At 73.1% G+C, this 44,630-nt stretch carries 41 protein-coding genes, 2 tRNA genes and 1 riboswitch; of the genes, 20 read left to right on the forward strand and 23 right to left on the reverse strand.

Annotation, left to right across the window (positions count from 1 at the left end):
- The 3 genes from ADL08_RS25210 to ADL08_RS25220 all read left to right on the forward strand — a co-directional run.
- Window positions 1–899, forward strand: an 899-nt coding sequence (locus ADL08_RS25210; RefSeq protein WP_199837083.1) for an AIM24 family protein, incomplete at its 5' end; no start/stop codon positions are given.
- A gap of 14 nt (window positions 900–913) precedes the next feature.
- Entirely contained in the window at window positions 914–1,594 is a 681-nt protein-coding gene (locus ADL08_RS25215) for an AIM24 family protein (protein WP_053646779.1), read from the forward strand.
- Between the two features lie 19 nt (window positions 1,595–1,613).
- A complete protein-coding gene (locus ADL08_RS25220; protein WP_053646782.1) occupies window positions 1,614–2,369 on the forward strand; it encodes an AIM24 family protein in 756 nt (251 codons plus the stop codon).
- Between the two features lie 65 nt (window positions 2,370–2,434).
- Here ADL08_RS25220 and ADL08_RS25225 read toward each other — a convergent pair whose 3' ends face one another.
- Complete coding sequence (locus tag ADL08_RS25225; RefSeq protein WP_053646784.1) at window positions 2,435–2,956, reverse strand: NUDIX hydrolase; 522 nt, start codon at window positions 2,954–2,956, stop codon at window positions 2,435–2,437.
- Window positions 2,953–4,452: a zinc-dependent metalloprotease gene (locus tag ADL08_RS25230; protein ID WP_053646786.1), complete on the reverse strand. Its 1,500-nt coding sequence runs from the start codon at window positions 4,450–4,452 to the stop codon at window positions 2,953–2,955. The genes ADL08_RS25225 and ADL08_RS25230 overlap by 4 nt, the downstream gene beginning before the upstream one ends.
- Before the next feature lie 214 nt (window positions 4,453–4,666).
- Here ADL08_RS25230 and ADL08_RS25235 point away from each other — a divergent pair, with 214 nt between their 5' ends.
- The 4 genes from ADL08_RS25235 to ADL08_RS25245 all read left to right on the forward strand — a co-directional run bounded on the left by ADL08_RS25235 (window position 4,667) and on the right by ADL08_RS25245 (window position 8,008).
- Window positions 4,667–5,776 carry an SDR family oxidoreductase gene (locus tag ADL08_RS25235; RefSeq protein ID WP_053646788.1) on the forward strand — a complete coding sequence of 370 codons (1,110 nt, stop codon included), beginning with the start codon at window positions 4,667–4,669 and terminating at the stop codon, window positions 5,774–5,776.
- A gap of 214 nt (window positions 5,777–5,990) precedes the next feature.
- Window positions 5,991–6,452: a molybdenum cofactor biosynthesis protein MoaE gene (locus tag ADL08_RS25240; protein WP_053646790.1), complete on the forward strand. Its 462-nt coding sequence runs from the start codon at window positions 5,991–5,993 to the stop codon at window positions 6,450–6,452.
- Between the two features lie 233 nt (window positions 6,453–6,685).
- Complete coding sequence (locus ADL08_RS37685; protein WP_199837084.1) at window positions 6,686–6,853, forward strand: hypothetical protein; 168 nt, start codon at window positions 6,686–6,688, stop codon at window positions 6,851–6,853.
- Between the two features lie 66 nt (window positions 6,854–6,919).
- The gene (locus tag ADL08_RS25245) at window positions 6,920–8,008 is read left to right on the forward strand and encodes a PDZ domain-containing protein (protein ID WP_053646792.1); all 1,089 of its coding nucleotides are present in this window, start codon (window positions 6,920–6,922) and stop codon (window positions 8,006–8,008) included.
- Window positions 8,009–8,077: 69 nt separating this feature from the next.
- On the opposite strand, the gene ADL08_RS25250 is transcribed toward ADL08_RS25245, so the two are convergent.
- Window positions 8,078–8,629, reverse strand: coding sequence for a PPA1309 family protein (locus ADL08_RS25250; RefSeq protein ID WP_053646794.1), 552 nt, complete (start codon window positions 8,627–8,629; stop codon window positions 8,078–8,080).
- Window positions 8,630–8,799: 170 nt separating this feature from the next.
- On the opposite strand from ADL08_RS25250, the gene ADL08_RS25255 reads away from it, so the two are divergent.
- The 4 genes from ADL08_RS25255 to ADL08_RS25270 all read left to right on the forward strand — a co-directional run bounded on the left by ADL08_RS25255 (window position 8,800) and on the right by ADL08_RS25270 (window position 14,127).
- Window positions 8,800–11,691, forward strand: coding sequence for a UPF0182 family protein (locus ADL08_RS25255; protein WP_078968178.1), 2,892 nt, complete (start codon window positions 8,800–8,802; stop codon window positions 11,689–11,691).
- 45 nt (window positions 11,692–11,736) lie between these two features.
- Window positions 11,737–11,810: transfer RNA gene (locus ADL08_RS25260), tRNA-Met, on the forward strand.
- A 207-nt stretch (window positions 11,811–12,017) separates the two neighbouring features.
- On the forward strand, window positions 12,018–13,979 hold the full coding sequence (locus ADL08_RS25265) for a tetratricopeptide repeat protein (protein ID WP_053646796.1): 1,962 nt from the start codon (window positions 12,018–12,020) through the stop codon (window positions 13,977–13,979).
- A 74-nt stretch (window positions 13,980–14,053) separates the two neighbouring features.
- Window positions 14,054–14,127 (forward strand) — tRNA-Met (locus ADL08_RS25270).
- 126 nt (window positions 14,128–14,253) lie between these two features.
- Here ADL08_RS25270 and ADL08_RS25275 read toward each other — a convergent pair.
- The 3 genes from ADL08_RS25275 to hisN form a co-directional block, all read right to left on the reverse strand.
- Window positions 14,254–14,673, reverse strand: coding sequence for a Fur family transcriptional regulator (locus ADL08_RS25275; protein WP_078968179.1), 420 nt, complete (start codon window positions 14,671–14,673; stop codon window positions 14,254–14,256).
- 267 nt (window positions 14,674–14,940) lie between these two features.
- Window positions 14,941–15,327 (reverse strand): cyclic nucleotide-binding/CBS domain-containing protein, encoded by a 387-nt coding sequence (locus ADL08_RS25280; protein ID WP_053646800.1) that lies wholly within the window; start codon window positions 15,325–15,327, stop codon window positions 14,941–14,943.
- 622 nt (window positions 15,328–15,949) lie between these two features.
- Window positions 15,950–16,762 carry a histidinol-phosphatase gene (gene hisN / locus ADL08_RS25285; RefSeq protein WP_053646802.1) on the reverse strand — a complete coding sequence of 271 codons (813 nt, stop codon included), beginning with the start codon at window positions 16,760–16,762 and terminating at the stop codon, window positions 15,950–15,952.
- 156 nt (window positions 16,763–16,918) lie between these two features.
- Here hisN and ADL08_RS25290 point away from each other — a divergent pair, with 156 nt between their 5' ends.
- Entirely contained in the window at window positions 16,919–17,581 is a 663-nt protein-coding gene (locus ADL08_RS25290) for a TetR/AcrR family transcriptional regulator (protein ID WP_053646804.1), read from the forward strand.
- Here the strand turns inward: ADL08_RS25290 and ADL08_RS35890 are convergent.
- From ADL08_RS35890 to ADL08_RS25305, 4 genes are all read right to left on the reverse strand, one after another.
- On the reverse strand, window positions 17,473–17,796 hold the full coding sequence (locus ADL08_RS35890; protein ID WP_078968180.1) for a DMT family transporter: 324 nt from the start codon (window positions 17,794–17,796) through the stop codon (window positions 17,473–17,475). The two genes, ADL08_RS25290 and ADL08_RS35890, sit on opposite strands and share 109 nt — an antisense overlap.
- Window positions 17,797–17,888: 92 nt before the next feature.
- A complete protein-coding gene (rsgA, locus tag ADL08_RS25295; RefSeq protein ID WP_053646806.1) occupies window positions 17,889–18,902 on the reverse strand; it encodes a ribosome small subunit-dependent GTPase A in 1,014 nt (337 codons plus the stop codon).
- Between the two features lie 3 nt (window positions 18,903–18,905).
- A complete protein-coding gene (gene aroA / locus ADL08_RS25300) occupies window positions 18,906–20,237 on the reverse strand; it encodes a 3-phosphoshikimate 1-carboxyvinyltransferase (RefSeq protein ID WP_053646808.1) in 1,332 nt (443 codons plus the stop codon).
- 20 nt (window positions 20,238–20,257) lie between these two features.
- A complete protein-coding gene (locus tag ADL08_RS25305) occupies window positions 20,258–20,944 on the reverse strand; it encodes a M50 family metallopeptidase (RefSeq protein WP_053646810.1) in 687 nt (228 codons plus the stop codon).
- A gap of 49 nt (window positions 20,945–20,993) precedes the next feature.
- On the opposite strand from ADL08_RS25305, the gene ADL08_RS25310 reads away from it, so the two are divergent.
- From ADL08_RS25310 to def, 8 genes are all read left to right on the forward strand, one after another.
- On the forward strand, window positions 20,994–21,809 hold the full coding sequence (locus tag ADL08_RS25310; RefSeq protein WP_053646812.1) for an SOS response-associated peptidase: 816 nt from the start codon (window positions 20,994–20,996) through the stop codon (window positions 21,807–21,809).
- 29 nt (window positions 21,810–21,838) lie between these two features.
- A complete protein-coding gene (locus tag ADL08_RS25315; RefSeq protein WP_053646814.1) occupies window positions 21,839–22,504 on the forward strand; it encodes an alpha/beta family hydrolase in 666 nt (221 codons plus the stop codon).
- Between the two features lie 272 nt (window positions 22,505–22,776).
- Window positions 22,777–23,433, forward strand: a complete 657-nt coding sequence (locus ADL08_RS25320) for a sigma-70 family RNA polymerase sigma factor (protein ID WP_030207302.1) — start codon at window positions 22,777–22,779, stop codon at window positions 23,431–23,433.
- On the forward strand, window positions 23,430–23,747 hold the full coding sequence (gene rsrA, locus ADL08_RS25325; protein WP_053646816.1) for a mycothiol system anti-sigma-R factor: 318 nt from the start codon (window positions 23,430–23,432) through the stop codon (window positions 23,745–23,747). The genes ADL08_RS25320 and rsrA overlap by 4 nt, the downstream gene beginning before the upstream one ends.
- A 147-nt stretch (window positions 23,748–23,894) precedes the next feature.
- Window positions 23,895–25,265 (forward strand): HD-GYP domain-containing protein, encoded by a 1,371-nt coding sequence (locus tag ADL08_RS25330; RefSeq protein ID WP_420709608.1) that lies wholly within the window; start codon window positions 23,895–23,897, stop codon window positions 25,263–25,265.
- A complete protein-coding gene (locus ADL08_RS25335) occupies window positions 25,262–26,542 on the forward strand; it encodes an HD domain-containing protein (RefSeq protein WP_053646818.1) in 1,281 nt (426 codons plus the stop codon). The genes ADL08_RS25330 and ADL08_RS25335 overlap by 4 nt, the downstream gene beginning before the upstream one ends.
- Window positions 26,543–26,621: 79 nt before the next feature.
- On the forward strand, window positions 26,622–27,602 hold the full coding sequence (locus ADL08_RS25340) for a tetratricopeptide repeat protein (RefSeq protein ID WP_053646821.1): 981 nt from the start codon (window positions 26,622–26,624) through the stop codon (window positions 27,600–27,602).
- A 68-nt stretch (window positions 27,603–27,670) separates the two neighbouring features.
- Window positions 27,671–28,306 (forward strand): peptide deformylase, encoded by a 636-nt coding sequence (def, locus tag ADL08_RS25345; RefSeq protein ID WP_053646822.1) that lies wholly within the window; start codon window positions 27,671–27,673, stop codon window positions 28,304–28,306.
- Window positions 28,307–28,600: 294 nt separating this feature from the next.
- Here def and ADL08_RS25350 read toward each other — a convergent pair whose 3' ends face one another.
- The 13 genes from ADL08_RS25350 to ADL08_RS25410 form a co-directional block, all read right to left on the reverse strand.
- A complete protein-coding gene (locus ADL08_RS25350) occupies window positions 28,601–29,614 on the reverse strand; it encodes a ribonucleotide-diphosphate reductase subunit beta (RefSeq protein WP_053646824.1) in 1,014 nt (337 codons plus the stop codon).
- Window positions 29,614–31,989 (reverse strand): ribonucleoside-diphosphate reductase subunit alpha, encoded by a 2,376-nt coding sequence (locus ADL08_RS25355; protein WP_053646826.1) that lies wholly within the window; start codon window positions 31,987–31,989, stop codon window positions 29,614–29,616. Before ADL08_RS25355 ends, ADL08_RS25350 begins: the two co-directional genes overlap by 1 nt.
- Before the next feature lie 129 nt (window positions 31,990–32,118).
- Window positions 32,119–32,259, reverse strand: a riboswitch (cobalamin riboswitch).
- 49 nt (window positions 32,260–32,308) lie between these two features.
- A complete protein-coding gene (locus tag ADL08_RS25360; protein ID WP_053646828.1) occupies window positions 32,309–32,818 on the reverse strand; it encodes a GNAT family N-acetyltransferase in 510 nt (169 codons plus the stop codon).
- A gap of 79 nt (window positions 32,819–32,897) precedes the next feature.
- Complete coding sequence (gene mctP, locus ADL08_RS25365; protein WP_053646830.1) at window positions 32,898–34,520, reverse strand: monocarboxylate uptake permease MctP; 1,623 nt, start codon at window positions 34,518–34,520, stop codon at window positions 32,898–32,900.
- A complete protein-coding gene (locus ADL08_RS25370) occupies window positions 34,517–34,771 on the reverse strand; it encodes a DUF3311 domain-containing protein (protein ID WP_053646832.1) in 255 nt (84 codons plus the stop codon). Before ADL08_RS25370 ends, mctP begins: the two co-directional genes overlap by 4 nt.
- A 113-nt stretch (window positions 34,772–34,884) precedes the next feature.
- On the reverse strand, window positions 34,885–35,865 hold the full coding sequence (locus ADL08_RS25375; RefSeq protein WP_053646834.1) for a helix-turn-helix domain-containing protein: 981 nt from the start codon (window positions 35,863–35,865) through the stop codon (window positions 34,885–34,887).
- 88 nt (window positions 35,866–35,953) lie between these two features.
- Window positions 35,954–37,921 carry an MMPL family transporter gene (locus ADL08_RS38815; protein WP_053646836.1) on the reverse strand — a complete coding sequence of 656 codons (1,968 nt, stop codon included), beginning with the start codon at window positions 37,919–37,921 and terminating at the stop codon, window positions 35,954–35,956.
- Window positions 37,911–38,876, reverse strand: coding sequence for an aldo/keto reductase (locus ADL08_RS25385; RefSeq protein ID WP_053646838.1), 966 nt, complete (start codon window positions 38,874–38,876; stop codon window positions 37,911–37,913). The genes ADL08_RS38815 and ADL08_RS25385 overlap by 11 nt, the downstream gene beginning before the upstream one ends.
- Entirely contained in the window at window positions 38,876–39,892 is a 1,017-nt protein-coding gene (locus ADL08_RS25390) for an endonuclease/exonuclease/phosphatase family protein (protein WP_053646840.1), read from the reverse strand. The genes ADL08_RS25385 and ADL08_RS25390 overlap by 1 nt, the downstream gene beginning before the upstream one ends.
- Before the next feature lie 4 nt (window positions 39,893–39,896).
- The gene (locus ADL08_RS25395) at window positions 39,897–41,012 is read right to left on the reverse strand and encodes an endonuclease/exonuclease/phosphatase family protein (protein WP_063885351.1); all 1,116 of its coding nucleotides are present in this window, start codon (window positions 41,010–41,012) and stop codon (window positions 39,897–39,899) included.
- Window positions 41,005–42,096, reverse strand: a complete 1,092-nt coding sequence (locus tag ADL08_RS25400; protein ID WP_053646845.1) for a glycosyltransferase family 2 protein — start codon at window positions 42,094–42,096, stop codon at window positions 41,005–41,007. Before ADL08_RS25400 ends, ADL08_RS25395 begins: the two co-directional genes overlap by 8 nt.
- Before the next feature lie 11 nt (window positions 42,097–42,107).
- Complete coding sequence (locus tag ADL08_RS25405) at window positions 42,108–43,163, reverse strand: NAD-dependent epimerase/dehydratase family protein (RefSeq protein WP_078968182.1); 1,056 nt, start codon at window positions 43,161–43,163, stop codon at window positions 42,108–42,110.
- Entirely contained in the window at window positions 43,157–44,587 is a 1,431-nt protein-coding gene (locus ADL08_RS25410) for an aspartate aminotransferase family protein (RefSeq protein ID WP_053669215.1), read from the reverse strand. The genes ADL08_RS25405 and ADL08_RS25410 overlap by 7 nt, the downstream gene beginning before the upstream one ends.
- Between the last annotated feature and the right edge of the window lie 43 nt (window positions 44,588–44,630).

Genomic DNA, 44,630 nt, shown 5'->3' on the forward strand with positions numbered 1-44,630 from the left:
CGCCGGCCCCGGCGCCCGCCCCGTACGGGCAGACGCCGCCCCCGTACGGCCAGGTCCCCGGCCAGCCCCCGGGCCAGTACCCCGGTCACGGCCAGCCGCCGCAGACCCCGCCCCACGGCCACCAGCAGCCGTACGGCCAGCAGCCCCCCTACGGGCAGGCGCCGCCCCCCTACGGGCAGCAGCCGCCCGGGTACGGGCAGCAGCACGCGGGCGTGCCCCAGGGCGCCCCCGCCGCCAGCGCGGGCCTCGCCGCCGCGCTCGCGCCGTACAAGGAGACCGCCACCGGCTCCCGCTGGACCCCGCAGAACCAGCAGCTCATGCGGGTCGACCTCGCCATGGGCGGCACGCCCGTCCTGGCCCGGCAGGGCTCCATGGTCATGTACCAGGGCAAGGTCGACTTCGGCTACAAGGGCGCGGGCTTCGCCGGCCGGATCGTCGGCAACGCCACCGGCCAGGAGATGCAGCTGATGCGCTGCACCGGCCGCGGCCAGGTCTTCCTCGCCGAGGAGGGCGCCCAGCTGCACCCGATCGAGCTCCAGGGCGACGGCATCTGCGTCTCCGCCGAGAACGTCCTCGCGTTCGACGAGACCCTCCAGTACGAGATCCGCCGCATCGAGGGCCACGGCATCCCCGGCGGCGCCCTCTTCACCATGCAGTTCCAGGGCAGCGGAACGGTCGTCGTGAAGACCCGGGGCATCCCCGTGGTCCTCCCGGTCACGCCCACGACCTTCGCCGACTGCAACGCCGTCGTCGCCTGGTCGTCGGCCTCCCAGGTCGTCCTCTCCAGCCAGGTCCGCCTGCGCCGCAACGCCTACCCGGGCCACAGCGGGGAGACCGTGAACCTGCAGTTCCGGGGCGCCCCCGGCAACTTCATCGTCGTCCAGCCCTACGAGGTCTGAGGGAGCCCGAAGCCATGAACCAGCAACTCGCGGGCTATGCCCCGACCCCCGTCGCGGCCCGGATGGAGAACCACGGCAGCGCCATGCTCAAGGTCGCCATGGCGAGCGGCCAGGACCTCTACGCCCGGTCGGGCTCGATGGTCGCCTACGAGGGCTTCATCACCTACGAGCCCAACCCGCCCGCCGTCCGGCAGTACGCCCAGCAGTGGGCCACGGGCGAGGGCGCGCCGATCATGAAGTGCTCCGGCGACGGACTGCTCTACCTCGCCGACTACGGCGCCGACGTCGTCGTGATCAACCTGAACAACGACTCCCTGTCGGTCAACGGCACCAACCTCCTCGCCTTCGACGCGCACCTCCAGTGGGGCGTCGAGCGGGTCAAGGGCCTCGCCAAGTTCGCCGGACAGGGCCTGTTCAACGTGACGATCGCCGGCACCGGCTGGGTCGCGCTCACCTCGCGCGGCACCCCGATCGTCGTCGACTGCGGCCGCGGCGAGGACGAGACGTACGTCGACCCCGACGCGCTCGTCGCCTGGTCGCCCGCGCTCAAGGTCAAGGGCAAGCGCAGCTTCAAGGCCTCCTCCCTCATCGGACGGGGCAGCGGCGAGGCCTACCAAATGGCCTTCTCGGGCCAAGGCATCGTCGTCGTACAGCCGAGCGAGGACAGCACGGACCGCCTGCGGGTCCGGGGCTGAGGGGGAGCGAGAACACACCATGCAGAGCCCGCTTTTCAACCACGCCGAGCAGCAGAGCCAGGAGCGGTACGTCGTCCAGAACCCGCAGCTCCTGCGGGTCAGCCTGACCGGACAGGACGACGTCCTCGCCCGCAAGGGCGCCATGGTCGCCTACCAGGGCCTCGTCGACTTCGACGGCGAGTACCAGACCGCGAACCAGCGCCGGGCCCGCGCCCGCACCGGTGAGGGCCTCGACCTGATGCGCTGCTCCGGGCAGGGCACGGTCTACTTCGCCAACCTCGCCCAGTACGTCCACGTCGTGGAGGTCGAGCAGGAGGGCCTCACCGTCGACAGCGCCTACGTCCTGGCGCTCGACTCGACCCTCCACACCGAGGTCATCGCCGTCGACAGCCAGTACGGCGTCTCCGGCTCCGGCAAGTACCAGCTCAACGTCTCCGGCCGCGGCAAGGTCGCCCTGATGACCTCGGGACAGCCGCTGATGATGCAGGTCACGCCCGACAAGTACGTCAGCGTCGACGCGGACGCGATCGTCGCCTGGTCCACCGGCCTCCGGGTCCAGATGCAGGCGCAGACGCACAACTCCAGCGTCCGCCGCCGGCGCGGCGACACCGGAGAGGGCTGGGAGCTCAGCTTCCTCGGACAGGGCTTCGCCCTCGTCCAGCCCAGCGAGGTCATGCCCCCGCAGCACGCGGCCATCGGCCAGGGCATCGCCGCCCAGTACGGGGCCGGACAGCACGGCGCCCACGGCCAGAACCAGAACAACGCCTGGAACTAGGGCCCGCCCGGGGGTACGGGAAGGGGGGCGGTCGCCGATCGGCGACCGCCCCCCTTCCGCCGTCCTCACAGCCGGGCCAGCGTGCCCTCCAGGAGACGGACCACCGACGTGTCCGCCACGCCCGCCACGTCCTCGTACGCGAACCAGCGCAGGTCCAGCGACTCCTCGCTGATCCGCTCCACCGCGTCCGACGGCGCCAGGGCCGCGTACTGCACGTCCAGGTGCCAGTGGCAGGGCGCCGGGATCGGGTGCCGGTCGAGCCGCACCGGGCCGCCCGGCAGCAGGGCGAGCCCGGGGATCCCGGACTCCTCCGTCGCCTCCCGCAGCGCGGCGGCCTCGACCGTCGTGTCCCCCGGCTCGCAGTGGCCGCCCAGCTGGAGCCACATGCCCAGCTTCTTGTGCAGGGTCAGCAGCACCCGGCCCCGCGAAGGGTCGACCACCAGCGCGCTGGACGTCAGGTGACCGGCCGAGCAGGGCTTGTACATGCCGTCCGGGTGCGCGTCCAGGTGGTCCAGGTAGACCTGCCGCAGCTCCTCCTGGCCCCCGTACTCCTTGAGCACGAGGACCGCGTCGTCGTGCAGGGTCACTCCTTGCCGTCCCCGCCGCCGGTCCCGTTCCCGCCGGTCCCGTTCCCGTCGCCGTCCTCCGGGGAGCCGTCCTCCGGGCCGTCGCCCCTCGGGGAGCCGCCCTTCGCCGCCTCGCCCAGCATCTTGTCCAGCTCGGAGAAGTCCGGGTGCTCGCGGTGCACGAAGCCGTCCGGGTCGTCCAGGTCGGTCGCCGTCGGCAGCATGTCCGGGTGCTCCCACAGGCCGTCCCGGCCGTCGACCCCGCGCGCGTCGGTGAGCGAGGCCCACAGGCGCGCCGCGTCCCGCAGCCGCCGGGGCCGCAGCTCCAGACCGATCAGGGTCGCGAAGGTCTGCTCGGCGGGACCCCCCGAGGCCCGGCGCCGGCGCAGCGTCTCGCGCAGCGCGTCCGCCGAGGTCAGCCGGGACTTCGCGGCCTCGTGGACCACCGCGTCCACCCAGCCCTCGACCAGCGCGAGCGCCGTCTCCAGACGGGCCAGGGCCGCCTTCTGCTCCGGGGTGTCCTCCGGCTGGAACATGCCCTGCTGGAGCGCCTCCTGAAGCTGCTCGGGATGCGTCGGGTCGAGCTGGCCCACCGCCTCCTCCAGCTTCGAGGTGTCGACCTTGATCCCGCGCGCGTACCCCTCGACCGCGCCGAACAGGTGCGCCCGCAGCCACGGCACGTGCGCGAAGAGGCGCTGGTGGGCCGCCTCGCGCAGGGCCAGGTACAGCCGCACCTCGTCCGAGGGCACGCCCAGGTCCTTGCCGAAGGCCTCGACGTTCAGCGGCAGCAGCGCGACGCGCCCGGCCGGGCCCAGCGGCAGGCCGACGTCGGTCGAGCCGACGACCTCGCCCGCGAGCGCGCCCACGGCCTGCCCGATCTGCTGGCCGAACATGGCGCCGCCCATGGACCGCATCATGCCGATCAGCGGGCCCGCCATGGCCTGCATCTCCTCCGGCAGCACGTCGCCCATGGCCGTGCCGACCCGCTCGGCGACCGGGTCCACGAGCTGCTGCCACGCCGGCAGCGTCGCCTCGACCCACTCCGCGCGGCTCCACGCCACGGCGACGTTCGCCCCGGAGGGCAGCGAGGTCACCTGGTCCAGCCAGAGGTCGGCCAGGCGCAGGGCCTCCTGGACCGCCGACTTCTCGGCCGGGCCCACGCTGGCGTCCTTGGTGCCGTCGGGGGTGCCCTGGGCCACCACCTGGCGCGCGATCTGCTTGGCCATGTCCCAGTTCACGGGACCGCCCTCGTAGCTCAGCATCTGCCCGAGCTGCTGGAAGGCCGCGCCCAGATCGTTGGGGTTCAGCGAGCCGAACATCGCCGCGAACGGGTTGTCCGCGCCGCCCGGTCCGCCCATGCCCGGCAGTGCGCCGAAGCCGAACGGGTTCGCCCCGAACGGGTTGCCGCCCTGGCCACCGGACCCCTGGCCACCTCCGGCGGGGTCCTTCTTCTTGCCCTCGTCGCCGTCCTCCGGCTCCTCCGGCGGAAGGCCGAATCCGAATGGGGTGTCACTCACAGGTTTCCTCGGCTCGTAGGGCCGCCGGCCTCCTGCCGACGGCGACTGCCCGACCAGAGCCTGCCCACGACAGGCTCCGCACACCACCAGCGTAGACATCCGGGCCGGAAACGGGCTCGGTGCTCCGCCGGGGCACTGCCTGCGGCAGGATGGACGCCACCTGGTACGTACGCCGTGCGGCGCACGTACTGAAGACAACCGCTGGAGACGCCCGGTGAGTTCCCCAGATCCACAGGTTCGCGGAACGCGAAACCACTCGACCCGGTCCACCGCGCGCGGGCCCGTCGTCGCGGTCACCGGCGCCGCCTCCGGCGTCGGCGACCTGCTGACCAGGCGCCTCGCCGCCTCCGACGAGGTCAAGCGGGTCGTCGCCATCGACGAGCGCCGGGGCGAGGTCCCCGAGGCGCAGTGGCACGTCCTCGACGTGCGCGACCCGGCCATCGCGGAGAAGCTGCGCGGCGCCGACGTCGTCGTGCACCTCGCCGTCGACCTCGACCTGGAGACCGACCCCGCGGCCCGGACGGCCTACAACGTGCGCGGCACGCAGACCGTCCTGACCGCCGCCGCGGCCGCCGGGGTCCACCGGGTGGTGCTCTGCACCTCCGCGATGGTCTACGGCGCCCTGCCCGACAACGACGTCCCGCTCTCCGAGGACGCCGAGCTGAAGGCCACGGCGGAGGCCACCGGCGTCGGCGACATGCTGGAGATCGAGCGCCTGGGCCGCCGGGCGCCCCGCGCCCACCCCGGCCTCCACGTCACCGTGGTCCGCCCGGCCGTCCTCGTCGGCGGTACGGACACGGCGCTGACCCGCTACTTCGAGTCGCCCCGGCTGCTCGTCGTCGCCGGCTCCCGGCCCACCTGGCAGTTCTGCCACGTCGAGGACCTGGTGAGCGCCCTGGAGTACGCGGCCCTGGAGAAGGTCGACGGGGAGTTCGCGGTCGGCTGCGAGGGCTGGCTGGAGCAGGAGGAGGTCGAGGAGCTCTCCGGGATCCGGCGCATGGAGCTGCCCTCCGCCGTCGCCCTCGGCACGGCGGCCCGCCTCCACCGGATCGGCCTCACCCCGTCCCCCGCGGGCGACCTCGCGTACACCATGCACCCCTGGGTGGTGAGCGTCGGACGCCTGCACGACGCCGGCTGGCGGCCGAAGTGGACGAACGAGGAGGTCCTCGCCGCGCTCCTGGAGGAGGTCGAGGGCCGCCACACGGTCGCGGGCCGCCGCCTGGGCCGCAAGGACGCGACGGCGGCCGGAGCGGCCGGAGCGACGGTGGCCCTGCTCGGCACGGCGGCGCTCGTCCGGCAGATGCGGAAGCGACGCGGGATCTGACCCGCGTCCGGGAGCCGGTCCTCCGGCGAACCGTCCGCGTCCGGGAGAGCCGGTCCTCCGGCGGACCGTCCGCGTCCGGGAGACGGCCTTCCGGCGACCGTCCGCGTCCCGGAGACGGCCTTCCGGCGGACTGTAGGACCCTCCTACGGAGGGTCCCGAGCACCGGTCGAAACCGCTCTACCCGGTTGTCGGCGGCGTACGGCACGATGGGCTCATGGCACTGACGTTTGACCACCCCGGCGAGCAGGCCTCGGCCGACCCCATCAAGCTCCTCGCGATCCGGGAGACCCCCCTCTCCGTCGACGAGGTCTTCCGGGCCGTCGGGGACGACGCCTCCGGCGGCACCACCCTCTTCGTCGGCACCGTGCGCAACCACGACGGCGGCGCGGACGTCGACGCGCTGGGCTACTCCTGCCACCCCACGGCCGGGGCGGAGCTGCGCCGCGTCGCCGAGAAGGTCGTGGCGAACCACCCGGTCCGCGCCCTGGCCGCCGTCCACCGCGTCGGCGACCTGCGGGTCGGCGACATCGCGGTCGTCGTGGCCGTCTCCTGCCCCCACCGCGCCGAGGCCTTCGAGGCCTGCCGTAGGCTGATCGACGACCTCAAGCACGAAGTACCCATTTGGAAGCACCAGACCTTCTCGGACGGAACCGAGGAATGGGTGGGTGCCTGCTAGGGAGGACCGGGAAGCAAGGCGACGCGCCGACGGGGCGTAGCCGAACGCCCGATTTGCGTAACCGACCCCCGCGCGCGAGCGTTGACGACACGGATGAAACAGTCTGCTGATCAACTCACTGGGGATGGGAGGTCGGGATGGCAGCGCTGGCCTGGTTGCTGATTCCGCTTTTCGCAGTCGTCGGCGCGGCGATATGGGGAAGCTGGGCTTCGAGGAACAAGACCATAGGCGACGTGGCCGAGCTCGCCGGCTACGCCCGCTTCCGGGACGCGATGGAACGCGCCCACCCCACGCCCTCCGATTCCGTCCGCCCCGAGCGCGAGGACTCCGCCCGCCCCGAGCGCGAACCGGCCGCGGCCGCCACCGCCGCCACCGCCGTCACCTCCTCTTCCTCCGGCTGACGCGGGCCGCCCCGTACGGACCCGCCCCGGGGGTGCACCCACAGGCGAGTCCCGTACTGTCGTTCCATGCCACGCCGCACCGCGACGATGCTCGCCTCCACCCTGGTCCTGATCTGCCTGCTCATCGCGGGCGTTCTGATCCCGGTGCCGTACGCGGAGATGAGCCCCGGACCGACGGTCAACACCCTCGGCGACGCCAGGGGGGAGCCCGTCCTGCAGATCTCCGGACGCAAGACGTACCCGACCGACGGCCACCTCAACATGACGACGGTCCGCGTCACCGGAGCGGACTACCGGATGAACGCCGTCGAGGCCGTCTACGGGTGGCTCGCCCACGACAACGTGGTGGTGCCGCACGACACGCTCTACCCGGACGGCAAGACCGAGGAGCAGTCGAGCCAGGAGAACGCCGAGGAGTTCAGCCAGTCCCAGGAGAGCGCCAAGGTGGCGGCCCTCGGCGAGCTGGGCGTCCCGGTGGTCTCCCGGGTCGTCGTCGCCACGGTGGTCAAGGGCGCCCCGGCCGAGGGCAAGCTGCACGCCGGGGACGTCATCAAGGCCGTCGACGGCGTGGCGATCACCGAGCAGAGCGGCGTCGCCGCGCAGGTGGTCAAGCGGAAGCCCGGCCAGAAGGTCGAGTTCACGATCGTGCCCGCCAAGGAGGCGGCCGCCGCCGAGAAGGCGGGCAAGGAGCCGACCGCGACCCGGAAGGTGGTCATCACGACCACCACCTCCGAGGAGGGCGACCGGGCCGTCGTCGGCATCCAGGCCGGCACCGACCACGTCTTCCCGTTCACGATCGACATCAAGCTGGCCGACGTCGGCGGCCCCAGCGCCGGACTGATGTTCGCGCTCGGGATCATCGACAAGCTCACCCCGGACAGCCTCACCGGCGGCCGGTTCATCGCCGGCACCGGCACCATCGACGACAAGGGCGAGGTCGGCCCGATCGGCGGCATCGAGATGAAGCTGGTCGGCGCGCGCGACGCGGGCGCCGAGTACTTCCTCACCCCGGCCGACAACTGCGCCGCGGCCGCCTCCGACGTCCCCGACGGCCTCACCCTCGTCAAGGTGGACACCATCGACGACGCCACGAAGTCCCTGGAGAAGCTCCGCAAGGGCGACACGGCGTCCCTGCCGAGCTGCGCGAAGGGCTGACCGGCCCCGCACGGGCACGAGAGGGCGGCACCCCGACCGGGGCGCCGCCCTCTTCCGTACGTACGGCCCTCAGCCCTCGAAGGTGGCCGCGAGGGCCTCGGCGAGCCCCGGCACCAGGTCCGGACCCGTCAGCACCTCGGTCGCCGAGTCCTTCTCGCGCAGCCGGATCGCCGCCTCGCGCGCCCCGCTCCGCAGCACCGCCACGGTCATCCGGACCTCCTGGCGGTCCGGGTGCCCGGCCACCCACTTGGCGAGCTGCTTCTCGCTCAGCCCCTGCGGGACCTGGGCCTCCGCCGACGGGGGCAGCATGAGCCGCTCCACCGTCATGGCGCAGCCGGCGACGGCGTCGGGCCAGGCGATCGTGCCGAGGAACTCGTCGAGGGGCTTCCCGCGCGGCAGCTTGTCCTGCTCGATCGGGGTGTAGGAGGCGGTGTCGTCGCCCAGGCCGAGCTGGGAGGCGAGCCTGGGCTCCCGGGCGCGCAGCCGGGCGGTGTCGACCAGGGCGAACAGGCGGGCGGGCTGGTCCCAGCCGAGGCCCGACGCGTACTCGTCGATCTCGAGCACCGTGCGGGTGAGGGGGCTCGCGGCCATCGCCGGGCCGGAGGGGGAAACGTTGGACATGACCAATATCCTGCCTCCTCTTTCCCCGAAGCCGGGAACTAGGTAAAGCCTCGGTAAGTTGCATCAGTGGGGCCCTACGATCGCGGGGCCTGCTTTCAGACCCATCAGCACGCATCGACACATCGACACCGAGACGCATCAACACCGAGGGGCGTACGTTGGCTTTCCAGATGCCGGACCGCGGCGGAGGCCCGTCAGGGCCAAGGATGAGAGTCGGCCGGCCGTCCCGGCGGGCCCGTACCCTGCTCATGACACTCGGGGTGCTGGCCGTCCTGGCCATGGCGTTCGTGATGTTCGCCGGGTTCTGGACGGACTGGCTCTGGTACCGCTCGGTCGAGTACTCGTCCGTGTTCACCACCACCCTGTGGACCAAGATCGGCCTCTTCGCGGTCTTCGGCCTCCTGATGGGGCTCGCCGTCGGCTTCAACATCTGGCTGGCGCACCGGCTGCGGCCGCCGCTCAGCGCGATGTCGCTGGAGCAGCAGAGCCTCGACCGGTACCGGATGGGCCTCGCCCCCTTCAAGAAGTGGGTGCTGCTCGCGGTCACGGCCCTGGTGGCCCTGATCGCCGGCGCCTCCGCCTCCGGCCAGTGGCGCACCTGGCTGATGTGGGTCAACGGCGTGAAGTTCGGCCAGAAGGACCCGCAGTTCGGGCTCGACGTGTCGTTCTACGCCTTCGACCTGCCCTGGTACCGCTTCCTCCTCGCGTTCGGCTTCGCCGCCGCCGTCCTGTCGCTGATCGCCGCCGCGCTCACGCACTACCTGTACGGCGGACTGCGGGTCACCAGCCCGGGCGCGCGCGCCACCGCCGCCGCCACGGGCCACCTGTCGGTGCTGCTCGGCGTCTTCGTGTCGCTGAAGGCCGTGGCGTACTGGCTCGACCGGTACGGCCTGGCCGTGAAGTCCAGCGACTTCAAGGCAACCGGCAACTGGACGGGCCTGCGCTACGTCGACGCCAACGCGTACCTGCCGGCGAAGACCATCCTCTTCTGCATCGCCGCGATCTGCGCCGTGCTGTTCTTCGCGACGCTCTGGCGCCGCACCTGGCAGCTGCCGGTGATCGGCTTCGGCCTGATGGTGCTGTCCGCGGTCCTGATCGGCGGCCTGTACCCGGCCATCGTGCAGAAGTTCCAGGTCCAGCCGAACGAGCAGGCCAAGGAAGCGCCGTACATCCAGAAGAACATCGACGCGACCCGCAAGGCGTACGCGATCGACGGGACGAAGCCCGAGAACTACTCGGGCAAGTCGACGGTCAAGGACAAGGGCAAGCTGCGGACGGACGCCGACACGGCGGCCAGCTACCGCGTCCTCGACCCGAACATCGTCTCGCCCACGTTCCAGCAGCTGGAGCAGAAGCGGAAGTACTACCAGTTCCCGACCACCCTGGACGTGGACCGCTACCAGGGCAAGGACACCGTCATCGGTCTCCGCGAGCTGAACATCCGGGGCATCCCGAAGCGGAACTGGATCAACGACCACTTCACCTACACCCACGGCTACGGCGCGATCATGGCCTCGGGCACGCAGACCGACGCCAACGGCTCCCCGGTCTTCACCGAGTCCGGCCTGCCGACCACGGGCCAGCTCCCGAAGTACGAGCAGCGGATCTACTACGGCGAGAAGACCGACCAGTACTCGATCGTGGGCGGCCCCCAGCGGGAGCTCGACTACGAGGACAACGGCGAGAAGACCACCAGCTACAAGGAGAAGAGCGGCGTCAGCCTCTCCAGCGCCTTCAACCGCGCCGCGTACGCGGTGGCCTTCAGCGAGCCGCAGATCCTCTACTCGGGAGCCATCGGCGACGGCTCGCGGATCCTCTACAACCGCACGCCCAAGCAGCGCGTCGAGGCGGTCGCGCCCTGGCTGACCATCGACGGCGACGCCTACCCGGCGGTCGTCGGCGGCCGGATCCAGTGGATCGTCGACGCGTACACGACGACCAACGGCTACCCGTACGCCTCGCGCACCACGCTCGGCGACACCACGGCCGACTCGCTGACCGTCGGCAACCAGCAGCGCACGGTCGTCGCCCAGCAGAACCAGGTCAACTACATCCGCAACTCGGTGAAGGCGACCGTCGACGCCTTCGACGGCACGGTGAAGCTGTACCAGTGGGACGCCCAGGACCCGGTCCTCAAGACCTGGATGAAGGCGTTCCCGGACACGGTCCAGCCGAAGTCCGAGATCAAGGGCGACCTCCTGGAGCACCTGCGCTACCCGCAGGACATGTTCAAGGTCCAGCGCGAGCTGCTGACCCGCTACCACGTCACCGACCCGGCGCAGTTCTACAGCGGCTCGGACGCCTGGCAGGTGCCGGACGACCCGACCAACAAGGACGGCAACGCGGTCCCGCCGTACTACCTGAGCATGAAGATGCCCGGGGACGCGGCGCAGCGCTTCTCGCTGACGACGACGTTCACGCCGAACGGGCGGCCCAACCTGGGCGGCTTCATGGCGGTCGACGCCGACGCCACCAGCAAGGAGTACGGCCGGCTGAGACTGCTGCGGGTCACCCAGGACGTGCCGGGCCCGGCCCAGGTGCAGAGCAAGCTCAACGGCCTGCCGTCCGTGGCCCAGTTCGTCCGGGACCTCAAGGGCGCCGACTCCGACATCCAGTACGGCAACCTGCTGACCGTGCCGCTGGACGGCGGGTTCCTGTACGTGGAACCGGTGTACGCCCAGGGACGGAACGCGCTGTACCCGCTCCTGAAGAAGGTCGCGGTGTCGTACGTGGACGCGGACCAGCCCGCGGGTGACACGACCAAGGACACCACGGTGTTCGAGGACAACCTCACCAAGGCGCTCAACGCGGTCTTCGGGGTGGAGGCGCCGACGCAGCCGACGCCGGAGGAGCCGGGCACCACGCCTCCGCCGCCGGCGTCGAACGACGCCGCGCTGAAGCAGGCGATCGCCGACGCCCAGAAGGCGTACGACGCGGGCGAGGCCGCCCTGCAGAAGGGCGACTGGACCGCGTACGGCAAGGCGCAGGAGGACCTGCAGGCGGCCCTCCAGAAGGCCGCCGACGCCGGGGCGAGGCTCAAGTCACCGGGAGCAGGCGGCTGACCTGAGGTTTTCCACCTCCGCGCCGTGATACTGTTACGTCACCGACGCGGGGTGGAGCAGCTCGGTAGCTCGCTGGGCTCATAACCCAGAGGTCGCAGGTTCAAATCCTGTCCCCGCTACTCTGTGGCAAACGAGGGCCCGGATCCATAAGGATCCGGGCCCTCGTCGTGTGTCGACGTGCCAGGGGGTACCGAAGAGCGGTAGGGAAGGGGCGAGTTGGCGTGAGTCGTGTTTGACTTGTCTCTCTGTGGGCATGTCGACAAAACGCTGAGTGACCTCACTGGCTGCGGTTTACCAGGTGTGCTCGGGTGGCGGGTGGTGCGACGATGGTATTTATGGGGGACAGGGCAACTCTGTTGGAGACAGGGCGGTTTGTGCAGCGGCATGCCAGGAACGCCGCGGACGAGATCATCGAGGCGGTGGGGGCCGTCGAGACGGTCCTCGGCACCACGGCCGAGGCCGATGCCGACACCGAGAACGAGACCGAGACCGAGGCCCGGCACCGCCGTGCCGCCGAGCACGGGGACCTCGCCTCGATGAGCGCCCTCGGCGCCATGCTGCTGCGCCGCGGCGACCTCGACGGCGCCGAGCCCTACCTGCGCTGCGCCACCGCCGAGGGGGACCGGGCCGCCGCCAACAACCTGGGCGTCCTGCTGCACCAGCGCGGATACGCCGACGAGGCCGCCGGCTGGTGGCGGGTCGCCGCCGTCGCGGGCTCCGCCCCCGCCGCCCACGCGCTCGGCCGCCACCACCGCGAGCGCGGCGACGAGCCCGCCGCCGAGTACTGGCTGCGCCAGGCCGCCGAGCAGGGCCACGCCCTCGGCGCGTACGCCCTCGCCGACCTCCTGGAGCACCGCGGCGACGTCGGCGCCGAGCGCTGGCTGCGCGCCGCCGCCGAGCAGGGCCACCGCGAGGCCGCCTACCGCCTCGCCATGGCCCTGGAGCGGCGCGCCACCGAGACCCCCCGCGGCCCGCACGCCACCGGCACCCGCCTCCCGGTCCCCGCCGCCGTCAGGAGCGCCGCGGGAGCGGCCCCCGGCGTCCTCCCGCCGGAGGTCCCGGCCGCCGAGCCCGTGGGCGAACTCGCCGAGGCCGAGCAGTGGTTCCGGCAGGCCGCCGCGCGCGGCCACCGGCGGGCCGCGCTCCACCTCGGCGCCATCCTGGAGCAGCGCGGCGAGCTGAAGGAGGCCGGCCGCTGGTACCTCAGCTCCGCCAAGGAGGGCGAGGCCAGGGCCGCCTGCGCGCTCGGCTTCCTGCTCCGCGACGCGGGCGACGAGGAGAGCGCCGCCGTGTGGTGGCTGCGGGCCGCCCAGGACGGCGACGGCAACGCCGCCAACGCCCTGGGAGCCCTGCACGCGGCCCGGGGCGAGCAGCAGACCGCCGAGCGCTGGTACCGGGCCGCCATGGACGCCGGCGACGTCAACGGCGCCTACAACCTCGGGCTGCTCTGCGCCGCCCAGGACCGCATCCCGCAGGCCGAGCAGTGGTACCGGCGGGCCGCCTACGCGGGCCACCGCGAGGCCGCCAACGCGCTCGCCGTGCTGCTCCTCCAGGCCGGCGACGCGAACGGCGCCGAGCCGTGGTTCTCCAAGGCCGCCGAGGCCGGCAGCGTGGACGCCGCCTTCAACCTGGGCATCCTGCACGCCGGCCGCGACGACGACCGCACGGCCCTCGTCTGGTACGAGCGGGCCGCCGCCGCCGGGCACACCGAGGCCGCCCTCCAGGTCGGCATCGCCGCCCTGCGCGACGGCGACGAGCGGACCGCCGAGCGGCACCTGCGGTGCGCGGCGGGCGGCGGCAGCGCCGAGGCCGCCTTCCGGCTCGCCTCGGTGCTCGACGCGCGCCGCCCCGAGCCCGGCCCCGCCGTGCTCGGCGCGCCCCGCGAGGAGAAGAGCGAGTGCGAGGAGTGGTACGAGCGGGCCGCCCGGCAGGGTCACCGGCGCGCCCAGGTGCGGGTCGGGATGCTCGCCGCCGCGCGCGGCGACCTGGCGGAGGCCGACCGCTGGTACCGCGAGGCCGCCGAGGCGGGCAGCCGCAACGGCGCCTTCAACCTGGGGCTGCTGCTCGCCCGCGAGGGCAGCGAGCGCGAGGCCTCCCTCTGGTGGACCCGGGCCGCCCGGGCCGGCCACGGCCGCGCCGCGCTCCGGCTCGCGCTGCTCGCGGCGCGCCGGGGCGAGCTCACCGAGGGGCGCCGCTGGTGCGCCCGCGCGGTGGAGCTGGGCCCGGCGGAGGTCGCCGAGCGGGCGGCCCGGCTGAGCGAGGCGCTGCACCAGGAGCTCACGGCGTGACGGCCGGACCGGAGGCGGCGGGCGTTAACGGATTTGCGCTGGTGACGGAGGAGCCGTAAGGTTGGGTTCACCGACGCGGGGTGGAGCAGCTCGGTAGCTCGCTGGGCTCATAACCCAGAGGTCGCAGGTTCAAATCCTGTCCCCGCTACTCAGTAGCAAACGAAGGCCCGGATCCGATTCGCTCGGATCCGGGCCTTCGTCGTGTCCGGGTCGTCGTGGCTGGGCCTGAGCGTGAAGAAGCCCCCGTCGAAGCGGGGGCTTCTCGCGTTCGCGTTCAGGCCGTCGTGGCGCAGCTCGGGCAGATGCCCCGGTACGTGACCTCGACGTCGGAGATCGTGAAGCCGAAGCGCTCGCTGTCCGGCAGGTCCGCCAGCGGGTCGCCGCCCGGGTGCACGTCGCGGATCGCGCCGCACCGGCCGCAGACCAGGTGCTGGTGCGGACGGTGGGCGTTCGGGTCGTACCGCTTGGCGCGCCCGTCGGTGGCCACCTCGATGACCTCACCGAGGGTGACCATCTCGCCCAGCGTGTTGTAGACGGTCGCGCGCGAGATCTCGGGCAGCCGCGTCACGGCGCGCGCGTGGACCTCGTCGGCGGTCAGGTGGACGTGGTCCCCGTCGAGCACTTCGGCCACGACGCGGCGCTGCGCGGTCATGCGCCAGCCACGTCCGCGCAGTCGTTCCAACAGGTCGTTCATGAGGGTCAGCCTAACAGTCGGTGACAAGATCCCGAATGAGTGTGACTCTGGAACCATGATTGACTTGGAATTAGTCCAATGTAGGATCGAGCTCGACGCTGGCCGCGACCCGCGAGAGGTGGATCGGGGCGGGACGCGCAAGGCGGACGGAGACTTCGGCGAGCGGCTGGAGACCGCGGTCCAGGCCCTGCGCGGCTGACGGCGGCCTGTCGAGGAGAGAGGGCCGGCCCCCCCCGTACGGGGCGGGGCCGGCCCTCTCGTACGTGCTCAGGCGGCGCTGTGCACCGGGATCCAACAGCGGACGATGTCGCGTACGGAGACGATGCCGACCGGTCCGTGGTCGTCGAGGACGACCAGATGGCGGAAGCCGCCGCGGGTCATGGCCTCGGCCGCCTCCGCCAGGGTCCAGGTGGGGGCGGCGAAGACGACGTCCCGGGTGGTGTGGGCGTCGGCGGTCTCGTGGTCGGGGTTCCGGTCGGCGCCGACGGCGTCGAGGATGTCGCGCTCGGTGAGGATGCCGATGCCGCCGGAATCCCCGTCCTGGACGACGGCGGCGCCGACGCGACGCGCCGACATCAGTCTCGCCGCCTGGCGGAGGGTGTGGGCCGGGCCGATGGTGAGGGTCACGGGACTCATGGCGTCGCGGACGAGCATGGAAGGGACCACCTCCGGTTCGAGAACTTTTTCACAAGTTCACAAGTGGGGGGAGTCTCAGAGTGGCACCGGGGGAGGAGGCCGACAAGGGGGCGCGCGAGGCGCCCTCGCGAGCGCGGGGGGCGCTGCGCGCCCGGAGGTGCCGAAGGGGCGTCGGGCGCCCGGAGGTGCCGAAGGGACGGCCGCTCCCGGGGCGCCGGGAGGCGGGCCGCCCTCCTCGGGTACCACCGGCCCGGGGGGAGCCGACCGGCCCTCCCCGGACGCTTGCCGGTGAGGGCCGGCCGGCTCCCTTGAGGGCACCTGCCCCGGTGGGGCCGACCCACTTTCTCCGCGCGCCCGCCGGTGGGGCCGGCCCGCTCCCTTGAGGGTGCCCGCCGGGGGGCCGACCGCTCTCTTCGCGCCTGCCGGCGGGGGCCGGTCGGCTCCCTCCGTGCCCGCCGCCGAGGAGGGGCCGGTACTCCTCGGCCGCTCGCCGCCGAGGGGTGGTCGGTACTGCTCAGGCGCCCGGCCCGAGGGGTGGTCGGTACTGCTCAGGCGCCCGCCCCCGAGGAGCGGTCCGTACTCCTCGGGCGCCCGGCCCGAGGGGTGGTCGGTACTGCTCAGGCGCGCGCCCGAAGAGCGGTCAGTTCTCCTCGGGTGCGCGCTGGTTCAGGTAGCTCAGCAGTTCGCCGTGGAGCAGGCCGTTGGACGCCGCCGCGTTGCCGCTGTGCGGCCCGTGCCGGCCGTCCAGGCCCGTGTACGTGCCGCCGGCCTCCTGGACCACGATCGACACCGCCGCCATGTCCCACAGCGACAGCTCCGGCTCCGCGCAGAGGTCCACGGAGCCCTCCGCGACCATCATGTACGGCCAGAAGTCGCCGTACGCCCGCGTCCGCCAGCACGCGCGCGTGAGGTCCAGGAAGCCGTCGAGGCGGCCCCGCTCCTCCCAGCCGCTCAGCGAGGAGTACGCGAACGAGGCGTCCGCCAGGGAGGAGACCTTCGAGACCCCGAGCCGGGTCGCCGAGGCCAGGCTGCGGCCCGTGTACGCCCCGAGGCCCTTCGCCGCCCACCAGCGGCGGCCCAGCGCCGGGGCCGACACCACGCCCACCACCGGCTGGAAGCCGGTCTCCCCGGCCTCCATCAGCGCGATCAGGGTCGCCCAGACCGGCACCCCGCGCACGTAGTTCTTCGTTCCGTCGATCGGGTCGATCACCCAGCGGCGCGGGCCCGAGCCCTCCACGCCGTACTCCTCGCCCAGGATCGCGTCGCGCGGCCTGGCCCGCTGGAGCTGACCGCGGATCAGCTCCTCCGCCGCCTTGTCGGCCTCGCTCACCGGAGTCATGTCCGGCTTCGTCTCGACCTTGAGGTCGAGCGCCTGGAAGCGGTCCATGGTGGCCGCGTCGGCGGCGTCGGCGAGGACGTGGGCGAGGCGCAGGTCATCGTGGTAATCGGCCATGGTCGGCACTCTATCCCCGGGTGATCCCGGCCGGAGGAACCGTCCACCGGCGCCCCGGCTCCTTGACAGGGCGCGGGCGTCTGCCGACGCTGTGTGCGGGGACGCGCACGGAGCGTGCCGCACCCCGCACCGACACGTACGGCCCGGGAGGCGCCGATGCCGACTGCCCGTGAGGCCCTGCTCGACGCGGCGCTCGCCGCGCTCACGCACCGGCCGTGGTCCGCCGTGCGGATGGCCGACCTCGCCGCCGCCGCCCGGGTCTCCCGGCAGACCCTCTACAACGAGTTCGGCAGCAAGGACGGGCTGGCCCGCGCGCTCGTGCGCAGGGAGGCCGACACCTACCTCCAGGGCGTCCGGGGGCTGCTCGCCCGGCCGGGGCCGCCCGGCCGGACCCTCGCCGCCCTCGCCGAGTGGATCGTGGCCAGGACCGCCGCCCGGCCGGTCCTGCGGGCCCTGCTCACCGGCGCCTGGGACGCCCGGCTGCCGGCGCCCCGGCCGGCCAGACCGGGCGCCCGGCCCGCGACCGTCCCCGCCCAGCGCCGCGCCGACGCCGGGCCGCCCGCGCCCGGGGAGCTGGTGGCGGCCACCGTGGCCTGCGCGGACGAGGGGTGGGCGGCCGCCTGCGAGCTCGCCGTCAGGATCGCCCTCAGCCACGTCGTCGCGCCCCCGGTGCCGTACGGGACGGCCGCGGGGGCGCGGGGCGCGGGAGGTCAGTGCGCGGAGCCGGAGAGCTGGAGCCCGATGACGCCCACGATCACCAGGGTGATCGAGACGATCTTGAGGGTGGAGACCACGTCACCCAGGAAGACCATGCCGTAGATCGCGGTCCCGGCCGCGCCGATCCCCGTCCACACCGCGTACGCCGGTCCCACGTCGAGCTTCCGCAGCGCCAGCGTGAGGAGGCCGAAGCTGCCCAGGGCGAAGGAGGCGAAGGCGACCGTCGGCCACAGGCGCGTGAACCCGTGCGAGAGCTTGAGGCAGACCGCGAAACCCGTTTCCAGGAACCCGGCCACCACCACCAGCAGCCACGCCATCGTCAGTGCCTCCCACGCCGTCGGTGACCGCTTCGTCGCACTCGGTGCGATTATGCACTTACCGGTACCGAACGGGTGTGAACACGGGAGGCTCAGTCGCCCTCGCGTCGCTCCCGGGTCGAGAGCAGCCGCCGCAGCGACACCAGCCGCGCCGGATCGGCGTGCCCCTCCGCCACGTACGCGTCGAGGGCGCAGTCCGGCTCGTCGTGGCCGCACGCGCGCGGGCAGTTCTCCGTACCCGGGACGAGGTCGGGGAAGGCGAGGATCACCCGGGACGGGTCGACGTGGTGCAGGCCGAAGGAGCGCACGCCCGGGGTGTCGATCACCCAGCCGCCCTCCTTGTCGTCCAGCGGCAGGGCGAGCGCCGAGGTCGTGGTGTGCCGGCCGCGGCCCGTCACCGCGTTCACGACACCGGTGGTGCGCCGCCGGTCCGGCGGCACCAGGGCGTTGACGAGCGTCGTCTTGCCGACGCCGGAGTGCCCCACGAACGCGGTGGTCCGGCCCTTGAGGTGCTCGTGGACCCGCTCGGCCGCCACCCCGTCGACGAACTCGTCCCGGGTGGTCACCACGTGCGGCACGCCGAGCGCCCCGTACATCTCCAGGAGCGCGTCCGGCGACGCCAGGTCCGACTTGGTGAGCACGAGCAGTGGGGAGAGGCCGCCGTCGTACGCGGCGACCAGACAGCGGTCGATCAGCCGGGGCCGCGGCTCGGGGTCGGCGAGGGCGGTGACGATCGCCAGCTGGTCGGCGTTGGCCACGACCACCCGCTCGTACGGGTCGTCGTCGTCGGCCGTGCGCCGGAGCACCGAGGTGCGCTCCCCGATCCGTACGATCCGGGCCAGCGTGTCCCGCTCCCCGGAGAGGTCGCCGACGATCGAGACCCGGTCGCCGACCACGGCGGCCTTGCGGCCCAGCTCGCGCGCCTTCATCGCCGTCACGGCCCGGTCGCCGACCAGACAGGTCAGCCGGCCCCGGTCGACGGTGAGGACCATGCCCTCGACGGCGTCCTCGTGCTTCGGCCGGATGGTGGTCCGGGGGCGGGTCCCCTTGCGGTTGGGCCGCTGGCGGATGTCGTCCTCGTCGGTGTTCTTGCCGTAGCGCCGCATGGCTCAGGCCCCGAGCATTTCGGTCCACATCGTCGGGAAGTCGGGCAAGGTCTTGGCCGTCGTCGCCACGTCCTCGATCTCCACGCCCTCGACCGCCAGGCCGATGACCGCGCCCGCCGTCGCCATCCGGTGGTCGTGGTACGTGCGGAAGACGCCGCCGTGCAGCGGGCGCGGGCGGATGTGCAGACCGTCCTCGGTCTCCGTCACGTCCCCGCCCAGCTCGTTGATCTCCTTGGTGAGCGCCGCGAGCCGGTCCGTCTCGTGCAGCCGCAGGTGGGCGACCCCGCGCAGGGTGGAGGGGGAGTCGGCGAGGGCCGCGACCGCCGCGATGCCCGGGGTCAGCTCGCCGACCTCGCCGAGGTCCACGTCGATGCCGTGGATCCGGCCCGTGCCGGTGAAGGTCAGACCCGCCTCGGTCAGCTCGCAGGAACCACCCATCTCGGTGAAGATCTCCCGCAGCGCGTCACCGGGCTGGGTGGTCCGCGCGGGCCAGTCCGGGACCGTCACCCGGCCGCCGGTCACCAGGGCGGCCGCCAGGAACGGCTGCGCGTTCGACAGGTCCGGCTCCACCACCAGGTCACGGCCGCGCAGCGCGGACGGCGCCACCCGCCACACGTCCGGCTCGCCGCCGTGCTCCGGCTCGTCGACCCGCGCGCCGACCGCGCGCAGCATGTCGACGGTCATCCGGATGTGCGGCATCGAGGGCAGTCGCGACCCCACGTGCCGCACCTCCACGCCCTGGTTGAAGCGGGGCGCGGAGAGCAGCAGGGCGCTGACGAACTGGGAGGACGAGGAGGCGTCGATCTCGACCGTGCCGCCGTCCAGGCCCCCGGTGCCGTGCACGGTCATCGGCAGCGCGCCGCGGCCGTCGTCCTCGATCCGGGCGCCGAGCGCGCGCAGCGCGTCGATCACGCCGTGCAGCGGACGCTCGTGGGAGCGGGGGTCGCCGTCGAAGCGCACCGGCCCTTCGGCGAGCGCCGCGACCGGGGGCAGGAAGCGCATGACCGTGCCGGCGTTGCCGACGTCGACGGCCGCGGGGCCGCGCGGAGGCGCGGGGATGATCCGCCAGGCCTCGCCGGACCCGTCGGGGCCCACGCCCTCGTCGATCCGCACGCCGAGGGTACGGAGCGCCTCGGCCATCAGGAGGGTGTCCCGGGAGCGCAGCGGGCGGCGCAGCCAGCCGGGCTCGGCGGCGAGCGAGGCGAGCACCAGGGCGCGGTTGGTGACCGACTTCGACCCGGGCACGGTGACGGTCGCGTCGACGGCGCCGCGCGCGTACGGAGCGGGCCAGAGGTCGGTGGACGGGTCGGTGTGCGGGGAAGCTGCTGCGGTCATGCCCTCACTGTACGGGGGCGTCAGAAGCGCAGGAGCCAGCGACCGCCGCCGATCAGGCAGCAGACCGAGACCGTGTGGAAGAAGATCAGCCACACTCCGGCGGGCACGTGGGTGAGCCGCGCCAGCTGGTCCGCGTCCGAGTCCGGGGCGCCGCCCCGGCGCCGCTTCGCCTGGAGCTCGAAGGCCGGCCGGACGCCGCCCAGAAGCAGGAACCAGACCGCCCCGTAGGCGAAGGTCCCCTGCACGTCGGGCCCGGTGAACAGCGAGACGAGGAGGAAGGCGGCGCCCGTCACCAGGACGGTGAGGATCCCGTACGCGTTGCGGACCATCACGAGCAGCGCGAGGAGCAGCGCGGTCGCGGCCCACAGCAGCAGCGTGGTCCGGTGGGTGCCGAGCAGCGCCGCGCCGCCGAGGCCGAGCAATGGGGCCGCCGGGTAGCCGGCGGCCAGGGTGAGGACTATCCCGAGGCCGGTCGGGCGGCCCCGGGACACGGTCAGGCCGCTGGTGTCCGAGTGCAGCCGGATCGCTTCGAGGCGGCGGCCGGTGGCCAGGGCGACGATGCCGTGACCGCCCTCGTGGGCGATGGTGATCGCGTTGCGGGCCGGCAGCCACAGCCGCCGGAACAGGACCAGTCCCAGCGCGCAGCCGGCGGTGAACCAGACGATCCACTCGTCCGGGGCGGGCTGGGTGCCGAGGATGTCGTTCATTCGGCGGAAGCTCCTCGGTCGCGGGCGGGATCGTGGCAGTCTGGCACGTATGTGCGGACGGTTTGCATCGAGTCGACGGCCCGAGGACCTCGTGGAGACCTTCGGGGTGGAGCAGTGGGAGCCGGAGGAGGCCCTGGCCCCCGACTGGAACGTGGCCCCCACCAAACAGGTCTGGGCGGTACTGGAGCGTCCCGTGAAGGACGCGGAGTCCAAGGAGCCGGTTCGCCAGCTGCGCACCCTGAGGTGGGGGCTCGTCCCGTCCTGGTCGAAGTCCCCGGACGGCGCCGCCCGGATGATCAACGCGCGCTCCGAGACCCTCCACGAGAAGCCCTCCTTCAAGCGGGCCTTCGCCTCCCGCCGCTGCATCATTCCCGCCGACGGTTACTACGAATGGGTGACCGGGACGGCGGAGCGGGACCTGGAGGTCGAGGGGAAGAAGAAGCGGCCGCGCAAGCAGCCGTACTTCGTGACCCCGGCGGACGGCTCGGTCTTCGCGATGGCGGGGCTCTACGAGTTCTGGCGCGACCGGACCCTTCCCGACGACCACCCCTCCTCCTGGTGGGTCACCTGCTCGGTGATCACCACGGAGGCGGAGACCGGGCCGCTGGGCGTGGCCCCGGCCGACGGGCCCCGCTCGCTCGCCGACATCCACCCCCGGATGCCGCTGATGCTGACGGAGGACCGCTGGGACGCCTGGCTCTCCCCGGAGAACGGCGACCTCGAAGAGCTGCGCGGACTGCTCGCCCCGCCGCCGGAGGGCCTGATGCGGGCCTATCCGGTGCCGACGGCCGTCAGCAACGTCCGCAACAACGGCCCCGAGCTCCTGACGGAGCTGGAGGGCCCGGAGGAGGGCACGCTCTTCTGACCCCGCCGCCCGCGCGGCAGAATGAGGGCGTGACCGATGAAGCGACCGACGGGGCGACGCGCCGCGAGACCGTCCCCACCGACGCCGGCGACGCCCGCGTCACCTGGTACGAGCCGGACGCGGGCCCGGAGCCGTGGGCCGTCCTCGCGCTCGGCCACGGCGCCGGCGGCGGGATCGAGGCCCGCGACCTGCGGGCCCTGGCCGGGGCGCTGCCCGCCCGGGGCGTGACCGTCGCCCTCGTCGAACAGCCCTGGCGGGTCGCCGGCAAGAAGCTCGCGCCCGCCCCGAAGACCCTCGACGCGGCCTGGCGCGGCCTCTGGCCCGCCCTCGCGAAGCCCGGCCTCCCCGTGGTCGCGGGCGGCCGCAGCGCCGGCGCCCGGGTCGCCTGCCGCACCGGACGCGAGCTCGGCGCGACGGCCGTCCTCGCCCTGAGCTTCCCCCTGCACCCGCCGGGCAGGCCCGAGAAGTCCCGCGCCGACGAGCTCCTCGGCACCGGCCTGCCCACCCTCGTGGTCCAGGGCGGCAACGACCCCTTCGGCCGCCCCGAGGAGTACCCGGAAGGCCCGTACGCCCTCGTCGAGGTCCCGTACGGGGACCACGGCTTCGCCCTGCCCAAGCGCGCCCCCCTCGGTCGGGACGAGGCCCTCGGGCTGCTCGTGGACGGCGTCGCCGACTGGCTCGGCGCCCTGCGCTGACGCCCTGTCGGACACGTCCCCGCGCCGGGAATGCCGAGCGGGGGAGCGCTGTTGTTCCGTACGTCGTACGACAGCAGGGAAGAGCAAGAGGAGAGGGAGTCCGTCGCATGGGTTCGACCATCTGCCCGGAGCGCGCGCAGGGCGCTGACCTCGACTGGACGGTGCTGCCCGCGCCCAAGGGCGCCTCGATTCGGGCGGCGGGCGGAGTGCTTCCTCGTCTATCCTCCGAAACGAGCGGGTCCGCCCCCGGGCTCGCCGCCGCGCTGGAGGAGGTGGGTCCGGTCACTGGGACCGACACAGGGACCGACGACGGCCCCGAGGAGACGACCGAGGAGCGCAACGCGCGCTTCGAGCGGGACGCCCTCGGCTACCTCGACCAGATGTACTCGGCCGCGCTCCGCATGACGCGCAACCCCGCGGACGCGGAGGACCTGGTGCAGGAGACCTACGCCAAGGCGTACGGCTCCTTCCACCAGTTCCGCGAGGGCACGAACCTCAAGGCGTGGCTGTACCGCATCCTCACGAACACCTTCATCAACTCGTACCGCAAGAAGCAGCGCGAACCCCAGCGCAGTGCCGCCGAGGAGATCGAGGACTGGCAGCTCGCCCGCGCCGAGTCGCACATGTCGACCGGCCTGCGCTCCGCCGAGTCCCAGGCGCTCGACCACCTTCCCGACTCCGACGTGAAGGAAGCGCTGCAGGCGATCCCCGAGGAGTTCCGCATCGCCGTCTATCTCGCCGACGTCGAGGGCTTTGCGTACAAGGAGATCGCGGACATCATGGGGACACCCATCGGTACGGTGATGTCCCGACTGCACCGGGGCCGCCGCCAGCTGCGCGGCATGCTCGAGGACTACGCCCGCGACCGCGGGCTCGTTCCCGCGGGCGCCGGCGAGTCGTCGAACGATCTGAAAGGCTCGGGCTCATGAGCTGCGGAGAGCCGCACGAGACGGACTGCTCAGAGGTCCTGGACCATCTCTACGAGTTCCTCGACAACGAGATGCCCGACAGCGACTGCACCAAGTTCGAGGTGCACTTCGAGGAGTGCTCCCCGTGCCTGGAGAAGTACGGCCTGGAGCAGGCCGTGAAGAAGCTCGTCAAGCGCTGCTGCGGCAGTGACGACGTCCCCACCGACCTGCGGGCCAAGGTCATGGGCCGGATCGAGCTGATCCGCTCCGGCCGGCCCGCGCCCGAGCAGGACGTCACGGCGAGCGCGCCCGTGACGCCCGCCCCGCAGGAGTAGCACCGCTCCCGTACGGACGAACGGGCACGGGAGGCCGCCGCGACGCGATCGCGGCGGCCTCCCGCGTAAGTCGGCTTGTATCACCCGAAGGTGCGAATCAGTCGTACCGGGCCGTCACGGGCCGCCCGACTCGCTAGCGTGACGGGGATGATGGGCGTGAAGGTCATTCCCCCGGCGGCCCGCGTGTACATCGGCTGCGCCCTGCTCGCCGTCGGCGCGTGCGTCCTGCCCGCGCTGCGCCCCGGCGCGCCCTGGGAGACGATCGCGCTCCTCGCCGCCCTGTACGCGCTCTGCGAGCTGCCCGCCCGCCACCCCCTCCTGAGCCGCGCGTCCGGCGGCTCCGTCCCCCTCGGCGCCGGCTCCTTCTTCCCCGTCCTCCTCGCCGCCGCGCTGCTCCTGCCGCCCGCCGCCGCCGCGCTCACCGCCCTGCCCGGCAGCCTCCTCGCCCGCGTCGAGGAACCCCCGGCCGTGCCGCGCCGCGCCTGGCGGGCCGCCGCCACGGCCCTCGCCGTCTGGGCCGCCGCCCACACCGCCGGGGCCCTGGGCGGCCCGGCCGCCCTCGGCCACGGCCGGGACGCCCCCGACCTCCCGTACGCGCTGCTGCCCGCCGGCGCCGCCGCCCTCGTCTTCTGCCTGGTCCTGACCGCCCTCGACGGCGGCGTCCGCGCCACCGCCGACGGACTGCCCCCGCGGGCCGCCTGGCGCGGCCTCCTCGGCCGGGCGCTCGCCCCGCACGTCGTCCACGGCCTCGCCGGGCTGATGACGGCCGTCCTGTGGCGCGGCAGCCACGGGCCGGTCGCGGGACTCCTCGTGCTCCTGCCCATGTACATCTCCTGCTGGGTCTTCGCCCAGTACCACCGCGAGCGCGCCGCCCACCAGGCCACCATCCGCGCCCTCGTCCAGGCCGTCGACATCAAGGACCGCTACACCCGCGGCCACAGCGAGCGCGTCGGCCACGCCTCCGTCCTCATCGCCCGCGAACTCGGCATGCCCGAGGACCGGCTCGACGTCGTCCGCTTCGCCGGCATCCTGCACGACGTCGGCAAGCTGGGCGTGCCCACCCGGGTGCTCCGCAAGGACGGGCCCCTCACCCCCGAGGAGCGGCGGGTCATCGAACTGCACCCCGAGTACGGGCACGAGATCGTCCGGGGCATCGGCTTCCTCGGCGAGGCGCGGGCCGCGATCCTCCACCACCACGAACGCATGGACGGCAGCGGCTACCCCTACGGGCTGCGCGGCGAGCAGATCCCCGAGTTCGCCCGGATGGTCGCCGTCGCCGACGCCTTCGACGCCATGACCTCCAACCGCTCCTACAGCCGCGCCCGGCCGGTGCCGACCGCCGTCGCCGAACTGCGGCGGTGCGCCGGCACCCACTTCGACCCCCGGATGGTCGACGCCCTCGTCCGGGCCCTGGACCGGCACGGCTGGCGGCCCGCCGTCACCGCCGACGAGACCCCGCCCGACGGGACCGTCCCCCGGGCCCGGGGCGCGTCCGCCCCCTCCGGGGAGCGCGCGTGAGACCCGGCGCCCCCACCGTCGGCGCCGTCCGCACGGCCGCCCTGCTGCTCGTCCTGGCCGCCCTCGGCTCCACCCTCTGGCACGGCGTCGACCGGCCCGGCGACGCCCTCGCCTTCGGCGCCCTCGTCGCCCTCGGCGAGCTGGCCCGCCGGGGCGCCGCCCCCGGCGAGCGGGAGCCCGCGCCGCTCGCCGCCGCCGGAGCCCTCGCGTACGCCCTGCTCGGGGAGAGCGCCGGGAGCGCCACCACCCACGGCGTCCTCCAGACCGTCGCCGTCGTCGCCGCCGGCGGCCTCGCCGGGATCGTCCCCCACCTCGCCCGGGGCCGGGGCCCGGGCCCCGACCACCTCGCCCGCCGGGTCCTCACCGTCGGCTTCGCCGCGCTCTGCTTCCAGCCCCTCCACCACTCCGGCGCCGTCGTCCGGCACCTCGGCGAGGGCCCCCCGTACGTCCTCTTCCTCGGACTCCTGCTGGTCCTCACCGCCCTGTGCGACGCCGTCCTCGCCGCCCTCCTGCTCCGCGCCCGTACGGGATACCCCTACGGCCCACTCCTCCGCGACGAGCTGCGCGCCCTCCTCGGCATCGGCTCCGCCGTCTGCGCCACCGGCACCGTCATGGCCCTCGGCGTCGCCGCCGCCGGACCGTGGGCCCTGCCCGTCCTCGCCGTCCCGCTGCTGCTCACCCAGGTCTCCTACCGGCGCTACGAGGCCGTGCGCGCGGTCAACCGGCAGACCATCGCCTCCCTCGCGCGGGCCACCGAGGTCGCCGGCTGCACCCCGCCCGGCCACGCCCGCCGGGTCGCCGCCCTCAGCGCCGCCGTCGGACGCGAGCTGGGCCTCTCCGGGGCCGAGCTGACCGTCCTCGAACACGCGGCGCTCATGCACGACATCGGCCAACTCTCCCTCGTCGACCCGGTCGAGGGCGGCGCCACCGCCCTCCTGCCGGCCGAGGAGCAGCGCCGGATCGCCCTCCTGGGCGGCGAGGTCGTCCGCAGGACCGGGGTCCCGCGGGCCGTCGCCGTGATCGTCGAGCGGCAGGCCGACCCGTACCGCGAGCAGCCGCTGCCCGCCCGGATCGTGCGGACCGTGAACGCCTACGACGACCTGGCGAGTGCCGGGCCGGGGACCGGGGTAGGAGGGGGTCCGGGCGCCGCCCTCGGCGCCCTGGAGCGGCTCAGGCTCGGCACCGCCCGCGACCACCACCCGGACGTCGTCGAGTGCCTGGCCAGGGTGCTGGCCCGGGGCGGGGTCGCTGGGGTGACCCCGGCCGTCCCTGGGTAACCCATGGGTAATGAGCGCGCGTCCGACCGGGCATGGTTGGATGCGAACAAGAGGGTGAAGCGACCGGCAGGCGGGAATCGTGAAGATCTTCGGGAAGGTACGGCATCGGCCCTCCGCCTCGTGGCGGCAGGCCACCGACCGCGCGTTCACGCTGATCGGTGACGGCCGGTACGAGGACGCGGGCGCGCTGCTCACGCGTGCGGCGGATCTGGAGCCCTGGCTCTCCGAGTCCTGGTTCAACCTGGCGCTGCTGCACAAGTTCCGCCACGACTGGGAGCAGGCCCGGGCCGCCGGGCTGCGCGCGGTCGCGCTGCTCGACAAGGAGACCGGCGCCCCCGACTGGTGGAACGTCGGCATCGCCGCCACCGCCCTCCAGGACTGGCCGCTGGCCCGCCGCGCCTGGCAGGCGTACGGACTGCGGGTGCCCGGGGCCGCCTCGGGCACGGGCGAGCCCGCCGGCATGGAGCTGGGCAGCGCCGCCGTCCGGCTCTCGCCCGAGGGCGAGGCCGAGGTCGTGTGGGGCCGCCGGCTCGACCCGGCCCGGATAGAGGTGCTCTCCATCCCGCTGCCGTCCTCCGGGCGCCGCTGGGGCGAGGTCGTCCTCCACGACGGCGTGCCGAACGGCGAGCGGACCACCACCGCCGGGCCCTCCTACCCGGTCTTCGACGAGATCGAGCTGTGGGCGCCCTCGCCCGTCCCCACCTGGGTGGTCCTCCTGGAGGCCGCCACCGAGGCCGACCGGGACGCCCTGGAGCAGCTGGCCGCCGAGGCGGGCTTCGCCGCCGAGGACTGGTCGTCCTCCGTGCGGCTGCTCTGCCGGGCCTGCTCGGAGTCGACCATGCCGAGCGCCGAGGGCGAGGGCGAGCACTCCGACCCGCACGACCACAGCGAGCCGGGGCACCCCGGGCCGCTCGGCCACCGCTCGCCCGGCGAGCTGTGGGTGCCGGAGCGGGAGTGCGGCATCGCGGCCCCGGCCGGTCTGGTGCGCGGGCTCCTCGACGGCTGGGTGGCGGACAGCCCGGACAGCCGCGAGTGGCGGGATCTCGAAGAGGTCTGCTGAGCGGCCCGCCCCCTTCCCCGTAGGCTGTCCTCCGACGGAATCGGGTTTTCAGGAAGGCGCGGCCGGACATGGCGCAGCAGGAGACGGACGAGCAGACGCAGACCAACGACGGCTTCGTCGTGGACACGGAGGACTGCGAGGCGCGTGAGCTCGCCCACCGCGAGCGCGGCACGGCCCGCCCGATCACGGTCGTCGGCAACCCCGTGCTGCACAAGGAGTGCAAGGACGTCACCGAGTTCGGCGACGAGCTCGCGGCGCTGATCGACGACATGTTCGCCAGCCAGAAGGCCGCCGAGGGCGTGGGCCTGGCCGCGAACCAGATCGGCGTGGACCTCAAGGTCTTCGTCTACGACTGCCCCGACGACGAGGGCGTCCGGCACACCGGCGTCGTGGTCAACCCGGTCCTCCAGGAGCTGCCGGCGGACCGCCGCGTCCTGGACGAGTCCAACGAGGGCTGCCTCTCCGTGCCGACCGCCTACGCCGAGCTGGCCCGCCCGGACTACGCCGAGGTCCACGGCCGGGACGCCGAGGGCAACCCGATCAAGGTGCGCGGCACCGGCTACTTCGCCCGCTGCCTCCAGCACGAGACGGACCACCTGTACGGCTACCTCTACATCGACCGCCTCTCCAAGCGGGACCGCAAGGACGCCCTGCGGCAGATGGAGGAGGGCACCCCGCGCTACGAGACGGTCCCGAACGACTGATCGCCGTGGAACACGGGCCGGGCCCCGCTCCTTCGTCGAGGAGCGGGGCCCGGCCTTCGTGCGACTACTGCCAGCTCATGTCGTTGGCGACGGCGACGGCGGTCGCCCCGCCGACCAGCAGAGCGGTGAACGCGGCGGTCGTGAGCGTGCGGACGATGCGGATCATGAGTTCCCCCAGGGGCGCGTGTGACAGGACGAGCCCCGCGGGGCCGCCCGACGACGGCCCCACGGGGCAAGATCACTTTAGACCGGCGCCCGGGCGAACGATCACGCCCCCCCACCGCACGCCGATGCTCAGAAGTCCTCGTCCAGGTCCACCGAGCCCTCGACCGCCACCTGGTAGGCGGACGGGCGGCGCTCGAAGAAGTTGGTCAGCTCCTGGACGCCCTGGAGCTCCATGAAGGAGAACGGGTTCTCCGAGCCGTACACCGGGGCGAAGCCGAGGCGCTGGAGGCGCTGGTCGGCGACGCACTGGAGGTACTCGCGCATCGACTCGGTGTTCATGCCCGGCAGGCCGTCGCCGCACAGGTCGCGGCCGAACTGCAGCTCCGCCTCCACGGCCTCCTTCAGCATGTCGGTGACCTGCTGCTGGAGCGCGTCGTCGAAGAGCTCGGGCTCCTCCTTGCGGACGGTGTCCACGACCTCGAAGGCGAAGTTCATGTGCATCGTCTCGTCGCGGAAGACCCAGTTGGTGCCGGTCGCCAGACCGTGCAGCAGGCCCCGGGACCGGAACCAGTACACGTAGGCGAAGGCGCCGTAGAAGAACAGGCCCTCGATGCACGCGGCGAAGCAGATCAGGTTGAGCAGGAAGCGGCGGCGGTCGGCGGCCGTCTCCAGGCGCTCGATCTTCTCGACCGAGTCCATCCACTTGAAGCAGAACTGCGCCTTCTCGCGGATGGAGGGGATCTCCTCGACCGCGTCGAACGCGGCGGCGCGGTCGTCCGGGTCGGGCAGGTAGGTGTCGAGCAGCGTCAGGTAGAACTGGACGTGCACGGCCTCCTCGAAGAGCTGCCGGCTCAGGTAGAGCCGCGCCTCGGGGGAGTTGATGTGCTTGTAGAGCGTCAGGACCAGGTTGTTCGAGACGATCGAGTCGCCCGTCGCGAAGAACGCGACCAGACGGCCGATCATGTGCTGCTCGGCCGGGGTCAGCTTGGCGAGGTCGGCGACGTCCGAGTGGAGGTCGACCTCCTCGACGGTCCAGGTGTTCTTGATCGCGTCCCGGTAGCGCTCGTAGAAGTCCGGGTAGCGCATGGGACGCAGGGTCAGTTCGAAGCCCGGGTCGAGCAGGTTCTTCTGTTCGGTGGACATTACTGGCAGGCCTCGCAGGACTCGGGGTTTTCCAGGGAGCAGGCGACCGCGTCGGGGTCGGCGATCTGCTGGAGAGGGATGGGCGCGGCGGCCGCCGTCGACGCCTGGGCGGCGCGGGCGATCCGGGTCGCCGGGCGGGAGCGCAGGTAGTACGTCGTCTTCAGGCCCTGCTTCCAGGCGTACGCGTACATCGACGACAGCTTGCCGATGGTGGGCGTCTCCAGGAACAGGTTCAGCGACTGCGACTGGTCCAGGAAGGGGGTGCGGGCGGCGGCCATGTCGATCAGGCCGCGCTGCGGGATCTCCCAGGCCGTGCGGTACAGGTCGCGCACCTCGGCCGGCACCCAGGTGAAGCCCTGCACCGAGCCGTTGGAGTCGCGCAGCGCCTCGCGGGTCTGCGCGTCCCACACGCCGAGCCTCTTCAGCTCGTCGACCAGGTACGAGTTGACCTGGAGGAACTCGCCCGACAGCGTCTCGCGCTTGAACAGGTTGGAGACCTGCGGCTCGATGCACTCGTACACGCCGGCGATCGAGGCGATCGTCGCGGTCGGCGCGATGGCGAGGAGCAGCGAGTTGCGCATGCCGGTGGCGGCGATCCGCTCGCGCAGGGCCGTCCAGCGCTCCGGCCAGTTCAGCTCGACGTCGTAGTGGTCGGGGTGCAGCACGCCGCGGGCGGCGCGGGTCTTCTCCCAGGCGGGGAGCGGGCCGTTGCGCTCGGCCAGGTCGGCGGAGGCCTCGTACGCGGCGAGCATGATCCGCTCGGCGATCCGGGTGGACAGCGCCCGCGCCTCGGGGGAGTCGAAGGGCAGCTTCAGCTGGAAGAAGACGTCCTGGAGGCCCATGGCGCCCAGACCGACCGGACGCCAGCGGGAGTTGGAGCGGCCCGCCTGCTCGGTCGGGTAGAAGTTGATGTCGACGACCCGGTCGAGGAAGGTGACGGCCGTGCGGACGGTCGCGTCCAGGCGGTCCCAGTCGATGTCCGAACCGACCACGAACGCGCCGAGGTTGACCGAGCCCAGGTTGCAGACCGCGGTCTCGCCGTCGTCGGTGACCTCCAGGATCTCCGTGCAGAGGTTGGAGGAGTGGACGGTGTGGCCGGGCTCGGCGGTCTGGTTGGCCGTCCGGTTCGAGGCGTCCTTGAAGGTCATCCAGCCGTTGCCGGTCTGGGCCAGGGTCCGCATCATCCGGCCGTACAGGTCGCGGGCCGGCATCGTCTTGCGGGCCAGGCCGGCCGCCTCGGCCTCGCGGTAGGCGGCGTCGAACTCCTCGCCCCACAGGTCGACGAGCTCGGGCACGTCCGAGGGGGAGAACAGCGACCACTCGGCGTCGGCGTTCACGCGGCGCATGAACTCGTCCGGGATCCAGTGCGCCAGGTTGAGGTTGTGCGTGCGGCGCTGGTCCTCGCCCGTGTTGTCGCGGAGCTCCAGGAACTCCTCGATGTCCGCGTGCCAGGTCTCCAGGTAGACGGCGGCGGCGCCCTTGCGGCGGCCGCCCTGGTTCACGGCGGCGACGGAGGCGTCGAGGGTCTTCAGGAACGGCACGATGCCGTTGGAGTGCCCGTTGGTGCCGCGGATCAGCGAACCGCGGGCGCGGATGCGGGAGTACGAGAGGCCGATGCCGCCCGCGTGCTTCGAGAGGCGCGCGACCTGGTGGTAGCGGTCGTAGATGGAGTCCAGCTCGTCCTGCGGGGAGTCCAGGAGGTAGCAGGAGGACATCTGCGGGTGGCGGGTGCCGGAGTTGAAGAGCGTGGGGGAGGACGGCAGGTAGTCCAGGCGGCTCATCAGGCCGTAGAGCGCGGCCACTTCGTCGAGCGCGCGGACGCTCTCGTCCTCGGCCAGGCCGCAGGCGACGCGCAGCATGAAGTGCTGCGGGGTCTCGATCACCTTGCGGGTGATCGGGTGGCGCAGCAGGTAGCGCGAGTAGAGGGTGCGCAGGCCGAAGTAGCCGAAGCGGTCGTCGCCGGCGCGGTCGATCGTGGCGTCGAGGCGGTCGGCGTGCAGCGCGGCGAACTCGGCGGTGCGGTCGGCGATCAGGCCCTCGCGGTGTCCGACGGCGACCGAGGAGGAGAAGTTCACCGAGCCCTGGGAGGCGGCCTCGTCGGCGATGGTGATGGTGAGGAGCCGGGCGGCGAGCCGGGAGTACGCGGGGTCCTCGGCGATCAGGCCGGCGGCCGCCTCGGTGGCCAGCTCGCGCAGCTCCGCCTCGTCCGCGGCGGCGCTGCGGCCGCGGAGGGCGGCGGCGGCGACCCGGCCGGGGTCGGTGTCGGGGAGATCGGCGGTGAGGTCGGTCAGGGTCCGCAGCAGCACGGTCCCGGGGCCGTCGCTCTCGACCGCGAAAGCCTCGGCCGAAGCCGGATCGGCGGGCGCGATGGTCACGTGGGGGCTCTCCCTCGCTCGGCTCGGGGCCCCGGCGGGGGAGGGCGGACGGGCGGGCGTCCAGGCACGACGCACCGCGTCCACCGACCCACTCCGCGAGGCCCGGACGTCTGTGGCACCCGGAACGGAAGGACCGGGCGCGCCGTCGGCAGGTGTTCGGACTCACTCCGGACGAAGCCGCACGAAGTACACCGTTGCGGGACAGTTCCGGATTCGCGCCGGATTCCCCTGCGTCGACAGCGAGGACGAGCATACATGTGGGGGGCGCCGCTCGTGGCACCCCCCACATGTTGTGTCGCCGCCCGGAAGGGACGGGGGTTCAGAACTCCAGGGAGTAGGTGCGCAGAGAGTGACCGGGGAAGGGCTCCCAGTCCCGGTGAGGGGTCCGGACGAAGCCCGTCCGCTCGTAGAGCCGGTGCGCCGCGGCCATCTCCGCGCCCGTGGAGAGCATGATCCTGGCGCACCCCGGGAGGGCCCGCGCCCGGTCGGCACAGGCCCGTACGAGCGCCTCCCCGACGCCCCGGCCGCGGGCCTCCCGGGCGACCGCGAGCATCCGGAACTCGGCCTCGCCGGCCACGGCGATGTCGGCCCACGGGGTGCCGCCGGGGGCGAAGGTCACCCCGCCGACGATCCGCCCCGCCGCGTCCCCGGTGTCCTCCGCGACGAGGACCTCGCTCTCGCGGGCCCGCCGCGCCGTGTCCCGCAGCACCGCCAGATAGGAGTCCTCGGCCCCGTACTTCAGCAGTCCGTCGTCCAGGTAGGTGCGCCCGGTCAGCTCGCCGAGCGCCTCGTACTCCTCGGGCCGTACCGCCCTGATCGTGAAGTCCATGGGGGAAGTGTGCCCGCCGGGGACGCGACGGGGCCCGGGGCCTCCTGGCGGAGGTCCCGGGCCCTTTTCGCCGGTGGTGTCAGTGCGTGGGCGCGGTGACCTTCTCCATCTCGGTCTTCACGCCGGGGTCGCCGGCGTCGGCCGTGTAGTCCGACGGGGAGGTCTCGTCGATGCCCTCGGGGGCCTTGACGGCCTTGAGGACGAAGGTGAGGACGACGGTGACCAGGACGTTGAGGACGAAGGCGGTGAGGCCGATGTAGCCGATCTCGCCGATGCCCGGGATCGCGGCGGAGGAGCCGCCGAAGTGCTTCTGGGTCGGGCTGGCGACGCCGTACGCGGCGGCCGTGCCGTAGACCATGCCGACGGCCCAGCCGGCGAGCAGCGCCCAGCGGTGGAACCAGCGGGTGAACAGGCCGCCGACCAGGGCCGGGAAGGTCTGCAGGATCCAGATGCCGCCGAGCAGCTGGAAGTTGATCGCGACCGTCTTGTCCATGGTGAGGACGAAGGCCAGGGCGCCGACCTTCACCAGGAGCGAGACGAGCTTGGAGACCTTGGTCTCCTGGGCCGGGGTCGCGTCCGGCTTGATGAAGTCCTTGTAGATGTTCCTCGTGAAGAGGTTGGCGGCGGCGATCGACATGATCGCGGCCGGGACGAGCGCGCCGATGCCGATCGCGGCGAACGCCACGCCCGCGAACCAGTCCGGGAACATGGTCTCGAAGAGCTGCGGGATGGCGAGCTGGCCGTTCTTCACCTGGATCCCGGCGGCGATCGCCATGAAGCCCAGCAGTGCGAGCAGGCCCAGCATCAGCGAGTACAGCGGCAGGATCGTGGTGTTGCGGCGGATGACCTCGCGGCTCCGGGACGACAGCGTCGCCGTGATGGAGTGCGGGTACATGAAGAGCGCGAGCGCCGAGCCGAGCGCCAGCGTCGCGTACGTCCACTGGCCGGCCTCGCCGGGCACGAGCGCGCCGCGCGGCTTGTCGGTCGCCGGGTTGGTCTGCGCGTACGCCTCGCTCGCCCTGGCGAAGATCTCGTCGAAGCCGCCCAGCTTGATCGGGATGTAGATGATCGCCACCGCGATGACGATGTAGATCAGGGTGTCCTTGACGAAGGCGATGAGCGCGGGGGCGCGCAGGCCCGAGGAGTACGTGTAGGCCGCGAGGACGCCGAAGGCGATGAGCAGCGGCAGGTCCTTGACGAACCAGTGGGTCGTCTCGCCGCCGCCGACGCCCATCACGTCCAGGACGGCCTGGATGCCGACCAGCTGGAGCGCGATGTACGGCATGGTGGCGAGGATGCCGGTGACCGCCACCGCGAGCGACAGGCCCTTGGAGCCGAAGCGGCCCCGGACGAAGTCGGAGGTGGTCACGTAGCCGTGCTTGTGCGACACCGACCACAGGCGGGGCAGGAAGGTGAAGATCAGCGGGTAGACGAGGATCGTGTAGGGGACGGCGAAGAAGCCGGCCGCGCCCGCCGCGTAGATGGCCGCCGGGACGGCGACGAAGGTGTACGCGGTGTAGAGGTCGCCGCCGAGCAGGAACCAGGTCACCCAGGTGCCGAAGGACCGGCCGCCCAGGCCCCACTCGTCGAGGCTGTCGTTCTCGGCCCTGCGCCAGCGCGAGGCCAGGAAGCCCATGACCGTGACGGCCAGGAAGAAGAAGATGAACACGGCGAGTGCCACGCCGTTCACGCCGTCCTTCATCGCGCGTCACCCTCCTCGCGGGACCGCTGGTCCCGCTGCCACAGCTTGTACGCGATCATGGTGAGCGCGGTGGAGACCAGCACCCAGAGCATCTGGTACCAGTAGAAGAAGGGGATGCCGGCGAAGAGGGGTTCGGTCTTCGCGTAGGAGCTCACCCAGAGCATCGCCACGAACGGGGCGACGAGACAGAGCGCGATCACCACCCGCAGGGGCGTGATGGTCGGTTGTTTCCCTTGTGCCACTTCTGACATGGCGATTCCGTCCCCTCGTTGATCACCTCGTTAATGCTGGGGAAATCTAGGGGACGCGTCCGTCCCATGGAACCCCCGTCCGCATAACGGATCCGATTCGGCGGGCGCGGACGTCAGAGCCAGCCCTCCTTGGCCGCCCGCACCCCCGCCTCGAACCGGCTGCGCGCGCCGAGCCGGTTCATCAGTTCCGAACTCATCCGGCGGACGGTCCGCAGCGAGATGCCCAGCCGCCGGGCGGCGATGTCGTCCGTGCAGCCGATGCCCAGGAGCATGATCAGCTCCCGTTCCTGGGGGGAGAGGTCGTGCTCGTCGCGGCGCGGGCTCTCGCCGAAGGCGGTGCCCGCGTCCCACAGGCGGTCGAAGAGCACCACGAGCGCGTGGACCAGGCCGGGGCTGCGCACTTCGAGGGCGCCCGCGCGTCCGTCCTCCGGGTCGAGGGGGACGAGCGCGGCCTCGCGGTCGACGATCACCATGAGCATCGGGACCACCGGCACGGTCCGCGCCTCGCCGCCGAGTTCGCAGTACCAGCGCACGTACTCGACGGTCGGCGGGTCGTTGCGGAAGCTCTCCTGGTAGATCGAGCGGATCTTCACCCCGCGCTCCAGGGCGAGCTGGTCGAGCGGCTGGCTCGCGTCCATCGTGTCGGGGAGCTGGGCCCCGCCGGGCAGCAGGGAGAGGCACTCGGTGCGGGCGTTCGCCGCGAGGCCCTCCAGCCGCTCGCGGACGTCGTCGAGGCTGGTGATGCGGTTCACGATGTCGGGCCGGACCCTCCGGGGCCGGGCCGCGTACGAGGCGAGGATGCCGTCCACCGCCCGGCCGGCCCGCTCCACCTGGCGTCTGCGTCTGCTCAGTTCGGCCTCGGCGCGGGAGAGCAGGAAGGAGAAGCCGACGTCGGGGTTGAAGGGCTCGACCTCGCCCGAGGAGTCGTCCATCAGGACGAGCTTGAGGTCCGCGAGGCAGGCGAGCGCCTCGCGGACCTCCTCCTCGGAGCGGTCCAGGTGGGCCGCCATCTCCGCCACGTCGTACTCGGGCCGCTCCAGGAGCAGGCGGTAGACGGTCTCCGTCGACTCCTTTATGCCGAGCGCCTCCAGCATCACTGTCTCCCCCTCGTCACGTTCCGTCGCGCGATCGACCGCGTTCGTGATCGCGGTCGTCGATGCTAGAGGGGGAAACGGTCTAGGTCTAGACCAATTGGGAGGCGTTTCGGTGTACGGACCACCGTCCCGCCTCCGACCGGGCCCGCACCCGGCCCGCCAGCGCGTCACCCACCGCGCCCGTCGCGAACCCGGACACCAGCAGGGCGAGTTCGACCTGGGGGCCGATCCCGACCGCGAGCACCGCGAGCGCGCCCGCGCCCGCCGCCACCGGCCCCGCCCACCCGGGACCGCCCGCGGCCGAGGCCGTCGAACGCTCCAGGGACACGCAGAACGCGAAGGCCCCCACCACGAGCGGCACCCAGCCCGTCACCGCCCCCGTGTCCGCCGGGCCCCACTGCCACACCACCACCAGGCCTCCCGTGGAGAGCCCCGCCGCGAGGAGCGCGCCGGACACCGACCGCGCCGCCGCCCCCACCGCCCCCGGCGCCCGCGACCGGCGGACGAGCACCCCGAACGCGGCCAGGGCCGCCAACGGGACCGCGTACGGCAGCAGTCCGTACACGCCCTCCACCAGATCGGGGTCCACCACGCCCGAACCGCCCACCAGCACACCGGAGCCGGCGAACGCCGAACGCAGCGCCGCCACCGTCCCCGCGCCGGCCGCCGTCATCGGCTCCGCCACCGGCACGACCACGACCAGGGCGGTGCCGGAACGGCGCCACTCGGCGGCCTCCGGAGCCGCCGCGAGCAGCACCCCCGGGACCCGGGCCGCCCGCGCGGCCACCGCCTCCGCGTCCGCACCCTCGGGGACCAGGACCTCCAGCGGGTTCAGCGCCCCCGACGGCACCCCGGCCGCCCCGAGCCGCTCCAGACCGTCCAGGGCCGGACCGCTCTCCACCAGGGCACGGGCCTCGGGGTTGCCCACCCGCAGCTGGGTGGCCGCGCCGGCGAGCAGCACGAGCAGGACCAGACCGGCCGCGGCGAGCGGGCGCGGGACCGCGAGGGCCTTCCGTACCGGACGCGGGACCGCGCGGCCGTTCCGTACCGGACGCGTCGCCCGTGCCACCGGACGCGGCACCACCGGACGCGGCACCACCGACCGCAGCACCGGCGTCAGCGTCAGTGCCGTCGCGATGCCCACCAGGCACACCGCCGCCCCCGCGATCCCGATCGAGCGGAGGAAGGAGGCCGGGAAGAGCGCCAGGGCGGCGAACGCCACCGCCCCCGCCGCGCCGCCCGTCACCGCGGACCGGGCACCGGCCCCCGGCGGCTGCGCCCAGCGGTGGACCGCCACCACCAGGGCCGTCACCGGCACCAGGTACACCACGACGAAGCTCACCCCGGTGAGACCGGCCACCGCCTCCACGAGCACCAGGGCCCCCACCGAGGTCACCGCCGCGAGCAGCAGCGGCGCCAGGACCCCGAGCGCCGAGCGGAACGCCAGCGCCAGCAGGACCAGCAGCCCCAGCGCGCAGACCGCCTTCGCCACCAGGGCCGCCGTGCCCGGCCCCGCCAGGGCGCTGTCGTGCTGGAGCGGCAGCACCCCCGTCACCCCGGTCCGGGCCTCCGGCAGCGCCGCCCGGAGCCCCGCGCGCAGCGAGCCCGCGGTCTCCTCCACGGCCGCCAGCCCCGCCAGGTCCGGCTCCCCGGCCCCCGGGTACACCAGCGCGTACACGGTCCGGCCGTCCGCGCCGAGGAACCCCTCGTCGCCCGTGTCCGCGTACGAGACCGTCCGCGCGCCCCGGCCCGCCGAGGCGGCGAGCGCCTCCGCGAGCCGCTCCCCGGTCGCCCGGGCCCGTACGTCCGTGCCCGCAGGCCAGGTCGCGACCGCGACCAGCGGGGCGACGGCGGCCCCGTTCCCGTACCGCTCGTGGACCGCCTGGTTCGCGCGGTGGCCCGGCCCGCCGGACGCGGTGAAGGACTGGTCGAGGCGGCCGAGGCCGGCCACCGCCGCCACCCCGCCGAGCAGCAGCACGAGCAGCCACACCGCGCCGGCCGCCGCCCGGTGCCGCAGCGCGAACTCCCGCACCCGGTCGGCCGGTTCAGTCGACATCGTCGAGCCACTTCCGCAGCTCCGCCGGGAGGCGCAGCCCCACCGCGCCGAGCGACTCGTCCAGCTGCGCCGTCGTGCTCGCCCCGACGATCGGCAGGACCGGCGGCTCGCCGCCCAGCGCCCAGGCCAGGACCACCTGGTTCGCGGTCGCCCCCAGCTCCGCCGCCACCTCGGCGAGCACCTTCAGACGCCGCTCCGAACCCTGGTGGCGGTACTGCTCCGGAACCTCCTTGCCGGGATCGGTGTACGCGCCCGTCAGCTGGGTCGTGTACGCCGTGAACGTCAGCTCCGGCCGCGTCCCCAGATAGTCGATCAGCTCCTCCGAGGCGTGCGGGTTCACCCCGAAGTCCGCCCCCGGGCGCGGGCGCAGATAGGTGTACCGCTGCTGCACGGCCGCGTAGTCCGGCACCCCGGCCGCCACCGCCGCGCCCCGCGACTCCTCGATCCGCCAGGCGGCGAAGTTCGAACAGCCGGCCCGGCCGATCTTCCCGGCCGCCACCAGCTCGCCGAACGCGCCCATGGTCTCGGCGACCGGGGTCCTCCGGTCGTCGATGTGCGCGTAGTACAGGTCGATCCGGTCCGTTCCCAGGTTCCGCAGGCTCTCCTCCACCTGGCGGCGGATCACCGGCGCCGAAAGGCCCTCCGCGCACTCCGGCCACGCCGAGCCGGGCGGGTCCGGCAGCGCGCCGACCTTGGTGGCGAGCACGATCTCGTCCCGCACGCCCCGGCTGCGCATCCACCGGCCGATGACCAGCTCGCTCTCGGCACCGGTCGCGCCCGGCTCCCAGAAGGCGTAGGTGTTCGCGGTGTCGACGAAGGTGCCGCCCGCCTCGTGGAAGCGGTCGAGGACGGCGAAGGCCGCGGCCTCGTCGATCCGGGTGCCGAACGGCAGGGTGCCCAGGCACAGCGTGCTCACGCGGGGACCCGCGGGGCCGCCCAGGTCGGTGTACTCCATCAGTTCTTCCCTCTCTCTCGCATGGCCGGCGCGGTGACGGTCAGCTCCTGGACCAGGTGGTCCGACAGACCCTCCGCGTCGCGGAAGCGGTACGAGCCGACCCGCGCGCCGCCACCGGTGAAGGCCCAGTCGATCCGCCACAGCCGCCACCGGGCGCGGGCGTTCCAACTGGCCGGGCAGAGCGAGCGGCACGCGCCGATCGCGTCGCGCAGCGACCGGGGCATCCGGCGGATGTCCCCGATGGCCGCGCTGGTGTTGAAGTCCCCGGTCACCAGGACCGGGTGCGGGTTGTCCCGCAGGTCGGCGACGAGCGCCGCGTACTCGCGGTCGCGGGCCGCAGCCCGGCGCCGCATGTCCCGGAAGAAGGCCGGGCGCAGCGGGTTCATCACGGTCAGCTGCACCGGGATGTGCACGTTGTACGTCGACAGGACCGCGTCCCGCCCACCCCCGATCCGCAGGTCCACCCGCAGCGAGCAGGCGCCGACCGGCACGGGCGGACCGGCGGGCGGGAACCGGGACAGCGTCACGGAGTTGTTGTCCACGGAGAGGTGGTGGTCCGGGAACGCCGCCCGCAGCCGCTCCCCGTCGTCGATGTCCCACACCTCGCCGCCCTCGAAGCCGTTCAGGTACTCCTGGAGGACGTACACGTCCGCGTCCAGCGACGTCAGGAAGGCGTAGAAGCGGTCGGGGTCGCCGCCCTGGTTCCAGTGCTGGGTGTTCCAGGACACCAGGCGCAGCCCGTCATCTCCGCCACCGGCGGGCCGGGGGAGCAGCGCCCGCGGGTTGATCCCGTTCTGCCGCCAGCCCGCCAGGAGACAGCCCGCGGCGAGCGCGCCCGCACCCCACGCCCCGGTGGCCGCGGCGGCGGCGAGCAGGGCCAGCGGGACGGCGGCGAGGACGGGCGGCGGCAGCAGCGAGACCGCGAGCCACGGCCACCAGCGCCCGTTGAGCGCGAGGTGCAGGGCGAGGAACACCGCCCAGAGGAGGGCCGCCCAGCCGACGGCGCAGTACGGCACGGTCTCACCCGCTCCCCGGCAGCGACACCCACAGGTCCTGCACCGCGTGGTCGGACAGCTTCTCCGGCTTGCCGAACTCGTACCGCTCGGCCTTCGCCCCGTTCCCGGTGAACGCCCAGTCGGTCCGCCAGAAGGGCTTCCAGCCGCCCTCCTCCCAGCTCGTGGGGTACGGGTCGGTGCTCACCCCCGCCGCGTCCGAGAGGCGCTCCCGCAGCGGGTCGAGGTCCGACATCGCGGCCGTCGCGTTGAAGTCGCCGGCCACCACCACCGGGTTGCGGTTGGCCGCCAGGTCCGCCTCCAGACCGGCGTACTGGGCCCGGCGCGGGGCGAACCGCTCCCGCATGTGCCGGTAGAAGGCGGACGAGAGCAGGCCGTCCGGCATGCTGTTCCACACCGGCATGTGCACGTTGTAGAACGACACCACCCGCCCCCTGACCAGGACGTCCGTCCGCAGCACCTTGTTCTCCCGGTACTCCGTCGGCCAGTCCGCGCCCGCCGGCACGTCCCGGGCCGGGCCCACGGCCGGCTGCCGCAGGACCGGGAAGCGGGAGAGCGTCACCAGCTCGCCCCGGACCGCGATCCCGTACCCCGGGAACTCCCGGCGCAGCCGCGCCAGGTCGTCGATCGGCAGCTTCCCCTTCCGGTCGGCGGTCACGTGCTGGTACTCGTGCAGCAGGTAGACGTCCGCGTCCTTCGACTTCAGGAAGGCGTAGAAGTGGTCCTGGGTGCCCAGGAGCTGGTTCCAGGAGTTGGTGTTCCAGGCGAAGACCCGTACGGAGTCCGGGCCGGGCCCCGGCTCCGGCCGCCACGCCGCCGCCGGGTCGAACCCCGACTGCCCGAAGCCCAGCAGGAGGGCCAGCGCGGCGGCGGCGAGGCTCCGCCACCGGGCGGCGCCCCGGGCGAGCGGGGCGAGGACCGCGAGGCCCAGCGGGACCAGGACGAAGGCCGCCGGGGGCACGATGCCCACCAGGTGCCCCAGCCAGATCCGCCCGTCCGCCGCCCACTCCACGAGCAGCAGCGCGAGCCAGGCCAGGGCCGCCCCCAGGACGATCCCGTTCCGGCGGCGCCGGGGCCGGGCCGGGGCCCTCGGAGCGGTCTCCGGGGCGAGCACGTCAGCCACGGGAGGCCACCGCCCCCGCCGTCCCCACCGCCGGCCGGCGCCCGGGGCGCGGCTGCGGGTCGTACAGGTGCCGGAACCGCTTCGAGCACAGCCACTGCACGCCCGCGACCCCGATCGCCGCGAACACCGTCAGGTTCACCAGGAAGTTGACCGCCACGAAGTACGCCAGGAACGCGCGCCCCCGGTGCTCGCGCACCACCCGGTACATGTCCAGGTCGCCCAGGACGCCGAGCACGAACAGGGCGAGCGGGAGCAGCGCCCACAGCGGCCCCCACAGCACGGGCGCGGCCAGCGCGGCCACCGCCAGCGGCGCGGCGAGGCTGGCCCCGGCGCGCGGCCCGGTGACGAAACCGCCCTGGAGCGCCCGGCGGCCCAGGATCAGCGGCACGGCGAGCCGGGCCCGGGCGAAGACCTTGTCCAGGACGATCCGCAGGGTGTCGTCGTGGTCGTGCCGGCCGCGCACCTCCAGGGAGCTGAGCACCGTGTACCGCTCGGAGATCCGCCGCCCGTAGTCCTGGTCCTCGGTGTGCCGCAGGATCGGGTTGAACGGCCCGACCTCGTCGAAGACGTGCCGGGGCATCGCCAGGATCGCGGTGTGGACGGTGTCGATGACCCCTTCGGACCGCAGCAGCAGGTAGTACTGCTGGAGCGAGCGGTACTCCTCGATCAGGCTGTCCCGGATCAGCGGCTCCGGCTCGTAGGTGCCGCAGATCGCGCCGTACCCCCGCCCGGAGGCGAGGAGTCCGACCGACTTCTCGACGGCGTCCGGGTGCATGGCCACGTCGGAGTCGAGGAAGACGAGGATCTCGCCGGAGGAGAGCTCGGCCCCCAGGTTGCGGGCGACCGCGACCCCGCTGTTGACGCCGGTGGAGACCACCCGGGCGCCGGCCGCGGCGGCGATCGCCGCCGAGTCGTCGGTGGAGCAGTCGTCCACGACGACGACCTCGACGTTCGGGTACGTCTGGGCGAGGGCGGCCTCGACGCACAGGCCGATCGAGCGGCCGTAGTTGTAGTTGGGGACGATGACGGAGACCAGGGGGAAGGCCGGGGCGGAGGACACGGGCGAGGAGGGGGTGGAGGACATGGTGGGGGCTCCTAGAAGAGGACCTTGGCGAGGGAGAGGGCTCCCTGCCGCCACGGTTCGACACTGGTGACGCCCTCGCTCCGCTTCGCGGGGCGGGCGCCGGCGGTCGTGTGCCGCTGCTCGCGCCACCAGGCGAAGGTGCGCAGGATCGCGTCCTGGTTGGAGTGCTTCGGCCGGAAGCCGAGCACGTCCCGGGCCTTGTCGGTGGAGACGAAGCTGTCGTCGAGCAGCTTGTGCAGCAGACGCCCGTAGACCGGGGAGAGGCCGGAGCGCTGGAGCAGGCTGAGCGCGGCGAGCGCGGGCCTGGCGGGCATCGACCGGACCCGCTTGCCGTGCCCGGCCGCGTCCAGGACGGCCTGGAAGTCCTCGCGGATCGTGCCGAACTCGGTGGCGCCCAGGTTGAAGGTGTCGTCGGCCCGCTCGGCCGGCGCGTCCATGGCGGTCACCACCGCGTCGACCAGGTCGGCCACGTCGAACATCTGGATGCGGACGTCGCCCCGGCCGAGCACCGGGAAGTTCCGGCCCTCCTCCGCCCACTCGAAGAGCATCGCGAAGAGCCCCATCCGGCCGGGCCCCAGGAAGGTCTTGGGGCGCAGGATCGGCACGCACGTGCCCCGCTCCCGGAAGCGCTCCGCGACCTCCTCGGCCTCCGCCTTGGCGGCGCTGTAGGTGTCGACCGGCTCGCGCGGGTGCTCCTCGGGCGTCGGCACCGTCTTCGGCAGGCCGTAGACGGCGGTCGAGGAGATGTGCACGACCCGGGGCACGGCGTTCGCCTCGGCGGCGGTCAGGACCGCCTCCGTACCGCCGACGATCACCGAGCGGATGGTGTCGGCCGGATAGCTGGGCAGGGCGGCGGCGCAGTGCACCACCGCGGCCGCGTCGGCCGTGGCCCGCTTCATCGCCACGGCGTCCCGGACGTCCGAGACCGTGTGCGTCAGGTTCGGGTGCTCCGTGCGCGGCGCCCGCAGGTCCACGCAGTGCACCTGCCGCCCGTCGTCGAGCAGCCGCTCGATCAGGGTCGATCCGAGCATTCCGGCACCGCCGGTGACCACGATGCGCTCTACCACAGCGACGACACCTTCTCCTTGACGAAACGGGTGAGCAGACGGGGGAGACCCTGCGCGAGGGTCTTGTCGAGGCACTCCAGGAAGAACTCGGCCTCGTGCGGTTCGGCGACCAGCGAGGGCGCGACCATCAGCGGGTTGTCGCCGTTGAGCGTGTAGTACGTGTAGACGCCGTGGTCCCGGTAGAGGGCGTTGACCACCGACGAGGTGACGAGCTTGGTGAGGAAGCGCGGGTCCCTGGTCATCGCGCCCGGCACCAGCTTCGTCACCAGCTCCAGGACCTTCGGGCCCTTGTGCAGGAAGACGCCGTGCAGCGCCCCGTGCCCGCGCACCTCGGCCACCACGTCCGGGTGCTCCTTGGCGATCCGCTCCAGGCCGGGGGCGAGGATCCGTTCGAGGTCCCGGGCGCGGGCCGGATAGTCGTCCTCGACGGCCACGTTGACGGCCTCGATGGCGGTGACCGCCTCCTCGCCGAAGCCGTAGTAGGTGGTGGAGGTGGACTGGAGCAGGGCGTCGGTGAGGTTGTCGTACGCCTTGCGGAAGACCGGCTCGCGGGCGACGAAGGCCGAGATGGAGGACTTGCCGCCGCCGAAGGACTTCGAGGTGGTGAGGACGTCGGGGACCAGGCCCTCGTACCGCATGAAGTGGAAGAGGGTGCCCGTCTTGCCCCAGCCGGTGTAGATCTCGTCGAAGAGCAGCACGATGTCCTCGGCCGTGCACAGTTCCCGCAGCCCGCGCAGGAACTCCTCCGAGCACTCGTTCATCGTGGACGCCGACAGCGGCTCGATGAGGATCGCGTACACGTCCGACCCGCCCTTCTCGGTGCGGAGTTCGGCGACCAGCCTCCGGACCGAGTCCAGGTCCCCGTACCGGAAGACCCCCACGCCCGGGATGCCGGGGAACTGGAAGGTGGACTGGTTCTGGCCGGTGAGGCTGCCCGAGCCGAGCAGCTTGCCGTGGAAGGAGATGTCGGCCCGCAGCACCCGGGAGCGCCGGCCGCCGTGGTACTTGTACGCCAGCTTGACCGCGCCCTCGACCGCCTCCGCGCCGGAGTTGGGGAAGAACGACATGCTCAGGTCGCCGGGCAGCAGCTCCGCCAGGTTGTGGCCGAGCGCCGCTACGTAGGGCGAGAAGTAGGTCTTGTGGACCTCCATGCTCCGGCGCTCCTGGAAGCGCTGCCGGGCGGCGAGGACCCGGGGGTGGTTGTGGCCGTGGTTGAGGACCCCGACGCCGCCGGTGAAGTCCAGGACGCGGCGGCCGTCGCGCTGGGTGATCCAGACGCCCTCCGCGCTCTCGACCAGCTCCTGGCCGAAGCCGAAGGAGGTCATCAGGGAGACCTGGCTCTTGTTGACGTGGTCCTTGTACAGGCCGTGGACCTGCTTGACCGTCATCGACTCGCAGTCGTCGACGGAGTACAGCGGGGGCATGGGAACTCCTAGGCGGGGGGGGAGGCGGGGGAGGGGGGCGGGC

Origin of the sequence: Streptomyces sp. NRRL F-6492 (assembly GCF_001280125.1) — a bacterium.
In the GTDB taxonomy this organism is placed as follows: Bacteria; Actinomycetota; Actinomycetes; order Streptomycetales; family Streptomycetaceae; genus Streptomyces.

What these genes read in the sequence shown, in the direction of transcription:
- ADL08_RS25360 (WP_053646828.1), bottom strand. Translation starts at nt 32,818, where the DNA reads ATGGACTTCACGATCAGGGCGGTACGGCCCGAGGAGTACGAGGCGCTC.
- rsrA (WP_053646816.1), top strand. Translation starts at nt 23,430, where the DNA reads ATGAGCTGCGGAGAGCCGCACGAGACGGACTGCTCAGAGGTCCTGGAC.
- ADL08_RS25290 (WP_053646804.1), top strand. Translation starts at nt 16,919, where the DNA reads ATGCCGACTGCCCGTGAGGCCCTGCTCGACGCGGCGCTCGCCGCGCTC.
- ADL08_RS25305 (WP_053646810.1), bottom strand. Translation starts at nt 20,944, where the DNA reads ATGAACGACATCCTCGGCACCCAGCCCGCCCCGGACGAGTGGATCGTC.
- ADL08_RS25370 (WP_053646832.1), bottom strand. Translation starts at nt 34,771, where the DNA reads ATGTCAGAAGTGGCACAAGGGAAACAACCGACCATCACGCCCCTGCGG.
- aroA (WP_053646808.1), bottom strand. Translation starts at nt 20,237, where the DNA reads ATGACCGCAGCAGCTTCCCCGCACACCGACCCGTCCACCGACCTCTGG.
- ADL08_RS25245 (WP_053646792.1), top strand. Translation starts at nt 6,920, where the DNA reads ATGCCACGCCGCACCGCGACGATGCTCGCCTCCACCCTGGTCCTGATC.
- ADL08_RS38815 (WP_053646836.1), bottom strand. Translation starts at nt 37,921, where the DNA reads ATGTCGACTGAACCGGCCGACCGGGTGCGGGAGTTCGCGCTGCGGCAC.
- ADL08_RS25255 (WP_078968178.1), top strand. Translation starts at nt 8,800, where the DNA reads ATGCCGGACCGCGGCGGAGGCCCGTCAGGGCCAAGGATGAGAGTCGGC.
- ADL08_RS25220 (WP_053646782.1), top strand. Translation starts at nt 1,614, where the DNA reads ATGCAGAGCCCGCTTTTCAACCACGCCGAGCAGCAGAGCCAGGAGCGG.
- ADL08_RS25310 (WP_053646812.1), top strand. Translation starts at nt 20,994, where the DNA reads ATGTGCGGACGGTTTGCATCGAGTCGACGGCCCGAGGACCTCGTGGAG.
- ADL08_RS25265 (WP_053646796.1), top strand. Translation starts at nt 12,018, where the DNA reads ATGGTATTTATGGGGGACAGGGCAACTCTGTTGGAGACAGGGCGGTTT.
- ADL08_RS25400 (WP_053646845.1), bottom strand. Translation starts at nt 42,096, where the DNA reads ATGTCCTCCACCCCCTCCTCGCCCGTGTCCTCCGCCCCGGCCTTCCCC.
- ADL08_RS25240 (WP_053646790.1), top strand. Translation starts at nt 5,991, where the DNA reads ATGGCACTGACGTTTGACCACCCCGGCGAGCAGGCCTCGGCCGACCCC.
- ADL08_RS25280 (WP_053646800.1), bottom strand. Translation starts at nt 15,327, where the DNA reads ATGCTCGTCCGCGACGCCATGAGTCCCGTGACCCTCACCATCGGCCCG.
- ADL08_RS25410 (WP_053669215.1), bottom strand. Translation starts at nt 44,587, where the DNA reads ATGCCCCCGCTGTACTCCGTCGACGACTGCGAGTCGATGACGGTCAAG.
- ADL08_RS35890 (WP_078968180.1), bottom strand. Translation starts at nt 17,796, where the DNA reads ATGGCGTGGCTGCTGGTGGTGGTGGCCGGGTTCCTGGAAACGGGTTTC.
- ADL08_RS25250 (WP_053646794.1), bottom strand. Translation starts at nt 8,629, where the DNA reads ATGTCCAACGTTTCCCCCTCCGGCCCGGCGATGGCCGCGAGCCCCCTC.
- ADL08_RS25350 (WP_053646824.1), bottom strand. Translation starts at nt 29,614, where the DNA reads ATGTCCACCGAACAGAAGAACCTGCTCGACCCGGGCTTCGAACTGACC.
- ADL08_RS25385 (WP_053646838.1), bottom strand. Translation starts at nt 38,876, where the DNA reads ATGGAGTACACCGACCTGGGCGGCCCCGCGGGTCCCCGCGTGAGCACG.
- ADL08_RS25375 (WP_053646834.1), bottom strand. Translation starts at nt 35,865, where the DNA reads ATGCTGGAGGCGCTCGGCATAAAGGAGTCGACGGAGACCGTCTACCGC.
- ADL08_RS25330 (WP_420709608.1), top strand. Translation starts at nt 23,895, where the DNA reads ATGATGGGCGTGAAGGTCATTCCCCCGGCGGCCCGCGTGTACATCGGC.
- def (WP_053646822.1), top strand. Translation starts at nt 27,671, where the DNA reads ATGGCGCAGCAGGAGACGGACGAGCAGACGCAGACCAACGACGGCTTC.
- ADL08_RS25275 (WP_078968179.1), bottom strand. Translation starts at nt 14,673, where the DNA reads ATGAACGACCTGTTGGAACGACTGCGCGGACGTGGCTGGCGCATGACC.
- hisN (WP_053646802.1), bottom strand. Translation starts at nt 16,762, where the DNA reads ATGGCCGATTACCACGATGACCTGCGCCTCGCCCACGTCCTCGCCGAC.
- rsgA (WP_053646806.1), bottom strand. Translation starts at nt 18,902, where the DNA reads ATGCGGCGCTACGGCAAGAACACCGACGAGGACGACATCCGCCAGCGG.
- mctP (WP_053646830.1), bottom strand. Translation starts at nt 34,520, where the DNA reads ATGAAGGACGGCGTGAACGGCGTGGCACTCGCCGTGTTCATCTTCTTC.
- ADL08_RS25215 (WP_053646779.1), top strand. Translation starts at nt 914, where the DNA reads ATGAACCAGCAACTCGCGGGCTATGCCCCGACCCCCGTCGCGGCCCGG.